The organism is Flindersiella endophytica (genome assembly GCF_054779015.1).
Genome location: NZ_BAAGYY010000005.1, coordinates 1 through 55,630, shown reverse-complemented (window position 1 = coordinate 55,630; position 55,630 = coordinate 1). Strand labels below are relative to the sequence as shown.

At 69.3% G+C, this 55,630-nt stretch carries 55 protein-coding genes and 2 pseudogenes (1 of these 57 cut by a window edge); 40 read left to right on the top strand and 17 right to left on the bottom strand.

Going from position 1 to position 55,630, the window contains the following annotated elements:
* The 12 genes and pseudogenes from rimM to ACYVF6_RS03285 form a co-directional block, all read left to right on the top strand.
* Window positions 1–271: the 3' portion of a ribosome maturation factor RimM gene (gene rimM, locus ACYVF6_RS03340; protein ID WP_460515572.1), read on the top strand. 248 nt of this gene lie to the left of the window's left edge; only the last 271 of its 519 coding nucleotides appear in the window; its start codon lies off the left edge, out of view; its stop codon occupies window positions 269–271.
* Window positions 268–990, top strand: a complete 723-nt coding sequence (gene trmD, locus ACYVF6_RS03335) for a tRNA (guanine(37)-N(1))-methyltransferase (protein ID WP_460515569.1) — start codon at window positions 268–270, stop codon at window positions 988–990. The genes rimM and trmD overlap by 4 nt, the downstream gene beginning before the upstream one ends.
* Window positions 991–1,160: 170 nt before the next feature.
* Window positions 1,161–1,520 carry a 50S ribosomal protein L19 gene (rplS, locus tag ACYVF6_RS03330; protein WP_460515566.1) on the top strand — a complete coding sequence of 120 codons (360 nt, stop codon included), beginning with the start codon at window positions 1,161–1,163 and terminating at the stop codon, window positions 1,518–1,520.
* Between the two features lie 33 nt (window positions 1,521–1,553).
* Window positions 1,554–2,468: a signal peptidase I gene (lepB, locus tag ACYVF6_RS03325; RefSeq protein WP_460515564.1), complete on the top strand. Its 915-nt coding sequence runs from the start codon at window positions 1,554–1,556 to the stop codon at window positions 2,466–2,468.
* The gene (gene lepB / locus ACYVF6_RS03320) at window positions 2,461–3,174 is read left to right on the top strand and encodes a S26 family signal peptidase (protein WP_460515562.1); all 714 of its coding nucleotides are present in this window, start codon (window positions 2,461–2,463) and stop codon (window positions 3,172–3,174) included. The genes lepB (ACYVF6_RS03325) and lepB (ACYVF6_RS03320) overlap by 8 nt, the downstream gene beginning before the upstream one ends.
* A 154-nt stretch (window positions 3,175–3,328) precedes the next feature.
* Window positions 3,329–3,967 (top strand): annotated as a pseudogene (locus ACYVF6_RS03315) (ribonuclease HII); the annotation flags it as partial.
* 134 nt (window positions 3,968–4,101) lie between these two features.
* A complete protein-coding gene (locus tag ACYVF6_RS03310) occupies window positions 4,102–4,413 on the top strand; it encodes a DUF2469 domain-containing protein (RefSeq protein WP_460515560.1) in 312 nt (103 codons plus the stop codon).
* Between the two features lie 366 nt (window positions 4,414–4,779).
* Window positions 4,780–5,142, top strand: a complete 363-nt coding sequence (locus ACYVF6_RS03305) for a YraN family protein (RefSeq protein WP_460515557.1) — start codon at window positions 4,780–4,782, stop codon at window positions 5,140–5,142.
* 2 nt (window positions 5,143–5,144) lie between these two features.
* Window positions 5,145–6,731, top strand: a complete 1,587-nt coding sequence (locus tag ACYVF6_RS03300) for a YifB family Mg chelatase-like AAA ATPase (protein WP_460515555.1) — start codon at window positions 5,145–5,147, stop codon at window positions 6,729–6,731.
* A gap of 300 nt (window positions 6,732–7,031) precedes the next feature.
* Entirely contained in the window at window positions 7,032–8,360 is a 1,329-nt protein-coding gene (gene dprA / locus ACYVF6_RS03295) for a DNA-processing protein DprA (protein ID WP_460515552.1), read from the top strand.
* A 169-nt stretch (window positions 8,361–8,529) separates the two neighbouring features.
* On the top strand, window positions 8,530–9,474 hold the full coding sequence (locus tag ACYVF6_RS03290; RefSeq protein ID WP_460515550.1) for a nuclear transport factor 2 family protein: 945 nt from the start codon (window positions 8,530–8,532) through the stop codon (window positions 9,472–9,474).
* A gap of 164 nt (window positions 9,475–9,638) precedes the next feature.
* Window positions 9,639–10,574, top strand: coding sequence for a tyrosine recombinase XerC (locus ACYVF6_RS03285; RefSeq protein WP_460515547.1), 936 nt, complete (start codon window positions 9,639–9,641; stop codon window positions 10,572–10,574).
* A gap of 303 nt (window positions 10,575–10,877) precedes the next feature.
* Here ACYVF6_RS03285 and ACYVF6_RS03280 read toward each other — a convergent pair whose 3' ends face one another.
* Entirely contained in the window at window positions 10,878–11,735 is an 858-nt protein-coding gene (locus tag ACYVF6_RS03280; protein WP_460515673.1) for a murein hydrolase activator EnvC family protein, read from the bottom strand.
* Here ACYVF6_RS03280 and ACYVF6_RS03275 point away from each other — a divergent pair.
* The 7 genes from ACYVF6_RS03275 (at window position 11,680) to ACYVF6_RS03245 (ending at window position 17,232) form a co-directional block, all read left to right on the top strand.
* On the top strand, window positions 11,680–11,919 hold the full coding sequence (locus tag ACYVF6_RS03275) for a hypothetical protein (RefSeq protein ID WP_460515676.1): 240 nt from the start codon (window positions 11,680–11,682) through the stop codon (window positions 11,917–11,919). The genes ACYVF6_RS03280 and ACYVF6_RS03275 overlap by 56 nt on opposite strands.
* Before the next feature lie 434 nt (window positions 11,920–12,353).
* A complete protein-coding gene (gene rpsB / locus ACYVF6_RS03270) occupies window positions 12,354–13,325 on the top strand; it encodes a small ribosomal subunit protein uS2 (RefSeq protein ID WP_460515545.1) in 972 nt (323 codons plus the stop codon).
* Between the two features lie 52 nt (window positions 13,326–13,377).
* Entirely contained in the window at window positions 13,378–14,205 is an 828-nt protein-coding gene (gene tsf, locus ACYVF6_RS03265) for a translation elongation factor Ts (RefSeq protein ID WP_460515543.1), read from the top strand.
* 71 nt (window positions 14,206–14,276) lie between these two features.
* On the top strand, window positions 14,277–15,032 hold the full coding sequence (gene pyrH / locus ACYVF6_RS03260) for a uridine monophosphate kinase (protein WP_460515541.1): 756 nt from the start codon (window positions 14,277–14,279) through the stop codon (window positions 15,030–15,032).
* 174 nt (window positions 15,033–15,206) lie between these two features.
* Window positions 15,207–15,761, top strand: coding sequence for a ribosome recycling factor (gene frr / locus ACYVF6_RS03255; RefSeq protein WP_460515671.1), 555 nt, complete (start codon window positions 15,207–15,209; stop codon window positions 15,759–15,761).
* Between the two features lie 20 nt (window positions 15,762–15,781).
* Window positions 15,782–16,651, top strand: coding sequence for a phosphatidate cytidylyltransferase (locus ACYVF6_RS03250; RefSeq protein WP_460515539.1), 870 nt, complete (start codon window positions 15,782–15,784; stop codon window positions 16,649–16,651).
* Window positions 16,652–16,653: 2 nt separating this feature from the next.
* On the top strand, window positions 16,654–17,232 hold the full coding sequence (locus tag ACYVF6_RS03245) for a histidine phosphatase family protein (RefSeq protein ID WP_460515537.1): 579 nt from the start codon (window positions 16,654–16,656) through the stop codon (window positions 17,230–17,232).
* On the opposite strand, the gene ACYVF6_RS03240 is transcribed toward ACYVF6_RS03245, so the two are convergent.
* Window positions 17,213–18,400 (bottom strand): serine hydrolase domain-containing protein, encoded by a 1,188-nt coding sequence (locus tag ACYVF6_RS03240; protein WP_460515535.1) that lies wholly within the window; start codon window positions 18,398–18,400, stop codon window positions 17,213–17,215. The two genes, ACYVF6_RS03245 and ACYVF6_RS03240, sit on opposite strands and share 20 nt — an antisense overlap.
* Before the next feature lie 101 nt (window positions 18,401–18,501).
* On the opposite strand from ACYVF6_RS03240, the gene ACYVF6_RS03235 reads away from it, so the two are divergent.
* Complete coding sequence (locus ACYVF6_RS03235) at window positions 18,502–19,194, top strand: response regulator (RefSeq protein WP_460515534.1); 693 nt, start codon at window positions 18,502–18,504, stop codon at window positions 19,192–19,194.
* Window positions 19,184–20,782 (top strand): ATP-binding protein, encoded by a 1,599-nt coding sequence (locus ACYVF6_RS03230; protein WP_460515532.1) that lies wholly within the window; start codon window positions 19,184–19,186, stop codon window positions 20,780–20,782. Before ACYVF6_RS03235 ends, ACYVF6_RS03230 begins: the two co-directional genes overlap by 11 nt.
* 432 nt (window positions 20,783–21,214) lie before the next feature.
* Here the strand turns inward: ACYVF6_RS03230 and ACYVF6_RS03225 are convergent, their stop codons facing one another.
* From ACYVF6_RS03225 to ACYVF6_RS03215, 3 genes are all read right to left on the bottom strand, one after another.
* Complete coding sequence (locus ACYVF6_RS03225) at window positions 21,215–23,035, bottom strand: ABC transporter ATP-binding protein (RefSeq protein WP_460515530.1); 1,821 nt, start codon at window positions 23,033–23,035, stop codon at window positions 21,215–21,217.
* 3 nt (window positions 23,036–23,038) lie between these two features.
* Window positions 23,039–24,874: an ABC transporter ATP-binding protein gene (locus ACYVF6_RS03220; RefSeq protein ID WP_460515528.1), complete on the bottom strand. Its 1,836-nt coding sequence runs from the start codon at window positions 24,872–24,874 to the stop codon at window positions 23,039–23,041.
* A gap of 138 nt (window positions 24,875–25,012) precedes the next feature.
* Window positions 25,013–26,077, bottom strand: coding sequence for a zinc-binding dehydrogenase (locus ACYVF6_RS03215; protein ID WP_460515526.1), 1,065 nt, complete (start codon window positions 26,075–26,077; stop codon window positions 25,013–25,015).
* Between the two features lie 95 nt (window positions 26,078–26,172).
* On the opposite strand from ACYVF6_RS03215, the gene rlmN reads away from it, so the two are divergent.
* The 3 genes from rlmN to ACYVF6_RS03200 are packed head-to-tail and all read left to right on the top strand — an operon-like array spanning window position 26,173 to window position 28,489.
* Window positions 26,173–27,288 carry a 23S rRNA (adenine(2503)-C(2))-methyltransferase RlmN gene (gene rlmN / locus ACYVF6_RS03210; protein ID WP_460515524.1) on the top strand — a complete coding sequence of 372 codons (1,116 nt, stop codon included), beginning with the start codon at window positions 26,173–26,175 and terminating at the stop codon, window positions 27,286–27,288.
* Window positions 27,285–27,878 carry a DivIVA domain-containing protein gene (locus ACYVF6_RS03205; protein WP_460515522.1) on the top strand — a complete coding sequence of 198 codons (594 nt, stop codon included), beginning with the start codon at window positions 27,285–27,287 and terminating at the stop codon, window positions 27,876–27,878. The genes rlmN and ACYVF6_RS03205 overlap by 4 nt, the downstream gene beginning before the upstream one ends.
* Window positions 27,878–28,489, top strand: coding sequence for a class I SAM-dependent methyltransferase (locus ACYVF6_RS03200; protein ID WP_460515521.1), 612 nt, complete (start codon window positions 27,878–27,880; stop codon window positions 28,487–28,489). The genes ACYVF6_RS03205 and ACYVF6_RS03200 overlap by 1 nt, the downstream gene beginning before the upstream one ends.
* On the opposite strand, the gene ACYVF6_RS03195 is transcribed toward ACYVF6_RS03200, so the two are convergent.
* A complete protein-coding gene (locus ACYVF6_RS03195) occupies window positions 28,476–28,895 on the bottom strand; it encodes an NUDIX hydrolase (RefSeq protein WP_460515520.1) in 420 nt (139 codons plus the stop codon). The genes ACYVF6_RS03200 and ACYVF6_RS03195 overlap by 14 nt on opposite strands.
* A gap of 25 nt (window positions 28,896–28,920) precedes the next feature.
* Between ACYVF6_RS03195 and ACYVF6_RS03190 the strand changes: the two genes are divergently transcribed.
* The gene (locus tag ACYVF6_RS03190; protein ID WP_460515518.1) at window positions 28,921–29,808 is read left to right on the top strand and encodes a phosphotransferase family protein; all 888 of its coding nucleotides are present in this window, start codon (window positions 28,921–28,923) and stop codon (window positions 29,806–29,808) included.
* On the opposite strand, the gene ACYVF6_RS03185 is transcribed toward ACYVF6_RS03190, so the two are convergent.
* From ACYVF6_RS03185 to ACYVF6_RS03175, 3 genes are read right to left on the bottom strand one after another with little or no spacing between them, the layout of a single operon-like run.
* Window positions 29,805–30,200, bottom strand: a complete 396-nt coding sequence (locus ACYVF6_RS03185; protein ID WP_460515516.1) for a hypothetical protein — start codon at window positions 30,198–30,200, stop codon at window positions 29,805–29,807. The genes ACYVF6_RS03190 and ACYVF6_RS03185 overlap by 4 nt on opposite strands.
* An 8-nt stretch (window positions 30,201–30,208) precedes the next feature.
* A complete protein-coding gene (locus ACYVF6_RS03180) occupies window positions 30,209–30,502 on the bottom strand; it encodes a hypothetical protein (RefSeq protein WP_460515515.1) in 294 nt (97 codons plus the stop codon).
* A gap of 9 nt (window positions 30,503–30,511) precedes the next feature.
* A complete protein-coding gene (locus tag ACYVF6_RS03175) occupies window positions 30,512–32,683 on the bottom strand; it encodes an outer membrane protein assembly factor BamB family protein (RefSeq protein ID WP_460515513.1) in 2,172 nt (723 codons plus the stop codon).
* Between the two features lie 257 nt (window positions 32,684–32,940).
* Between ACYVF6_RS03175 and ACYVF6_RS03170 the strand changes: the two genes are divergently transcribed.
* Genes ACYVF6_RS03170 through ACYVF6_RS03160 form a run of 3 tightly spaced genes read left to right on the top strand, consistent with a single transcriptional unit; the run spans window position 32,941 to window position 34,270 of the window.
* Window positions 32,941–33,399 (top strand): YbaB/EbfC family nucleoid-associated protein, encoded by a 459-nt coding sequence (locus ACYVF6_RS03170; RefSeq protein WP_460515512.1) that lies wholly within the window; start codon window positions 32,941–32,943, stop codon window positions 33,397–33,399.
* 19 nt (window positions 33,400–33,418) lie between these two features.
* On the top strand, window positions 33,419–33,763 hold the full coding sequence (locus tag ACYVF6_RS03165) for a WXG100 family type VII secretion target (RefSeq protein ID WP_460515510.1): 345 nt from the start codon (window positions 33,419–33,421) through the stop codon (window positions 33,761–33,763).
* 6 nt (window positions 33,764–33,769) lie between these two features.
* Window positions 33,770–34,270 (top strand): WXG100-like domain-containing protein, encoded by a 501-nt coding sequence (locus tag ACYVF6_RS03160; RefSeq protein ID WP_460515509.1) that lies wholly within the window; start codon window positions 33,770–33,772, stop codon window positions 34,268–34,270.
* A gap of 128 nt (window positions 34,271–34,398) precedes the next feature.
* On the opposite strand, the gene ACYVF6_RS03155 is transcribed toward ACYVF6_RS03160, so the two are convergent.
* Window positions 34,399–35,235, bottom strand: a complete 837-nt coding sequence (locus ACYVF6_RS03155) for an alpha/beta fold hydrolase (RefSeq protein WP_460515507.1) — start codon at window positions 35,233–35,235, stop codon at window positions 34,399–34,401.
* 225 nt (window positions 35,236–35,460) lie between these two features.
* On the opposite strand from ACYVF6_RS03155, the gene purU reads away from it, so the two are divergent.
* The 5 genes from purU to ACYVF6_RS03130 all read left to right on the top strand — a co-directional run bounded on the left by purU (window position 35,461) and on the right by ACYVF6_RS03130 (window position 39,801).
* Window positions 35,461–36,354 (top strand): formyltetrahydrofolate deformylase, encoded by an 894-nt coding sequence (purU, locus tag ACYVF6_RS03150; RefSeq protein ID WP_460515505.1) that lies wholly within the window; start codon window positions 35,461–35,463, stop codon window positions 36,352–36,354.
* Window positions 36,354–37,202, top strand: a complete 849-nt coding sequence (locus tag ACYVF6_RS03145) for a bifunctional methylenetetrahydrofolate dehydrogenase/methenyltetrahydrofolate cyclohydrolase (protein WP_460515503.1) — start codon at window positions 36,354–36,356, stop codon at window positions 37,200–37,202. Before purU ends, ACYVF6_RS03145 begins: the two co-directional genes overlap by 1 nt.
* Window positions 37,203–37,547: 345 nt before the next feature.
* Window positions 37,548–37,904 carry an STAS domain-containing protein gene (locus ACYVF6_RS03140; RefSeq protein ID WP_460515501.1) on the top strand — a complete coding sequence of 119 codons (357 nt, stop codon included), beginning with the start codon at window positions 37,548–37,550 and terminating at the stop codon, window positions 37,902–37,904.
* Complete coding sequence (locus tag ACYVF6_RS03135) at window positions 37,901–38,830, top strand: anti-sigma factor RsbA family regulatory protein (RefSeq protein ID WP_460515500.1); 930 nt, start codon at window positions 37,901–37,903, stop codon at window positions 38,828–38,830. Before ACYVF6_RS03140 ends, ACYVF6_RS03135 begins: the two co-directional genes overlap by 4 nt.
* Window positions 38,831–38,832: 2 nt before the next feature.
* A complete protein-coding gene (locus ACYVF6_RS03130) occupies window positions 38,833–39,801 on the top strand; it encodes a GNAT family N-acetyltransferase (protein ID WP_460515498.1) in 969 nt (322 codons plus the stop codon).
* A gap of 10 nt (window positions 39,802–39,811) precedes the next feature.
* On the opposite strand, the gene ACYVF6_RS03125 is transcribed toward ACYVF6_RS03130, so the two are convergent.
* The 4 genes from ACYVF6_RS03125 to ACYVF6_RS03110 all read right to left on the bottom strand — a co-directional run bounded on the left by ACYVF6_RS03125 (window position 39,812) and on the right by ACYVF6_RS03110 (window position 43,414).
* Window positions 39,812–40,993 (bottom strand): MarP family serine protease, encoded by a 1,182-nt coding sequence (locus ACYVF6_RS03125; RefSeq protein WP_460515496.1) that lies wholly within the window; start codon window positions 40,991–40,993, stop codon window positions 39,812–39,814.
* 143 nt (window positions 40,994–41,136) lie between these two features.
* Window positions 41,137–42,039: an LLM class oxidoreductase gene (locus tag ACYVF6_RS03120; RefSeq protein WP_460515494.1), complete on the bottom strand. Its 903-nt coding sequence runs from the start codon at window positions 42,037–42,039 to the stop codon at window positions 41,137–41,139.
* 10 nt (window positions 42,040–42,049) lie between these two features.
* Window positions 42,050–42,676 carry a TetR/AcrR family transcriptional regulator gene (locus ACYVF6_RS03115; RefSeq protein WP_460515492.1) on the bottom strand — a complete coding sequence of 209 codons (627 nt, stop codon included), beginning with the start codon at window positions 42,674–42,676 and terminating at the stop codon, window positions 42,050–42,052.
* 24 nt (window positions 42,677–42,700) lie between these two features.
* Window positions 42,701–43,414 carry a TetR/AcrR family transcriptional regulator gene (locus ACYVF6_RS03110; protein WP_460515490.1) on the bottom strand — a complete coding sequence of 238 codons (714 nt, stop codon included), beginning with the start codon at window positions 43,412–43,414 and terminating at the stop codon, window positions 42,701–42,703.
* 80 nt (window positions 43,415–43,494) lie between these two features.
* On the opposite strand from ACYVF6_RS03110, the gene ACYVF6_RS03105 reads away from it, so the two are divergent.
* The 5 genes from ACYVF6_RS03105 (at window position 43,495) to ACYVF6_RS03085 (ending at window position 48,786) form a co-directional block, all read left to right on the top strand.
* On the top strand, window positions 43,495–43,896 hold the full coding sequence (locus tag ACYVF6_RS03105) for a hypothetical protein (protein WP_460515488.1): 402 nt from the start codon (window positions 43,495–43,497) through the stop codon (window positions 43,894–43,896).
* Between the two features lie 262 nt (window positions 43,897–44,158).
* Entirely contained in the window at window positions 44,159–45,352 is a 1,194-nt protein-coding gene (dxr, locus tag ACYVF6_RS03100; protein WP_460515487.1) for a 1-deoxy-D-xylulose-5-phosphate reductoisomerase, read from the top strand.
* Window positions 45,349–46,635: a M50 family metallopeptidase gene (locus tag ACYVF6_RS03095; RefSeq protein ID WP_460515485.1), complete on the top strand. Its 1,287-nt coding sequence runs from the start codon at window positions 45,349–45,351 to the stop codon at window positions 46,633–46,635. The genes dxr and ACYVF6_RS03095 overlap by 4 nt, the downstream gene beginning before the upstream one ends.
* Window positions 46,636–46,719: 84 nt before the next feature.
* Window positions 46,720–47,856, top strand: a complete 1,137-nt coding sequence (gene ispG / locus ACYVF6_RS03090) for a flavodoxin/ferredoxin-dependent (E)-4-hydroxy-3-methylbut-2-enyl-diphosphate synthase (protein ID WP_460515669.1) — start codon at window positions 46,720–46,722, stop codon at window positions 47,854–47,856.
* An 84-nt stretch (window positions 47,857–47,940) separates the two neighbouring features.
* The gene (locus tag ACYVF6_RS03085; protein ID WP_460515483.1) at window positions 47,941–48,786 is read left to right on the top strand and encodes a GNAT family N-acetyltransferase; all 846 of its coding nucleotides are present in this window, start codon (window positions 47,941–47,943) and stop codon (window positions 48,784–48,786) included.
* 154 nt (window positions 48,787–48,940) lie between these two features.
* Here ACYVF6_RS03085 and ACYVF6_RS03080 read toward each other — a convergent pair whose 3' ends face one another.
* Together ACYVF6_RS03080 and ACYVF6_RS03075 are read right to left on the bottom strand one after the other, a co-directional pair.
* Complete coding sequence (locus ACYVF6_RS03080) at window positions 48,941–49,777, bottom strand: GmrSD restriction endonuclease domain-containing protein (RefSeq protein WP_460515481.1); 837 nt, start codon at window positions 49,775–49,777, stop codon at window positions 48,941–48,943.
* A gap of 20 nt (window positions 49,778–49,797) precedes the next feature.
* Window positions 49,798–50,610, bottom strand: a complete 813-nt coding sequence (locus ACYVF6_RS03075) for a putative hydro-lyase (RefSeq protein ID WP_460515478.1) — start codon at window positions 50,608–50,610, stop codon at window positions 49,798–49,800.
* Between the two features lie 99 nt (window positions 50,611–50,709).
* On the opposite strand from ACYVF6_RS03075, the gene ACYVF6_RS03070 reads away from it, so the two are divergent.
* Together ACYVF6_RS03070 and ACYVF6_RS03065 are read left to right on the top strand one after the other, a co-directional pair.
* The gene (locus ACYVF6_RS03070; RefSeq protein ID WP_460515475.1) at window positions 50,710–51,417 is read left to right on the top strand and encodes a GntR family transcriptional regulator; all 708 of its coding nucleotides are present in this window, start codon (window positions 50,710–50,712) and stop codon (window positions 51,415–51,417) included.
* Window position 51,418: 1 nt separating this feature from the next.
* Window positions 51,419–55,024, top strand: a complete 3,606-nt coding sequence (locus tag ACYVF6_RS03065) for a hydantoinase/oxoprolinase family protein (RefSeq protein WP_460515472.1) — start codon at window positions 51,419–51,421, stop codon at window positions 55,022–55,024.
* A 270-nt stretch (window positions 55,025–55,294) separates the two neighbouring features.
* On the opposite strand, the pseudogene ACYVF6_RS03060 reads toward ACYVF6_RS03065, so the two are convergent.
* Window positions 55,295–55,630: pseudogene (locus tag ACYVF6_RS03060) on the bottom strand (hypothetical protein); the annotation flags it as partial.

Here is a 55,630-nt window from a genome sequence, read left to right as displayed (position 1 = left end):
CGACGACGAGCGCCCGGACGATCCCGAGGAGTTCTACGACCACCAGCTGGTCGGCCTGGCCGCCGTGACCGTCGACGGCGTCGCGCTCGGTGAGGTCCGCGAGGTCCTGCACCTGCCGATGCAGGACGTGCTGGCCGTACGCACCGAGCAGGGCGGCGAGGTGCTCGTTCCGTTCGTCAGCGACATCGTGCCCGAGGTCGACCTGGACGGCCGCCGCCTGCTCGTCGATCCGCCCGAGGGCCTGCTGACCAGCGAAGACGCCACACCATGAAGATCGACGTCGTATCGATCTTTCCCGACTACCTCGCCCCACTCCAGCTCTCGCTGGTCGGCAAGGCGGTCTCGTCCGGGCTGGTCCAGCTGTCCGTCCACGACCTGCGCGACTGGACGCACGACCGGCACCGAACGGTCGACGACACACCGTACGGCGGCGGCGCGGGCATGGTCATGCGGCCCGAACCCTGGGGCGAGGCGCTGGACGCCATCGCGCCGGCAGATGGCGACGGTCAGCCCACCCTGGTCGTGCCGACTCCCTCAGGCGTCCCGTTCACCCAGGCGCTGGCGCACGAGCTGGCCGCCGAGCCGTGGCTGTTGTTCGCCTGCGGCCGCTACGAAGGCATCGACCAGCGGGTCTTCGAGCACGCGGCGACCCGGATGCGGGTACTGGAGGTCTCGCTCGGCGACTACGTCCTGGCCGGCGGCGAAGTGGCCGTACTCGTGATCGTCGAGGCGGTGGCCCGGCTGCTGCCCGGCGTACTCGGCAACCCGGAGTCGCTCGTCGAGGAGTCGCACGCCGGGGAAGGGCTGCTGGAGTACCCCGTCTACACCAAGCCCGCCGAGTGGCGCGAACTGGCCGTACCCTCCGTACTCCTGTCCGGGCACCACGGGGAGATCGCCGCCTGGCGCAGGGAACAATCGCTGCGGCGTACGGCCGAGCGCCGGCCCGACCTGCTGCGGCCGAAGGCCTCCAAGCGTTCAGACCAGGACTGATTTCGCGGTTCTGGGGACGATGTGCGACACTTGACCGCTGGCGCCCCGACGCGTAACGCTCCTGCGCTCCTGCCACAGGGGGAGTTCGGATGCGGCGCCCGCGCTACCTGAGCACGACAAGACGAATCCACCGCGACTGGTGGTGACCTGTGGCACCACGAGGAGAGATCATGCACATTCTCGATGTCATCGACGCCGAATCGCTGCGGGACGACATTCCCAGCTTCCAGGCGGGCGACACGATCAAGGTTCACGTCAAGGTCGTGGAAGGCAGCCGGTCGCGAGTCCAGGTTTTCCAGGGTGTCTGCATCAGGCGCGCAGGCGCCAAGCTCCGCGAGACGTTCACCGTCCGTAAGGTCAGCTTCGGTGTGGGCGTCGAGCGTACGTTCCCCATGCACAGCCCGATCGTCGACAAGATCGAGGTCGTGAGCCGCGGTGACGTGCGCCGGGCCAAGCTCTACTACCTCCGTGGCCTGCGCGGCAAGGCCGCCAAGATCAAGGAGAAGCGCGAGTCGTCCGCGCGCGCCTGACGGTCTTTCCAGGTACGGGGATTAGGCTCAGCGATGAACGAACAGGAGATCGCGCCTGGTCGCGCGGAGGCCCGGAGGGATAAGACAAGGGTGCGGTCGAACGACGAGAACGACAAGCCTGACTCCGGCAGTGGTGGTGGCAAGTCCAAGGCCCACCGCGGCAAGGAGCGTTCCTTCTGGCGCGAGCTCCCGATTCTGATCATCGTGGCGCTCGGGCTGGCCTTGTTGATCAAGACCTTCCTGATCCAGGCGTTCTACATCCCGTCCGAGTCGATGGAGAACACTCTCGTTCCCAACGACCGGGTGCTGGTCAACAAGCTGGCCTATCGCCTCGGCGATGTGCAGCGTGGCGACGTGATCGTGTTCAACGGCGCCGACTCCTGGCAGGAGATCACGATCCCCGAGCCGGAGAACGCCGTGAGCGGCGTCCTGCGTAAGGCCGGCGAGCTGTTCGGTTTCGCGCCGATCGGTGAGAAGGACTTCATCAAGCGGGTGATCGGCCTGCCCGGCGACAAGGTGAAGTGCTGCGACCCCAAGGGCCGGATCACCGTCAACGGCAAGCCGCTGTCCGAGAAGGACTACATCTATCCCGGCGACTCTCCGTCGCTGGAAAACTTCGCGGTCACGGTGCCCGAGGGCAGGCTGTGGGTGATGGGCGACCACCGCTCCGCCTCGGCCGACTCCCGGGCGCACAAGACCGATGCGGGCCAGGGCACGATCCCGATCGACCACGTGGTCGGACGCGCGTTCGTGGTGGTCTGGCCGCTCAACCGGCTGGCAGTGCTGTCCCGGCCGCCCGCGTTCGCCGAGGCCGGTCTCGCGATGGGCCCGACCGACGCCGTACCCCTCGCGGCCGTGGGGCTCGGGCTGCCGCTGACGACGGCGTTCGCGATGAGCCGGTGGCGGGGCCGTGTGCCGTGGCGGAGACGAGCTCGACGGCGTGGCTGAGGCGACGGCGGCGGGCGGCTCGGAGAAGCCGTCTGAGAAGCGCCGGAACCGTTCGTTCTGGCGTGAGCTCCCGGTGCTGGTCATCGTGGCGCTCGGGTTGGCGTTGCTGATCAAGACGTTCCTCGTCCAGGCGTTCTACATCCCGTCGGGCTCGATGGAGAACACTCTCGTTCCCAACGACCGGGTGCTGGTCAACAAGCTGGCCTATCGCCTCGGCGATGTGCAGCGTGGCGACGTGATCGTTTTCGCCGGCACCGATTCCTGGAAGGAAGAGGTGGACATCCCCGAGCCGTCCAACGCGGTGACGGGGGTCCTGCGTAAGGCGGGGGAGCTGTTCGGTTTCGCGCCGATCGGTGAGAAGGACTTCATCAAACGTGTGATCGGCCTGCCCGGCGACAAGGTGCGCTGTTGCGACACCAAGGGGCGGGTGACGGTCAACGGGAAGCCGCTGCAGGAGACCGCGTACCTCTTTCCCAGGGACAACCCGTCCGACGATCCGTTCACCGTGACGGTGCCGGCCGGGCGGCTGTGGGTGATGGGCGACCACCGTTCCGGCTCGTCCGACTCGCGGTGGCACCAGTTCGACCAGGCCAAGGGCACGATCCCGATTGATCATGTGATCGGACGAGCGTTCGTCGTCGTTTGGCCGCTGAACCGGGCCGCGGTGCTGTCGCGGCCACCGACGTACGCAGAGGCGGGGCTGTAGCGGCTCCGTGCCGTGCTGGGGGTTTGCCGATCGCGCTCCGGACGGTCTCGCGGCGGTCTCTGGGCGGCCGGTGGGTTTGTCCGTGGGGCGCGGTAACGTCCGGTGCGAGGCTTTGCTTTGGGTGAGAGTACGGCCGAGGAGGCCAGGAGGTTCCATGCGTCGTACCCGTCGGGTGGTCGTCCGACGAGAGGCCGGGTTGTACGCATATGAGCGCGCGCTGGTCCGGGCTGGGCTCGTGCCTGTCGCCGGCGTCGACGAGGCCGGGCGTGGCGCCTGCGCCGGCCCGCTGGTCGCGGGTGCGGTGATCCTGCCGGAGGGCCGCCGGGGCGAGGTCCCTGGTCTGGCCGACTCCAAGCTGCTCACCGAGCAGGCGCGCGAAGAGTGTTACGCAGAGATCATGGACCGGGCTGTGGCGTGGTCCGTGGTGTCGGCCTCGCCCGCGGAGTGCGACCGGCTGGGCATGCACCGGGTCAACGTCCAGGCGCTGCGCAGGGCCCTGTTCGCGCTGGAGACGCGGGCGTCGTACGTCCTCACCGACGGCTTCCCGGTCGACGGGCTGGGGGCGCCTGGCCTGGCGGTCTGGAAGGGCGACCGGGTGGTCGCCTGCATCGCGGCGGCCTCCGTTGTGGCGAAGGTCACGCGCGACCGCGTCATGAAGGAGCTGCACGAGCGGTATCCGGTCTACGACTTCGCGACGCACAAGGGCTACTGCACCGCTGAGCACCAGGAAGCCCTCGAGCGTCACGGTCCGTGTCCGGAACACCGCCGCTGGGACAACGTCGTACGCGCGGCGGCCGTGCGGCGCGACCGATTCGCCGGAGAGACCGGTACTGGCCCATCGCAGGCACAGGTTGCGGAGATGGGTGAGAATGGGACGCCAGTGACGGCTGGCGTAGGAGCCGACGTAGGCGGAGAGGAGCGTGACCGATGAGCTCTGAGGACCTCGAGAAGTACGAGACGGAGATGGAACTCCAGCTTTATCGGGAGTACCGCGACGTCGTCGGCATCTTCAAGTACGTCGTCGAGACCGACCGCCGCTTCTACCTCGCGAACAACGTCGACCTCAAAGTCCGCAGCGAAGGCGGCGAGACCTACTTCGAGGTCACCATGTCGGACGCGTGGGTGTGGGACATGTACCGTCCCGCCCGGTTTGTGAAGAACGTGAAGGTCGTGACGTTCAAGGACGTGAACGTCGAGGAACTGGCGAAGAGCGACCTCGAGCTCCCGAAGGACGTCTGAGCCGGCCGCGCCGCCCCCAGTTGGCCGGTGGCACCGTTGCTTCCCAGTTGAACCCTGCCAGCCCGGGTGTGCCCGGCCCAGGCTTATTGGGCCGCCCGGCAGAGGCCTCGCCAGCACTGCCAGCCTGACTCCGGCAGCTCTGCCCGTCCGACGGCGTTGTCCAGCGTCACCATCCCCGGGCCCTGCCCGCAGCTCTCGTACGCCATGCCCTGGCCCTAACGCCCTGCCCCCACCTCACGTCCACCGTCGCGCCCGCCTGAATTGACCACTCGTCATCCACAGCTCGGCGCTATGCACAAGACAATTCGGACTTAACGCCCACCACCCCTCCGCCCGTTCATTGTTGGACGCACGGAGGTGACAGACATGCCGATGCGACACAAGGACATCCTCGGCCGCTGGGGAGAACAACTGGCGGTCGACCATCTGAGGCGATCCGGCCTCATCGTGCTCGACCGCAACTGGCGCTGCGAGATCGGTGAGATCGACATCGTGGCGCGAGACGGAAAGCAGCTGGTGATCTGCGAGGTCAAAACCCGCTCCGGCCTGAGCTTCGGCTCACCGCTGGAGGCGATCACCGACCACAAGGCCCGGCGCCTCGGCTGGCTTGCGTGCGCCTGGCTCCGATCCCACCGGCTCGGCTACCGCACGGTGCGAATCGACGTCGTGGGCGTACTCCGCCGCCACGGCACCGACCCGATCATCGACCACATCAGGGGAGTGTGCTGACCATGGGTCTCGCCCGTGCCATGTCGGTCGCCCTCGTCGGCGTCACCGGCCACGTTGTCGAGGTCGAAGCCCACATCGGCGGCAGCGTTCCCGGCTTCAGCCTCATCGGCCTCCCCGACGTCTCCCTCCGCGAAGCCCGCGACCGGATCAAGGCCGCCATCGCCAACTCCGGTAAAGAATGGCCCGCCCGCAAACTCATCGTCGGCCTGTCGCCCGCGACCCTCCCCAAAGCCGGCTCCCACTACGACCTCGCCATCGCGGTCGCGATCCTCGCGGCGGCCGAGGCCCTCCCCGCGGAGCGCCTCGACGGTGTGGTCTTCCTCGGCGAGCTCGGCCTCAACGGCCGCCTCCGCCCGGTGCACGGCGTCCTGCCGTCCGTGCTGGCCGCCACCCAAGCCGGTCATCGCCGCTTCATCGTCCCCGAGCCAAACGTCGGCGAGGCACGGCTGATCGAGCAGATCACAGTGTTCGGCGTACGTTCGCTGCGACAGGTCCTCGCTCTGCTCTGCGAGGAGGAGATTCCCGACGAGCCGCCGTACGAAGAGCAGGCTGACGGCGGCCACGTCGAGGTTCTCAGCCGGTTCAACCGTTCCGACGCCGTGGACATGGCCGACGTGCTCGGCCAGCTGGAAGCGCGTCGAGCGATGGAGATCGCCGCCGCCGGCGGACATCCGGTGTTCCTCTCAGGCCCGCCAGGTGCCGGCAAGACGATGCTGGCCGAACGACTACCCGGCCTGCTGCCCGAACTGACCACTGCGCAAGCCCTGGAAGTGACCGCAATTCACTCGGTCGCAGGCGTACTACCTTCCGACGAACCGCTCGTCCGGCGTCCGCCATTCTGCGATCCCCACCACACAGCCAGCCTCCCGGCCATCGTCGGCGGCGGCACTCGGGCGGCCAGGCCTGGAGCCGTCTCGCTCGCACACTTCGGGGTCCTGTTTCTCGATGAGGTTTACGAGTTCCGGCCTACGGTGCTCGATGGGCTGCGACAACCGCTCGAAAGCGGTCACGTTCTGGTCTCCCGATCCAACGGCACGGCGCGGTTTCCAGCGAGGTTCCAGCTCGTGATCGCCGCCAACCCCTGTCCGTGCGGGAAGAGCTACGGCAAGGGCGCCTACTGCACCTGCACCCCGCAGGCGAAGCTGCGCTACCGCAGCCGGTTGTCCGGCCCGATTCGCGACCGGATCGACATCACGCAGTACGTCCAGCCGTTGTCCCGCGCCGATCTGTCCGGCCTCACCGGTCAAGCAGAGTCGACCGCCGTGATCGCTGCCCGGGTGGCGGTCGCGCGCGAACGCCAAGCACTCCGGTACGCGGCGGAGGCTTGGTCGCTCAACGCCCAAGTCCCCGGTCACGAGATGCGCCGCCAATGGGCGCCAGAACCGGGCGCGATGTCGGTCGTCGAGTCCCAGTTGGCCACGGGAATGGTGAGCGCCCGCGGAGCCGACCGCATACTCCGGATCGCCTGGTCGATCGCCGACCTGGCAGCCCGAGACCGCCCCACCCGCGGCGACGTTCTCGAAGCGCTCACCCTCCGCCTCGGCCATCCGCCGCGGCAAGGCGAACGCAACCTGAGGAGGGCCGGATGAACGACACGTGTCTGCCCGCCGCCGTAGGCGCCCTATCGGCCTTGATTGCCTGCGGAGGCCCGGGTGGCTCGCAAGCGTGCCTTGAGCGGCGCGTCGTTTGGATCGAGCACTGGCAGCGGTCGGCAGCTCGCGACGTGAGGAGGGCCGGATGAGGGCCTTGTGTCTGTCTGGGGCTTCGGCCGCCGGCGCGGCTTTGGTCGACAGCGGTGGCCAGTTCGACTGGCGAGTGTGCATCGAGCGGCGCGTGGTTCGGATCGAGCATCGGCGGCGGCCGGATGCCGACGACGTGAGGAGGGCCGGATGACTCTCGTGTGCTTGCCGGATGATCCGGACGAGCCCACCACGCAAGGCGAACCTGGCAGCTCGCTCGCGATACCGGAGCCGATTCAGCCGGTGCCAGACGTCGAGCGGGTGGCGCGGGCCGCTCTTCTCGCCGTGGCCGAGCCCGGTGATCTCGCGCTCGGGTTGCTGGTCGCCAAGCAAGGGGCGGCTGCCACCCTCGCCGCCATCCGGGAGGGTGAGCTGCCGGTCGGGCATCGGGTCGACGTCGAGGGGAGGGCCATTCCCGTCAAGCAAGGGCGTGGCCGGCCCCGGTTGGCGGACTATCGCACGCGGTTGCCGGCGGTCGATCCGGAGCGCGACTTCGAGGCGGCGGCGAAGGTCGGAGCGCGGCTGATCTGTCCGGGTGACGCCGAGTGGCCCGAGTCGCTGGAGCTCCTCACCCACGCCGGCACGGTCGACGGTGGCTGGGGTGGTTCGCCGCTCGCGCTGTGGGTACGCGGCGATGCCGACCTCGCCAGGATCTCCGAACGTTCCGTCGCGGTGGTCGGTGCGCGCGCCTCGTCGGAATACGGCCAGTACGTCGCATCCGAGTTGTCCGCGGGCCTGGCCGATCGCGGGTTCACGGTGGTGTCCGGCGCTGCCTACGGGATCGATGCCGCAGCGCATCGGGGTGCGATGGCGGCCAGCGGGCAGACGATCGCGGTACTCGCGTGCGGCGTGGATCTCGCCTATCCGCGACCGCACAAGTCGATGCTCGACCGGATCGCGGCCGAGTCCGGGCTCGTGCTGTCTGAGGTGCCGCCCGGCACGCATCCGACCCGGCCGCGGTTCCTGATCCGCAATCGGCTCATCGCGGCGATCACGCTTGGGACCGTCGTGGTCGAGGCCGCTCTACGCAGCGGGGCGCTCAACACCGCCGCCTGGGCCGAACGCTGCCAACGCGAGGTGATGGGCGTGCCGGGCCCGATCACCGCCGCCGAGTCGGCGGGCGTACACCGGCTGATCCGCGACGGCGCGGCGATGCTGGTGACCGACGCGGCCGAGATCGCCGAACACCTCGGCCGGATCGGAGAGGAGCTGGCGCCGCCGAAGCTGGGTGGTGCGCAGGCGCGCGACCGGCTCGATTCGCGTACCCGCCGCGTACTCGAGGCGGTTCCGGTGAGCGAATACTGCCCAGCCGGGACCATCGCGACCGCCGCCGGCGTACCGATCGCGGAGACCCTGACCGCGTTGGGGACGCTGTGGATGCTCGACTTCGTCGAGCACCTGTCCGGTACGTGGCGCCTGTCGGAACGGGAACGCGGGCGCTGCCGCCACCGGAGATCGGAGCCGCCGATGACCGGATGACACAGCGCACCGCCTCCAACCGCCCAGCGCAGCGGTGGGTGTCCGCCCGTACCGCAGATGTGATGATCATCAGGTTGTTGGGTACTGTTTCCGGGCACATCAGGGAATCGGCTTACGAGGGGTCAGGCGTCGACCCGGTGCTTCACGGCCCCCGGCAAGGGAGGCAGTGATGTCTGGACAACCTCCGCAGGGACCGCAGGACCCGTGGATCAGCGGCGGCCAAGGCAACGCAGGCGGTCAGGGCGGGCAAGGCCAGGGCGGCTGGGGCGCCGGACAGGGTGGTGGCCAGCAGCCTGGCCAGGGTTATCCGGGCCAGGGTTACCCAGGTCAGGGCGGCCAGCCCGGGCAAGGACAGCCAGGTCAGGGCTACCCCGGCCAGGGATATCCGCAGCAGCCAGGCCAGCCCCAGCAGCCAGGCCAGCCCCAGCAACCGGGCTACCCGCAGCAACCGGGGCGTCCGCAGCCGGGACCTGGATATCCCGGACAGCAGGGACCAGGCGGTGCGCCAGGTCAGTCGCCGTACGGCCAGGGCCAGCAGCCGCAGCAGCCCTACGGTCAGCAGGGATACGGGCAGCAGGGATACGGGCAGCAGGGCCAGGGCTACGGCCCAGGCGGTCCCGGTGCGCCTGGAAGCCCCGGTTACCAGGGTTACGGGGAGCCGCCCTCCGGCGGTGGCAGCAAGCTCCTTCCGATCCTGCTGGGTGTCGGCGGTGTCGTTGTCGTTGGCATCGTCGTCGCGGTTCTGTTCCTCACCGGCGTGTTCGGTGGCGGCAGCGGGCCGGAGAGCGCGGTGAAGAACCTCGTCAACGCGGCGAAGGCCGGTGACTGTGACGGTGTGTTCGACACCATCGACTTCGGTGACCTGCCGCCCGAGGCCACGAAGCAGCTCAACGACCCGGCGGCCCGCAAGCAGGCGTGCGACGCCCTCAAGAAGGACGCCGCCCCCTCGGACGCCGAGTTGGTCAAGACCGAGGTCAGCAACGAGACCGACACCACAGCCACGGTCAAGGCCACGGTCAAGGCGAATGGCAAAGAGGAAACCACCGACTTCAAGGTCAAGAAGGTCGACGGCGAGTGGAAGATCGACTTCGCCTCCATGCTCAACGTCGGCTGAAGTCCTCAACGGTTGAGCGGCGGGCCGCCGGCGCGTAGCTCGACCGCCGTCCCGTGCTCGCGTCGTAGTCGAGCACGGGACGTTTGCTTCGCCGGAGCGGATTTGTGGTGCGGCCCGGCCTGTTGGCCTTGCAGGCTGGCCCGCCGGTTTGTCATGGTCAGCAGGTGACCGCGACTCCAGGCGACGAGGTTCGCTCAGTACGCTCCGAGGCGGCGGCTTCCGTACTCGCGGAGTTCGAACGACACCTGGCCGCCGAGCGGAACCTCTCGGCCCACACCGTGCGGGCGTACCTCGGTGACATCGAGAGCCTGCTGGTCCACATCTCCGAGGATGTGGCGCAGCTCGATCTGGCTTCGCTACGCAGCTGGCTCGGGCGCATGCAAGCCTCCGGGAAGGCGCGCACAACGCTGGCCCGCCGAGCGGCAGCGGCGCGGACGTTCACGGCGTGGGCGCACCGGCGTGGGCTGCTCGACGGCGACCCGGGTGCCCTGCTGGGCAGCCCGAAGGCACACCGTGACCTGCCGCCCGTACTCAAACAGGCCGACGTGCGGCGGCTACTCGAGATCGCTGTACTCGCGAGCGACGACGGCAGCCCGGTCGGAGTACGCGACCGCGCGATCCTGGAGCTCCTCTACGCGACCGGCGTGCGCGTCGGCGAACTCACCGGCCTCGACGTCGACGACATCGACGACGAGCGACGGGTAATTCGCGTGCTGGGCAAGGGAAACAAGCAGCGGACCGTGCCGTACGGAGTGCCCGCCGAGCAGGCGCTCGAGGAATGGCTGACCCGCGGCCGGCCAAAGCTGGTGCGAGTGGGTAGCGGCCCGGCGTTGTTCCTGGGCGCCCGAGGCGGCCGGATCGACCAGCGGGCCGTACGGCGGCTGGTCCACACCAGGCTCGCCGACGTCCCTGACGCACCGGACCTCGGACCGCACGGCCTCCGCCACACGGCGGCCACCCACCTCCTCGACGGCGGCGCCGACCTAAGGAGTGTCCAGGAAATGCTCGGCCACGCCTCCCTGGCGACGACCCAGATCTACACCCACGTCTCGGCGGAGCGGCTGCGCAAGGTCTACCAGCAGGCCCACCCGCGCGCCTGATGCACCGACGGAGGTCCGCGCGGTCCTCGCGCGGGCGCGCTGACCTGGGCGAGCCGCTCGGCAATCTGCGGCGATCCGGCCGCGGAGCTCACGACGGCCACAGTGACGGCTCGGGCGACGGTGTAGCCGGTGACCGTGATCGAAGCTGGGATCGCAGCGCTGGCTGAACAAGCGACGGCCGCGCCGGGTGCGGTGTCGAGAGGGGAAGCGACGGCCGTGCTGGCCTCGTCGTCTTGTGTGGGGGTGGAAACGGCCCCGGGCTCGGCGGTGGCCGGACGGGCAGCGGTGGGGACCTGGCGTGGCTCATGTTGGCGATCGGAGGGGCGGCAGGTTCGGCGAGCGCGGTTGTGGTGGCGGTGTCGGCACCGATCGCGGCGGTGATCGAGGTACAGCGGGCTCGGCGCGTGCGGGGATGGAGGCAGTGGGCGCGGTGGCGGTGAGAGAGGCGGCGATCTCGGCGACTGCGGTGGTGGCAAGGGCTGTGATCGCGAGGGCGGAGGCGACGGTTGCTGCAAGGGGTGGCGGGATGGCGGGCGAGGAGTAGGGAAGCGGCGAGTCGGGTGGGCGGGGTGGCACGACTGGGGTGCCGGAGTGGGTGGTGGGTGGCGGATCGTCGAGGGGGAGGAGGCGGGGGCGGCCGGCGGCGAGGAGTTGGAGTGGGTCGATGTAGGTGGTGCCGCGGAGGGCGCCCCAATGGAGGCAGGTTCGCGGCGCGCAGTGGGTGGCGATCGGTTGGAGGTCGCCGAGTGGGGTGCCGGCGGTGAGGTGGTCGCCGAGGTGGACGTGGGGGTTGACCGGTTCGTAGGTGGTGCGGACGCTGCCGTGGGTGATGGCGACGACGCCGCGGCCGGCGATCACGCCCGCGAAGGTCACGGTGCCGGCTGCGGCCGCTCGGACCGGTTGGCGGGCGGTGGCGAGTAGATCGACGCCGCGGTGGCCGGGGCCCCAGGGCGAGTCCGGGGGTTCGAAGCGGCGGATGACTTGCGGTCGCGGAGCGAGTGGCCAGATCCAGCGCGATGGTGGGAGCGAGGGAGCGGAGCTGGCGCCGAGGACGAGGGCCTGGCGGCGACCGTGGATGAGGGCCGGGGCGGTGGGTGGCGCGGGGTTGGCTTGGGCAGCATCCGATCGGACTGCGATCGCCGCGGAGGCGGAGCTGGCCACCCGCGCGATGGGTGGTGAGCTCGAGGGCGGAGGGGCGGCGAGCGATCGGGTGGCGTCGGGCCGTGCATCCACCCAAGCAGTGCTGGCCATCCATGCGGTGGGCATGAGGGCAACCGTCTGGGCGGCGGTGAGGCTGTGGAACGCCAGTAAGGCGCTGGTGATGGCGACGGTGATCGCCAGCTGAGGGGCGGGTGGCAGGGGGTGCATGCGGACGAGGATCTGCCCGTTCGGCGGAATTCGCGAGGGGCGGCCGGGAAGCTGTGGACGACGCCGAGGTGTGGACAGAAGTGGGCCAGAAAACCCGGCAAAACGGGCGCACCCAAGCCCACCGCTCCGGGGCACCGAGCACTACCCTGCGTCGAGTACACTTTGGCGGGCGTTTCGTGCTGCCCTGACGCAGCCCGACGCCAGAGCAACAAAGCACAACACATTACGCACGCCTGTTCACCCTCCCAACCGCGGAGCGGGCGTACCACTCGGTCCCAGGGGCGGACAGCCCCGACGGCTTCGGTGCGCACAGGCGTCAGGGGTGGCGGACAACACCGTCCGGCGCCGAACAACCGAGCCGCGCACTCGTAGTGACGAACACACAGAGTGCGCAGAGGAGGAGACGCGGCCATGGCCGTCGTTACCATGCGGCAGCTGCTCGAGAGCGGCGTGCACTTCGGACACCAGACCCGTCGCTGGAACCCGAAGATGAAGCGCTACATCTTCACCGAGCGCAACGGCATCTACATCATCGACCTGCAGCAGTCGCTGTCGTACATCGACCGGGCGTACCACTTCGTCAAGGACACGGTCGCCAAGGGCGGATCCGTCCTGTTCGTCGGTACGAAGAAGCAGGGCCAGGAAGCCATCGCCGAGCAGGCGACCAGGGTCGGGATGCCGTACGTGAACCAGCGCTGGCTGGGCGGCATGCTCACGAACTTCCAGACGATCTACAAGCGCCTGCAGCGCCTGAAGGAGCTCGAAGAGCTCAACTTCGACGACGTCGCCGGCTCCGGCATGACGAAGAAGGAGCTGCTGCAGCTGCGTCGCGAGCGCGACAAGCTCGACCGCACCCTCGGTGGTATCCGCCGGATGCAGCGGGTCCCGAGCGCGGTGTGGATCGTCGACACCAAGAAGGAGCACCTCGCCGTCGACGAGGCGAAGAAGCTCGGCATCCCGGTGATCGCGATCCTCGACACCAACTGTGACCCCGACGAGGTCGACTTCCCGATTCCGGGCAACGACGACGCGATCCGTTCGGTCGCGCTGCTGACCCGGATCATCTCCGACGCGGTGGCCGACGGGCTGATGACCCGCGCCGGCGCCGGCGAGGGTGAGAGCGACCGCGCCACCTCCGGCCTGGCTGCTGAGGAGCCGCTGGCGGAGTGGGAGCGCGAGCTGTTGCTCGAGGGCAAGGAGTCCGCCAACGGTGAGGCCAACGCCACCGTGACCGCGGAGCCCGAGGCCGCAGTCGCGACGGAAGCCGCGACGGAGGCCGCCACCGCAGTCGCGACCGAGGCAGCCCCGGAGGCCGCCGCCGAAGCAGCTCCGGAGGCGCCCGCCGCCGACAGCGCCGCCACCGAGGAAGAGCCCAAGCAGTAGAGCTCGACCCACCCCAACCACCCGCGATCACACGAGGAAAGACCAGACTGCTATGGCGAACGTGACCGCCGCCGACATCAAGCGTCTCCGGGACCTCACCGGTGCCGGGATGCTCGACTGTAAGAAGGCCCTCGAGGAAGCCGAAGGCGACTTCGAGAAGGCCGTCGACCTGCTCCGCGTCAAGGGCGCGGCCAAGGCCGCCAAGCGCGGCGCCGAGCGCACCGCCGCCAACGGCGTCGTCGTGAGCCGGAACGGCGCGCTGCTCGAGCTCAACTGCGAGACCGACTTCGTGGCGAAGAACGAGCAGTTCATCGACCTGGCCGAAGACCTCGTAGAGGTCGCGGCCGCGAACAAGGTCGGTGGCGCCGACGAGCTGGCCGCGGCCAAGCTCGAGGACGGCCGCACCGCCGCCGAGGCCATCGACGGGCTCGCCGCCGTGATCGGCGAGAAGCTCGCGCTGGGCGGCGTCGCCGTCTTCGAGGGCAAGACCGCGCTCTACCTCCACCGCCGCGACCCGCAGCTGCCGCCGCAGGTCGGCGTGATGGTCGAGTACGAAGGCGACGACGAGGCCCTGGCCCGTGGCGTTGCGATGCAGATCGCCTCGATGCGTCCGCAGTACGTCCGTCGTGAGGACGTTCCGGACGAGGTTGTCGAGCGTGAGCGCCGGATCGCCGAGGAGACTGCTCGCAACGAGGGCAAGCCCGAGCAGGCGCTCTCGCGCATCATCGAAGGCCGCGTCACCGGCTTCTTCAAGGACGCCGTGCTGCTCGAGCAGCCGTCCGTCCAGGACCAGCACAAGGGCAAGTCGATCGGCCAGGTGCTGACCGACGCCGGCATGAGCGTCAGCCGCTTCGCGCGGTTCGAGGCCGGCCAGTCCTGAGCTGCCCGACCCAGCCGGCGGCGACGTAGAGAACGGCACGACAAGGAGGCCGAGATCGTGGAGGAAGAAACATGACTGAGACGATCTCGGCCGCTTCGTCGTCCGGAGCGAGGCGGGCGCCCTACCGCCGGGTGCTGCTGAAGCTGTCCGGCGAGGTCTGCGGCGGCGGCAGGATCGGCGTCGACCCGCTGGTCGTGAAGAGCATCGCCCGCCAGATCGCCGATGTCGTACGTTCCGGCATCCAGGTGGCGGCTGTGGTCGGCGGCGGCAACTTCTTCCGTGGCGCCGAGCTCGAGCAGTCCGGGATGGACCGGGCGCGTGCCGACTACATGGGCATGCTCGGCACCGTGATGAACTGCCTCGCCCTGCAGGACTTCTGCGAGAAGCAGGGCGTCGACACCCGCGTCCAGACGGCGATCACCATGGGTCAGATCGCCGAGCCTTACATCCCGCGCCGCGCGATCCGGCACCTCGAGAAGGGCCGGGTCGTGATCTTCGGCGCGGGCTCCGGCATGCCCTACTTCTCCACCGACACCGTGGCCGCCCAGCGCGCGCTCGAGATCGGTGCCGAAGTGCTGCTCAAGGCCACCCAGGTCGACGGCGTTTACGACGCCGACCCGAAGAAGGTGCCGGACGCACAGAAATTCGAGCGGATCAGCTACGCCGAGTGCCTGCACCGCGGCCTGCAGGTCGCAGACGCCACCGCGTTCAGCCTGTGCATGGAGCACCAGCTCCCGATCGTCGTTTTCAACCTGTTGGAGGACGGCAACATCGCGCGCGTCGTCCAAGGTGAGACGATCGGAACACTCGTCTCGACCGAAGGCTGAGGCGGGCAGCCACGACGGCTGCGCGCGAGGCCTACGTCGGGCCGGGCTGAAGCACGGACCGGCACCGAGGTGATCGAGCCGAGGACGAGGCCGGGCAAAGGCGGGCGGACGCCCGTCTGGTGGTTGAGCAGACCTGACAGACACTGCTATGACGAGGAGACCGCGACCGTGACCATCGAGCAGACCATCCGCGAGGCGGAGCAGAAGATGGGCAAGGGCATCGATTTCGCCAAGGAGGAGTTCGCGGCGATTCGAACCGGCCGTGCGCACCCGGCGATGTTCGCCAAGATCGAGGCCGACTACTACGGCACCCCGACCCCGATCCAGCAGCTCGCCTCGTTCCACATTCCCGAGGCCCGCCTGGTCGTCATCACGGCCTACGACAAGAACGCCATGTCGGCGATCGAGAAGGCGATCCGTGACTCCGATCTCGGGGTCAACCCGTCCAACGACGGCACCGTGATCCGCATCGCGCTGCCGGAGCTGACGGAGGAACGCCGCAAGGAGTACGTCAAGCTCGCGCGTTCCAAGGCCGAAGAGGCCCGCGTCGCCGTGCGCAACGTACGCCGGCACGCCAAGGAGACGCTCGACCACATGTCCCGCGACGGCGAGGCCGGCGAGGACGAGGTCAGGAGCGCCGAGAAGCGCCTCGACGGGATCACGCGGTCCCGCGTCGACCAGATCGACGAGCTGCTGAAGCACAAGGAAGCAGAGATCCTCGAGGTCTGACGGCTTTGGCGCAGGACACGGTGACTGAAACCTCGGGGGCGCACGACGCGGAGCCGGCGCGGACACGTGGGCTCGGAAGTCGGCTGGGCCGCAATCTCGCGGCCGCGGCCGGCGTCGGTGTGCTCTTCGCCAGTGCCGTCATCGCGGCGCTGTTCATCGTCAAGGAGATCTTCGTAGGCCTGGTCGTCCTGCTCGTCGGCGTGGCGGTGACCGAGCTGGCCGGTGCGCTGCGCCCGAGCGGGGTGCGGCTCGCGTTGCTTCCGCTGCTGGCGGGCGTGCTCGGCATGCTGATCGGCGGCTACGTCGGCGGTACGGCGGTCCTGGTCAGCGCGCTCGGCCTGACCGCGCTGGTGATCTGCTTCTGGCGGCTGATCGGCGGCCGTGAAGGCTACGTTCGCGACATCACGGCGTCGGTGTTCGTCGCGCTGTACGTGCCGTTCATGGCCGGCTTCGCGCTGCTGATGCTGCGGCCGGACGACGGGGCCGCCCGGGTGTTCGTCTTCGTCGCGATCACCGTCTCGAGCGACATCGGTGGGTACGCCGCCGGTGTGCTGTTCGGCCGCCACAAGCTGGTGCCGACGATCAGCCCCGGCAAGACCTGGGAAGGGCTGGCCGGCTCGACACTCAGCTGCCTCGCGGTCGGTTTGCTGGGCGTCGTCCTCCTGCTCGACGGCGCCTGGTGGGCCGGCCTCGTACTCGGCCTGGTCGGCGTGATCACGGCGACGCTCGGCGACCTGGTCGAGTCCATGCTGAAGCGCGACCTGGACATCAAGGACATGGGCAGTGTTCTGCCCGGCCACGGCGGCGTGATGGACCGGATCGACTCGTTGCTGCCGAGCGCGTTCGCGCTCTGGCTGGTGATGACGGTGCTCGTCCCGGTCGCGAGCTGACCGTGCTGCTGTATCTCCTACGGCACGGCAAGCCGGCGCCGGACGAACGGGCCAACGAGTTCTGGGAGCTCGCGCCCGACGCCGGCGAAGGGCTGGCGGCTCTCCGGACGTCGGGCGCCCTGCCTTCCTCGGCGGTTTGGTACTCCTCGCCCGAGCCGAAGGCACTGGCGACGGCCCGCGCCCTCACCGACGCGCCCGTGGAGGTCGTCGAAGACCTACGTGAGATGGTCCGGCCGGCCGGACCGTGGCTCGGGGCTGAGCAGTGGCGGGCGTTCGTCCACGCGTCGATGGCCGAGCTGGATACGCCGGCGCGACCGGGTTGGGAGCCCGGCCGCGCGACGATGGTACGCGTGACGGCCGCCGCCCGGCGGCTGCGGGAAGCGAACGCCGGCAAGGATCTGGTGCTTGCCGGGCACGGGACGGCATGGACGTTGCTGGTGTCCGCCCTGACCGGGCAGCTGGTCGACTTCGAGGCCTGGAACGGGCTGTTGATGCCCGATCTCTGCGTCCTCGACGTCTCGGTCGAGCCCGCCACGGTCGTACGTGGCTGGGGTGGCTGGGTCAGCGGGCCGCGAGGATGATCTCCTCGGCCACGCCGCCGATGCCCTTGGCGCCGTCGTCGTAGTTGGAGTGGATGACGACCACGTAGTCGGAGTCGGCGAACCACAGCAGGTTGGCGTTGACGCCAGGTGAGCCGCCGCCGTGGCCCCGGATCCACTGGCCGCCGGTGAGGCGCACCAGGATTCCATAGCCGACGAACCCCAGCTTGAACCCGTCGCCCGAGTCCGACTCCGGCGTGGGCGGCAGCTTGGGGCTGAGGTGTATGTATCCGAACGGCGGATCGAGCAGCTTGTCGCGGTGCAACGCGTCGGCGAAGCGAGCCATGTCGCGGGTGCTGGAGAATGAGCCGCCGGCCGGCATGCCGACGTACAGATGACGATCCAGGGCCTCCTCTCGTTCGCCGGACGGCGTGGTCGTATATGGGTGGGCGATCATCGGGTCCGTACGCCACTGCGGGTTGGTGCAGAACGCAGCGGTCTTCATGCCGGCGGGCTTGAAGATGTGTTCGTGGATGTAGTCGTAGTACGACTGCCCGGACAACGCGGCCACGATCGCGCCGAGGATGACGTAGCCGCTGTTGCTGTACTTCGAGCCCGACCCCGGCGGGAACGTCGGCTTCTCCTTGCGTACGTACGACAGCACGCCGTTCCACGCCTCGTCGACACTCTTCCACGTACGCGCGGTCTCGAAGAAGCCGTCCATCTGGTGGTAGTCGCCGAGGCCGGACGTGTGGGTCAGCAGTTGGTGGATGGTGACGTGGTCGGCGAGCTCGGGCGCGAAGCCGTCGAGGTAGGTGCCGACCGTTTCGTAGTAGCGAAGTTTGCCCTGCTGCGCGAGCTGTCCGATCGCGACGCCGGTGAACATCTTGGTGTTCGAGCCGAGGTTGAACAACGTGTCCGGGCGGTTGGGGACCTTGTGTGCCTTGTCGGCCAGGCCGTGCGCGCGTTCCAGCACGGTCTTGCTTCGGTGGGTCACGAGCACGGTGCCGGAGAACGCGTCCTCGGCGGCACGCTGGGCGATGTAGCGGTCGAGCTTGCCTCCGGGGCGAAGGTCGTCGGGGATCTTTCCGGAGCTCGTGGACGAGCGCTCGGCGTGGGCGGCGCCGGCGCCGAGGCTGGGGGCGAGCAGGGCGGCAGCCGTCAGTGGGGCTGCGGCGAGGATGGCGCGTCGGTTCTGTTTGCTGTGCATGCCGGGCAGCCTGCCGATGGATTGTCAGCATCTGGTCAGGATCGCGGCCCTCGCCGGGGTTTCTTGGGCAACTCACAGGTACATAGGTGAAACTCAGCGGCATGCCGGTGCGCATCCTGGTCGCTGAGGACGATCGCCTGCAGGCCGACGTGGTTCGCCGCTACCTCGAACGCGAGGGATACGCGACCACGGTGGTGCACGACGGCCGCGCGGCGGTCGAGCGGGCGTGCCGCGACCAGCCCGATCTGGTCGTACTCGACCTGACGTTGCCCACGATGGACGGCCTCGACGTCTGCCGGACCCTGCGTACCAGCCTGGACGTCCCGATCATCATGCTCACCGGGCGAAGCACCGAGGACGAGCTGCTGCTCGGCCTGTCGCTCGGCGCCGACGACTACCTCACCAAGCCGTATCGGCCGCGCGAGCTGGTCGCCCGGATCCAGGCCGTGCTGCGGCGCTCGGCACGACAACGGCACGAAGCTCAGGAGCGTTACGCGGTTGGCGATCTGGTCGTCGACACCGCTCGCCGCGAAGTCCGCGCCGGTCGCCGGGAGGTGAGCACGACGCCGGCGGAGTTCGAGCTGCTCGCCTGCCTGGCGGCGTCGCCGGGCAGGGCGTTCACGCGTCAGCTGCTGCTCGAGCGCCTCGGCGGCTTCGATCGCGACGTGACGGGCCGCGCGATCGACATGCACGTGCTGAACCTCCGCCGGAAGCTCGAGCCCGAGCCGACCCGGCCGCGCTACCTGCTGACGGTCTACGGCGTGGGCTACAAGCTCGCCGACCATGCGCCGTAGCCTGCCGTGGCGGCTGCTCGCGTGCGTGCTCGCCGTCCTCCCGCTCGCAGTCTGCGCGACTGCGCTGCTGGGTGGATCCGCGAACCAGGCAACGGCTTCGGCGCAGGAGATCCGGTCCGAGCTGCTGGCGTACGCGAACGAGCACCGAAGCTGGGATGGCGTCGAGCCGCTCCTGCGGGAGCTGGCGGACCGCGCCGGGGTGCCGATCGCGCTGTCGACACCCGACGGCGAAGCGATCGCGGCCTCTTCCGAGGCCGGCATCGGCGCCGACACTGGCACTGCCACTGACGCCGGGCGGATCGACGCGGCGCGGGTGCAGCCGGGCGACTTCCGGCCGCCGGCACCGAACGTCGTCGCGGCGAGTGCCGGGGTGTCCTTGACGTACTACCAGTGGCAGCTCACCGACGCCGAGCGGCAGCGGCGGCAGGCGCTGGCCGAGCAAGCGATCGACTGCCTGCGAGACCATGCGCCGGCGAACCCGGACGACCGGGAACGGGTGAACCGGCGCGCCATGCTTCCGATCGCAACAGGCGGTGCCGCCGAACCCGAGCGACGGCTGCCGGGTGAGGAGGTCTGCGTACCTGCCGAGCTGGAGCAGCCCACGGCCGCGGCGCGGGGGCTCGCGGCGGAGACGGTCGAACAGGCCACGGCGTGTCTCGACGTACGCGGGCTGGCATACGAGGTGGTGGCCGGAGCGCACGGCATCCCTGTGCTCCGGCCGGAGGCGGCGACCGCGGCTGGTGCGGAGTGGCAGGACTGTCTGGACGCGGCACAGGCAGCGGCGAAGAGTGCCTACGTCGCGGGGCCGGCCGATCTGTATCTGGGCTTGGCCGATGGTGGGTGGGAAAGGACGAGCGCGATCGTGGCCGCGGCCCTGCTCGCGGCGATCGCGCTTACAGTGCTGGCGGTACGGCGGGGCGGGCGGCCCATTCTGATGGGGGAGGTGGCGCACGAGTTGCGCGCGCCGCTGGCGAACGTGCGCAGCCAACTGGAGGCGGCGCAGGACGGGGTGTTGCCGGTCGACCGGAAGTTGATTCAGACGCTGATCGGCGAGTCCACGTTGCTCGAACGGCTGGTGGCCGACCTGCAGGACCTCGCGCTGGCTGACGCGGGAAGGCTGCGGATCCACCCCGAAGACTGCGATGCGGTCGACTTGGCGGCGCAGGCGGTGGCCGCACATCAGGTGCGAGCGCGCGCGGGCGGGGTGACGCTGACGGTCGTGGGCAGCGGCGAGCCCGTGCCGGTCTACGCCGATCCGGCGCGGATCCGGCAGGCGCTGAGCAACCTGGTGTCGAACGCGTTGCGGTACACGGCTCAGGGTGGGCGGGTGGAGGTCGCTGTGGGGCGTGAGTCTGGGTCGGTCGTACTCGCGGTCGCCGACAACGGGAGTGGCATCGAGGCTGGGCACCTGGCGAGGGTGTTCGAGCGGTTCTATCGGGTGGGTGGCGAGGGATCCGGTGGTGCGGGGCTGGGTCTGGCGATCGCCAGGCAGTTGGTTGAGGCGCATGGCGGGCGGATCGAGGTTGCGAGTACGCCAGGTGAGGGGTCGACGTTCGCGGTGGTGTTGCCGGGTGGTGGGGCTGGGTGAGGTTGGCGCGCGTGGGGGTGAGGCTGTCCCAGTGGCTGGGGTTGGTCTTTGTCTTGGTCCTGTCCCAAGGGTTGCGGTTGCCTTATTTCGGGCGTGGCCGGTGGATTGGTGGCGGCGGCGGATTGTGTGTGGGCAGGCAGAGCCTGCCCTTGTCCTAACCGCCGCCGCCACCAATCCACCGGCCACTCACACCTGCGTCGCGGTCCCCACCACGGTCTGCTTTCGTCGGATGGTGGGCCGGTCGGGGTTGTTCGACGCGTGCCTGGCTTGTGCGCCAGCACAGTCTGATTCCGGGAAGCCCCCGGTTCCGAGCCCTGAGTGTCCGACCCGCCGGAGGCAACCCACAACGGCAAAGCCGCCGCGAAACAACCCAAGCCCCGAACAACCAACCGCCAAACCACAAAGAGCAGCCAGAAGCCGAACCCAGACCACCTAGCCGTTGACCGTCACAAAGCCAGTCCCCGGCCGGTAGTTCGGCGACTGGTGCCGGAAGTAGGTGTTGTAGACCTCGCAGTACTGCCCACCCCGCTCCATCAACGAATGATGGTCCCCCTCCTCCACGATCCGCCCGTGATCGAGCACGATAATCCGGTCAGCGTGCTGGATCGTCGACAGCCGGTGGGCGATCACGATGGCCGTCCGCCCGTGCAACGCGACATCCAACCCCTCCTGGATCTGTGCCTCCGTCAGCGGATCCACCGACGCCGTCGCCTCGTCAAGAATGACGATCGCGGGATCCTGGATCAGCAAGCGGGCAAGCGCTACCAGCTGCCGCTGCCCCATCGACAGCGCACCACCGTGCTCGCCGACCTCCGTGTCCAGCCCAGCAGGCAACGCGTCCAGCCAGTCACCACCGGCGACGTTGCGTGCCGCCGCCAGCACCTGGTCGGAGGTCGCCTCCGGCCGCGGATAGCGGATGTTGTCGGCGACCGTTCCGGAGAACAGGAACGGCGACTGCGGAACGACGCCGAGCTGCCGCCGATAGGAGGCAAGCTCGACAGTACGGATGTCGTGGTCGTCGACGACGATGCGGCCGCCCTGGAACTCGTAGAAGCGCGTGATCAGCTTGCCCAGCGTGGACTTGCCGGCGCCGGTGTGGCCGACCAGCGCGATCGTCTCGCCGGCCTGGATCGTCAGGGAGAAGTCGTTGAGCACGCGCTGCTCCGGCACGTAGCCGAACACGACGTCCTTGAACTCGATCCGCCCGGACAGCCGTCCGACCGGCTCCGGGTCGCGCTGGATCACGCGTGGAGTGTCGTCGATCAGGGCGAACACGCGCTCCGAGGCCGACAGGCCCTGCTGGAACTGCGACCAGAACGACGCGATCGACGTCAGCGGGAACCAGAACATCATCACGCTCTGCAGGAAGAGGTACCAGTCGCCCGGGCTGATCCCGCCGCCGAGTGCGGACTGTCCGCCGACCGCGACCAGCACGACGGTGGCGAGCCCGGCGACCGCGAACAGTACCGGGAAGATCGAGCCGAACACGAAGCCCTGCCGCAGCGTCACCTTGTAGTTCTGCTGGATGATCGGCTGGAACTCGTCGTAGATCGTCTGCTCCTGGCGGAAGTTCTTGGCGACGGAGATGCCGCCCATCGTCTCCTGCAACGTGGAGTTGACGCGAGCCAGTGAACGCTGGGCCTTCCGGGTGGTGTCGCGGGCGATCCGGCGGAACAGCAGGGCCATCGCGATCACGATCGGGGAGACCGCCAGCACGAGCAGCGCCAGCCCGGTGTTACGCGAGAACAGCAGCGCCGTGATGAAGCCGACCAGCAGCAGCTGGCTGAGGAGGTTCATCGTCAACGTCACCACCGTCGCGAAGTCGTCGGTGTCGGACGTGATCCGGCTGACGATCTTGCCGGAGGGGTTCTCGTCGTAGAACGACATGTCGCGCTTCAACACGGCGTTGAACGCGTCCTCGCGCAACGACAGCACGACGTCGCCGACGACCTTCGCGGAGAACCACTTCTGCACGAAGTTGAACAGCCAGCCGAGCACGCCGGACAGCAGCGCGAGCCCGACCAGCAGCGCGGTGGTGGTCTGTGAGTCCTGGTTGATGATCCGGTCGATGCCCCAGGCGATCAGCACGGGGAACGCCGTCTGCATCAGCGACTGCAGCACGATGCCGATCGCGACCAGAGTCATCCAGCCGGCCTTGGGCCGGAAGTAGCGCAGGATCCGGCGGATCAGATCCCTGTCGGAGTACATCCGGTCGTAGTCCTCGGCATCGAGGCCCTCCATGATGAAGCCCATGGGTTATGCGTCCCCTCCTTCTGAAGCGCCCACCAGACGCTGGCCGTCGACCGGTGGTGGCGGCGTCGCCACTTCGTCGTAGTGGGCGAAGATGCGGCGGTAGAGCGCGCACCGCGCCAGCAGCTCGTCGTGGGTGCCCTCGTCGACCAGCCGGCCCTGCCGGATCAGCAGCACCTTGTCGGCCCACCGGATCTGGGACAGCCGGTGCGTGATCAGCAGGGTCGTGCGGCCCTCGAGGATGCGCTTGATCGCACGCTGGATCTCATCCTCGGTGGCGCTGTCGATCGCGCTCGTTGAGTCGTCGAGCACCAGGATCGCCGGGTCGGTGAGCAGCGCGCGGGCGATCGCCAGCCGCTGCCGCTGGCCACCCGACAGCGTGACGCCGTTTTCGCCGATCACGGTGTCGTAGCCCTCGTCGAGCTCGTTGATGAAGCCGTCGGCCTGCGCGTCCTTGGCCGCCCGGACGATCTCCTCGCGGTCGGCCTGCTGGCCGAGGCTGAACGCGATGTTCTCCGACACCGGGCGCGAGAACAGCACGATGTCCTGCTCGATCGTGGACACCTGTGAACGCAGAGAGTCGAGGTTCCAGTCGCGTACGTCGACGCCGTCGACCAGGATGCGTCCCTCGTCGCAGTCGTAGATGCGGTTGACGAGTTTGGTCAGCGTGCTCTTGCCGGAGCCGGTTTCGCCAACGATCGCGACCGTCTGGCCCGGTTCGATGGTGAACGAGAGATCGCGCAGCACGGGTTCTTTCTCGTATCCGAACGAGACCTTGTCGAAGACGATCTCGCCGCCGATCCGGCCGGTGTGGCCGCTCTCGTTGTGGTCGAGCTCGGTCTCCTCACGCATCAAGGTGAGAATGCGCTCGGCACTCGCGAATCCCATCTGCACCAAGGAGAACGAGAAGATCGAGATGAACGTGGGAAAGCCCAGCATGCCCATCAGGCCGAGGTAGGCGACCAGCTGGCCGATCGTGATCTGGCCGGACGACTGCAGCAGCAGGCCGTGGAGCAGCGCGCCGGCCGTCGCGACCGCGAGCAGCAGCATCGGGAGGTATTTCGCCTGGATGAGTCCCTGCTCGACGAAATAGTCGCGGTAAAGCCTGGCGCTCTTTTCGAATTTCTTGCCTTCTTGCTTTTCCTGGGCCGTGACTTTGACGACTTCGATTCCGCGTACGGCCTCGTTGAGCCCGGCATTCAATACCCCGAATTGTTCGCGCATCTGCGACGACACCGGGCTGAGCTGGCGCATGTAACGCCGGACGGAGAACACGAACGCGACCGCGAACAGGCCGGGCGCGAGCAACAGCCGCCAGTCGATGAACGCGATGAAGATGAGCGGCACCAGGCCCTGCGTGCAGGAGTCGACGATCAGGTCGATGCCGGGGCTGAACATCTGGCCGAGCTGGCGTACGTCGTTGGCGCCGCGCGCCATCAGGTCGCCGACCCGCTGCCGGTTGTGGAACGTCTGGCTCTTGCCGAGCAGGCTGATGTAGAGCTCGTCGCGCGCGCCGCGTTCCATCCGCCTGGCCAGCACCTCGGTGCAAAGCCGGGCAAGCAGGTCGAAACCGCTGCGCAACAAGACGATCACGAGCAGCGCGATGACGATCCCGGTGAGGATGCGAGGCGCGTCGGGGGCCTTGCTGCTCACCGCGTCGAAGGCCCGGCCGACCAAGCCGGGGACCGAGGAGTTGAGCGCCACCATGATCACCGAGCCGGCCAGGAAGCCGGCGAGGTGCCACGGGTTGCGGAGCTGGTGCGACAAAATCCAGCGCGCCGGGCCGCGACGGTCGTAGTGATGCTGGTCGGCGACCGTGAACTCGGACTTGATCAAGGCCACAGGGCAGCCCCTCCCGCGCTGTCGAAGTGGTTGGAGTCATGGGGGTCAGGTAGTTGGAACAGACGTTCTAACAGACTCTACCGGAATTCGGTCAAGCGAATTTCCGACAGCCCGGGAATCACTTTTCCCGCGCATTTCCTAGGCGTAGGACAAGGCGATCTTGAGCGCGGCCTGCGGGTTGGCGTCGAGATCGGCGTAGGCCTGCGGAGCGTCGTCGAAACGTATCGTCCGGGTCAGCATCGGCTCGGTGAGGAGCTGGTCCGACAACAGCAGTTCGGCGGCCGTCTCGGCGACCCGGTGCCGGTCCCACAGCGGGTGCTCGCGGTGCGGGCAGCCCCACACGCCCATGCTGGACACGAGTGTCGGGCGGTTGTGGTGCCATTCCTCGCCGAGCCGCAGGTCGTTGCCGGCGTCGCCGCGGAAGAAGCCGACGCTGACCACGCGACCGCCGATGCCGACCGACGCGATCGCGGCGTGCAGGCCGCTGTACGTGCCGGACGTCTCGATCACGGTGTCGACGCCCTTGCCCTGGTTGGCCTCGTGCACGGCGAACCCGACCGACTCCTCTACGTCGCGCGGGTCGACGACCGAGGTCGCGCCGAACGTCTGCGCCATCGCGCGCCGCTCCTGCTTCGGGTCGATCGCGATCACCGAGCGCGCGCCGTTCATCCGGACCAGCTGGACGGCGAGCAGGCCGATCACGCCGAGCCCGGACACCACGACCGTGTCGCCGAGCTTGACGTAGGAGTCGTGCACCGCCTGCAGCGCGACGCCGGCGAGGCTGAGGAAGACCGCTCGTTCCGGCCGGTCCGAGCCGCGCAGCACGGTGAGCGGGAGCGGGGCGTCGAGCACCTTCGCGACGTCGATCACGGTCTCGTCGCGGTGCGAGCCCGGCGTGTGCACGACGTCGCCTGGCTTGAGCGCGGACACGTCGGACGCGACCTCGACGACCTCGCTGACCAGCTCGTACCCGATGCCGTGCGGCCGGAAGCCGTCGTCCTGGCGCGGGCGGAACAGCCGCCGGTCGCGGTCGAACTCGTTGTCGGCGAACGGGGAGGTGCCGCGGTAGAGGTTGAGCTCGGTGCCGTGGCTGATGCCGCTGACCAGGCTGCGCAGGCGGGCCTGGCCGGGTCCGAGGGCGGCGCTGGGCTCCTCACGGATCTCCAGCTGACGGGGGCCGACGAGGGTCAGTGCTCTCACCATGCTCGCTCCCAGTTCTCTACGGAGTTTCAAGCTTGCCGGGGGTTCGGCGGCGGACAAGCACGGGCTTGGGCCGACATGGGACAATCGACATTGTTATGTCTTCACAGCCTGTCGATCTCGTCTTCACCTCCCCGCGCCGCGGCAAGCCGCCGCGGCACCTCGCCGACCTCGCGCTCGAGGAGCGCCGCGAGGCCGTCGTCGCGCTCGGCCAGCCCGCCTACCGCGCCGGCCAGCTGTCCAAGCACTACTTCGAGCGGTACGTCGACGATCCGGAGCTGATGACCGACCTCCCGGCGACCGGCCGGTCGGCGCTGGTCGGCGAGCTGCTGCCGAGCCTGCTCACGCCCGTACGCACGCTCGAGTGCGACGGCGGCACCACGGTCAAGACCGTGTGGCGGCTGTTCGACGGCGCGCTGGTCGAGAGCGTGCTGATGCGCTACCCCAGCCGGATCACGATCTGCGTGTCGAGCCAGGCCGGCTGCGGAATGGCGTGCCCGTTCTGCGCGACCGGGCAGGCAGGCCTCACCCGCAACCTCTCGACCGCGGAGATCGTCGGGCAGGTCGTCGCGGCGCAGCGAGCGCTCGCGGCCGGCTCGATTCCGGGTGGGCCTGGGCGGATCTCCAACATCGTGTTCATGGGCATGGGCGAGCCGCTGGCCAACTACAAGACCGTGCTGGCCGCCGTCCACCGGTTCACCGACCCGGCGCCGGCCGGGCTCGGCATCTCGCAGCGCGGCGTCACGGTCTCCACGGTCGGGCTGGTGCCGCGGATCACGCAGCTCACGGCCGAGGGCCTCAACGTCACGCTGGCCGTGTCGCTGCACGCGCCCGACGACGAGCTGCGCGACGAGCTGGTGCCGGTCAACACCCGCTGGCCGGTTGCCGAGGTGCTGGACGCCGCGTGGGAGTACGCCGCGCAGACCAAGCGGCGGGTATCGATCGAGTACGCCCTGATCCGCGAGATCAACGACCAGGCCTGGCGCGCCGACCTGCTGGGCGAGCTGCTGGCCGGCAAGCTGGCGCACGTCAACCTCATCCCGCTGAACCCGACGCCGGGCTCGAAGTGGACGGCCTCCGACCCGGCCGACGAGCGCGAGTTCGTCCGGCGGCTGGAGGCGCACGGCGTGCCGGTCACGGTCCGCGACACTCGCGGCCGCGAGATCGACGGCGCCTGCGGGCAGCTCGCCGCCACGACCAACGGCAGCAGATGAGCCTGCGGCAACCTACGTTCGGTACCGCGCTGAAGGGATACGCCTGCGCGGAGGTCGACGCCCTGGTCGACCAGATCGGGCTGACCCTGGACGGCACGGCAGGTGGGGGTGCCCTCACGCCGGATGCGGTCCGGTCGGCCGTGTTCTCGATCGTCCTGCGTGGATACCGCGAGGACGAGGTCGACGCCTACCTCGACTCGGTGGTCGCGGAGCTCGAGCGCCGCGCGATCCAGCCGGCGGCGGTGGTGCCGGTGACGCCGGTGGTGCCGGTCGCCCCGATCGTCCCGATCGCGCCGGTCGCCGAGAGCTGGACCGACCTGCTGCGGGAGCGAGCCGAGCTGCTGGGCTGCGCGCAGCAGCCGGCCGGGCAACGGTTCGAACGGGTGGGCGTGCTCCGGGCCGGCTACGCCCTCGCCGACGTCGACGCGTTCGTCGACGAGGTGCGCGGCAAGATCGGGTCCACGCTGACGCCCGCGGAGGTGTCCGGCGTCCGGTTCACCCAGGCGCGCCGCGGCTACGACGAGGAAGCCGTCGACGACTGGCTGGGGCGGATCGAGTCGTTGCTGGTGCGGACGAACCAGGGACAGTGATGCTCGACTACGACCGTGAGGCGGCCTGGTACGACTCGACGCGTGGTGGCGAGCCGCGGGCGAACGCTGCGGCGGACGCGCTGGCGGCGCTGCTGCCGGCCGGCGTGCGTACGGTCGTCGATCTCGCGGGCGGTACGGGAATCGTCTCCGCACGGCTGGCGGCCCACGGATACTCCGTCGTCGTGTGCGACCGGTCGGCCGGCATGCTGCGGGTCGCTGCCGGGCGGCTACCCGGCCGGGCGATCGCGGCCGACGCGACCGTCGCGTTGCCGTTCCGCACCGGCAGCCTCGACGCCGTGACGATCGTATGGCTGCTGCACCTGTTGCCGGACGCGGCGCCCGTGCTGGCCGAGTGCGCGCGCGTGCTCCGCCCCGGCGGCGCCCTGCTGACGACCGTCGACAAGTCCGCGGCGCATCGCGCGGCCGAGGGACGGCCGGACCCGGACCCGGATACCGTCGCACGGGCGACCGACGCGCGTCCGTTGATCGAGCGGCTGGCGGCCGGCCATGGACTGCTGCCGCACGGCGAGACGACGTTCCCGGGGCACGGGCAGGGCCGGCCGGGCAGTCCGCCGGTCTACACGTTGGTGGGCTTCGTCAAGCCAGCGTAGGCAGCACCCGCGCGAAGAAGTGGCGGTCGCCTTCGAACGTGGGCGTGAGCGTGAGGAACTCCTCGGGAGTCACCCAGACGGCGTCGCTGACCTCGGCGGGGTCGAGCTCGAGAGCCGGCGGCGGCCCGTCGGCGTCGATCTCGGCGGTCCACCAGTGGAGGAGGTAGTCACCGTCGTCGGTGTCGCACTCCCAGACCTTCGCGGTCGGCGTGACGACGAGGCCGACCTCCTCGTCGACCTCGCGTACCAACGCGTCGGCCTGGGTCTCGCCGGGCTCGAGCCGGCCGCTGAGCGGTGCCCAGTAGCCGCCGGCGGCGATCTTCGGCGCCCGCAGGATGATGAGGTAGCGATCGGCCTTGCGCAGCAGGGCGACGATGGCGTCAGGTTTTACGGTGGCTTCGGCCATGGTCGCCAGTCTAGGCTCGACCCTCATGCCCGATCTGCCCGATGATCCAGCGCTCGCACCCGTACCCAAGCTCGATGCCGAACAGCTGGTCCGCGAGGTGAACGCGGCCACCCAAGCGGGCTTGGAGTTTCGGGGCCGGGCCGCGGCCGGCGAGGTCGGCGCCGCGTACGTCCGCTGGCCCGACGGCCGCGACGGCGTGCTCACGCGCGGATCCGGCGACATCGGCACACTGCGGCGTTCGGCGGAGATCCTCGCGGTCGCGAGGGAACGCGGCCTGCCGGTGCCGGCGTACGACCTGATCGCCGAGCTGCCCGACGGCATCGGAGTCGTCCAGGAGCGCCTGCCGGGCTCGCCGCCTTCGACCGTCGATCGTTTGCTGCTGGAGGCGATGATCGGCCTCTCCGAGCGGTTCGCCGGGCTGCTCGCCGGCCTTCCGGACATTCCCGTTCCGTCGATGCACCTGCTGGAGAGCGGGCAGGGGTTCAGCGTCCACGAGTCGCTGGAGCGGTACGACGACCGCACGCGCCGGCTGATCGGCTGGGTGCACGAGGTCGGCCACTCGGCGCCCGAACCCGCCATGTACGGCGACGATCTCGTCCACCTCGACTACCACACGGGCAACGTGCTGACCGACGACGCCGGGCAGCTCACCGGCATCATCGACTGGGACGGCATCGGCCGCGGCGACCGGCGGTTCGGCCTTGTCACGTTGCGATTCGACGCCTGGGGCAGACGGCTACCAGATGACGACCAGGCGTGGTTCGACGAGCTGCTCGACGCGACTCTCGACGCGCGGTCGCTGCGGGTCTACTGGGCGGCGATGAGCCTGCGCCAGGTCGACTGGTCGATCCGGCACCACTCGCCGGCCGCCGTCGAGCACTGGCTGGACCTCGCCGAGACTCGGATGGACTAGAGGCAGCGGACCCAGGTGGCTATGAGGTACGAGCCGCCTTCCGGATCGCGCGCCTCGATGTAGGCGGCCTCGACCTTCGCGGAGACCGCCTCGTCGCCCCGGGTTGCCAAGCAGGGCGGCCGGTCGCCCAGGTGCTGGGTGCCGGACCCGTCGGTCCAGGCCACCTCGGGCGGAAGGTACGCCGACGCGCCGCCGTGGTCGGCCTGGAAGGTTCCGCTCCCGCTTGGGGTCATTGACGCAACCCCGCGCTCCACCATCGGCGACTTGGCGCCGAACGGCACGTAGGCGCCGATGACACCGCCGATCACGCCGGCCGCGAGCACGATCGCGACCAGCGCGGGGATGCCGATCCGGATGGTCCTGACAGCCCGATCGGGCAGGATTGGTGCCATTGATCCCCCTACAGCAAGTCCGGGCGGTGGCGGCGGACCCAGGCGCCCATCGCTCCGTACGTCCAGTGTGGATCGATCGCGCCGAGGGGGATGGTCGTTTGATCAATCCGGCCGATCCTCCCGATCAGGCCGAGTCGCCGGCGCAGACCGAACCGCACCTCGCCCACGCGGGCGACGTCGTCCCAGGCCAGGCTCGCCGTACGCCCGCGCCGGTCGGTCAGCTCGACCCCGTCGGCTGAGAACCGGGCGACCTTCCCGGCCGCCCGGAACTCGCTCGGAAGCTCACCCGGCTGCGTCGACACAGCCGCCGATCATAGAACGATGCCCGTGAGCGCCCCGGCCTGGTCACCGACGACCAGCAGATCCTCGACGGCGACCGGGGTGCTGAACGTGTTGGCCGGGCCGAGCTGGCGCCGTCGTCCGATCGTTCCGCTCGCCAGGTCGACACCTGCCAGCAGGCCGGTGGTGCTCACCACCCAGGCTGTGTCGCCGACCACGACCGGTCCCGCGTTCAGCACGCGGTTGCGGTTGTCGAGCTGTGCCTGCCAGCGCGCGGCACCCGTCGCGACGTCGACGAGCTGCGCCTTGCCCCACTCGTCGAACAGCAGCAGGGCGTCGTCGCCCACCAGGTGTGCCGGCGCGTAGACGTGGCTGCCCGCGACCGCCCAGCGCTGCGTGCCCGTGGCGCGGTCGAGCGCGAAGGCGCTCACCACCGTTGACACGAGCACCTGGCCGCCCGGCAGCAGCTCGATCACGTCGTCCCACGGACCGTAGATCAGCCGGATGTACGCGGTGGTGCGGGTGGTCGTGGAGAACGTCCACGCCTGCTCGCCGGTACGCGCGTCGAACGCGTAGGCGTTCCCGTCGCCACCGCCGGCGTAGACGCGCTCACCGTCGCAGGCCACCCGGCCGGCGAAAAGGTGTTGGATTTTGCGGCTCTGCCGCGTGGCGTACAGGTCGCTGCTCCAGCGCTGCTCGCCGTCCGCCGCCGACAACGCGTACAGCCGCGTGCCTGCGGTGAAGAACACCAGATCCTCGCCGCCGACCGGCGCGACCAGGGGAGCGCTCAGCACGGGCTCCGGAGCCGGGAAACGCCAACGGGACTTGCCGTTCGAGGCGTTCAGCGCGTGCACGTGGTGGTCGGCCGAGGGGACGAACACCGTACGCCCGCCGGCGTCGAACGCCGCACCGCGATGGACCGGGCCGACCTGTGCCGACCAGACCGGGTTCGCCCCGCGTACGTTGGGCCGGAACGCCTGCACCCGGCCGCTGGTCGTACTCGCCACGACGAGCCCGCCGTGCTGTGCGAGCGCGCCCTGCACGCTGCCCGGCAGCTGGTGCCGCCAGGCGACGCCAGGGGTCTCGGAGGTGGACGGCACCGTGAACGCCTTGGTGGCTTCGACGTTCTCGCCCTGCGGCCCGGTCAGCCGCAGTTGCATCCGGTGCCGGCCGGGAACGACGGCGGTCACGTCGACCTGACCGGTCCAGGTACGTTCGCCTGTCGTGGTGAGGCTCGTCCACGTACCGGCCGAGCCGCCGCCGAAGATGTGCTGCGGGTACGGCTGGGCGCCCACCGCGCTCGGCGTCCCGCCGTCCCCGAGCGTTATCTCGACGCGTGCCGTGCCGCCGGAGACCGGCCCGACCTCGATGCGTACGGGCCGCAGCGCGTCGGCTTCGCCCTTGCCCGACAGGGGAATCGTCGTGACGTCGGTGCGCGTCTCGGAGTCGTCGTCGGCGAGCCTCACCTGGCTCACGCGCAGGATCGGATGCCCGGCGTCGACGACCTGCTCGGCCCAGTAGTAGCCCGCGCCGTCCTTCGCGGCGAAGCCGGTCACCTGCGTGAAGCCGTTCATCCGTACGACCTGCTGCCGGTGGATGTGGCCGGCGAACACCCCACGCAGCGGTGAGCCCGCGACCGTGGCGAAGAAGTCGTCCTGGTCGTTCACGTAGTAGTGCTCGGCGCCGAACGGGTAGTGCAGGAAGAGCAGCGTGGGCGTGCCGCGCGCGGCACGTAGCTCGGACTCCAGCCAGCGCAGGTGGTCGCGCCCGAAATAGCCCGGTTCCTGCAGCAACTGCGTGGGATCCAGCCCGGCCACGCGCAGGCCGCCCGCGGAGAAGGCGAACGGCGCCGGCCCGAACAGCCGGTGGTACAGCTCCTGGCCGTGGACGTCCCAGCGCACCTCGTGGTTTCCGGGTACGTGCCGCAGCTTCGGCCGGAGCCCTGGTGGAATGGCGCTGAGGTAGGCGTCGTACTCGCCGTCGCCGCCGTAGTCGGTGAGGTCTCCACAGTTGAGCACGAAGCCCGGGTCGGCGCGCTCGATCGCGGCGAACGTCCGCGCCAGCAGGGCTGTCCGGGCAGGCTCCTCGGCGTTGGCGTGGGTATCGGTGACGACAGCGAAGCTCAACGTCGCATCACTCGTCTCCACAGGTTCCGCCGCGGCCGGGCGCGCGGACAGGGCGGTCGCGCCGGTCACTCCGGTCATTCCGGCAAGAGCGAGAAAACGGCGGCGGTTCACCACTGGCCGTAGAAGTCCTGACATGCTCGTCGACGCTAGTTGCCCGCGCCCAGCTCGGGGGAAGCCTGGGGAAATGCTGTCGTGACTGGCCGGGAACGGGTGGTGCCGCCTTATCCACAGGCCCGGGCGGCCGTGGTTGAACGGTGGTTCCCCGTGGGGCAAGATTGGCCATGCTCTTCGAGCATGTTCTTCAACGACCGTGAACGGGACGCGAGGGGTCTTTAGTGAGCGAACAGCCTGAGGTGACACCGGCCGACTTCGACCGGTTGATGGAGCAGACCCGGGCCGCTCTTCGTGAGCTGCGCAACGGCAACCTCTCCGGCACGGATGACGAGGAAACCGAGGAGATCGTCGGCGAGGGAGAGGCCGCTGACGGCCGGATCCGTGCCGCCGCGGTCGTCGGTGGCTCGCTGAAGTCGATCGAGGTCGACCCTCGAGCGATGCGGCTCCCGTCGGACGAGCTCGGAGAACAGATCGTGGTGGCGGTCAACGCCGCGCTGGAAGACCTCAAGACCAAGGTCACCGAGTCGGCCGGGGCCGCTCTGCAGGGCTTCGACCCCGAGGCGCTGGCCGAGCAGATGCTGGACCTGCAAGACCAGTCGGTCCGGCAGATGAGCCAGTTCACCGCCGGCATGGAGGAAATGCTCGGCAAGATCGCACGCGCGGCGGGCACCGCCGACTGACGGAGGGTAACGAGCAGTCATGGGTGAGCGCATCATCAAGGTGTCGACCCTGCGAGACTCCGGCAAGGGGATCTCCCAGCAGGGCGAGCAGGTTCAGAGCGAGTGGGGGAAGCTGAAGAGCACGTCGGAGGGTATGGGCGACATCTTCGGTGACGACGACGTGGGCGGGCTGATCGGCATGGCGTACCAAACCGTGTTCGGTCTGGCCGACGAGGCGTTCACCTCCGCGGCCGACGACTTCACCGCGTTCGGCGACGCGCTGAACAAGGCCGGCGACAACCACGAAGAGTCCGAGAAGACCCACGCGGACCTGCTGCAGAGGCTCGGCAGCAAGTTCGGCGACGTCTCTGACCCCGGAAAGTAGGCGATCATGGCCGCACCATCGTTGACGATCCCAGGTCAGCTCGCCGACCTGTTGAACATGCTTGGCTACACTTGGCCGAAGTCCAAGGAAGGCTCGATGTTCGAGCTTGGCCAGGAGTGGATGGACTTCGGCGGCAAGCTGAAGCAGATCCACGGCGAGACGGTTCCGCACGCCGAGACGGTGACCGCGGAGAATGTCGGGCACGACATCGAGGCGTTCAAAAAGAAGTGGATCGAGCCGGACGCCGGCGCCAAGGTCGTCGAGGACGGCGGCACGGGCTCGATGGTGGTCGGCGGCGGCTTGTTCGTCGCCGCAGGGCTGGTCCTGGCGCTGAAGATCGCCACGATCGTCCAGTTGACCATCCTCGCGATCCAGATCGCGACGGCGATCGCCTCGGCGGTGCCGACGTTCGGTGCGTCGCTGGCGTGGATCCCGATTGCGAAGACGATTTGCTCCAAGGCGCTCGACCTGGCCATCGACCAGGTGATAAACGCTCTCCTCGGCTGAGGACTTTCCGCCATATATACGTGACCACGGGTGCCTGGCGCCCGTGGTCACTCTGTGGATGACCGTCCGGATCGCCGGGACTCCGGGTCCCCGGGTTGGCTTTTTGCGACCGATGTCCGGCCGCTCGTTCAGCCGCGGTTGGCGATCAGCGGAGTCCTGGGCTCGGCGACCTCGGGCGTTTGCGTGTCGGGCAGCACCGACTCCACGAACTCCGTGAACGTCGAGATCCACTGCTTCGGTGTGTCCCGGTGGAGGAAGTGGCCGCCGGCCAGCACCTTGAAGTGTGCCGCCGGGATCCGGGACTGGATCGCCTTCCGGTCGTGGGTCGACAGCGCCGACAGGTCGCTCGGCGTCGAGCCCACGCGGTCGTCGGGTGCGGCCATCACGAGCACCGGCACCTGGGCGTACGCCAGCAGCCGTCTGATGTCCCAGCCGAGCCGGCAGCGCAGGCCGGCCAGGATCGCTGGGACGTCGGCCGCGGCGACGGCGTCGACGGAGTACTCCACGTCCTCGCGCGTCCAGATTCCGTGGGCTTCCTGCTCGCGCCGGATCAGGCGCTCGCGATCGGAGCGGACCAGTGCGGAGGACGCTCCCGCCGCCGCGAGCAGGCCGCTGCTCTCGAAGACGTTGGTACCCGGCGGGTCCTCCAGGACGATCGCGCGGCAGGCACCGGAGTAGCGGCCGGCGAGCGTCAACGCGACGATCGCGCCCAGGCCGTGGCCGACCAGTACGTCAACCTGTCCTGGCATCCGTGAAACGACGCCTTGCACCAGCGTGGACATGTCGAGCGGGCGAACGAGCTCCGGCATGCCACCGTGGCCGGCGAGATCGGGCGCAACGGTGACCCAGCCGCGGGCAGCCAGAGCCGGGCCGAGTCGCCACCAGCTTTCGGCCATCGAGAGCACGTCGTGTACGAGCACGACTTTGCCGCGTGCGGTGCCCTTGGGGTTCCACCGCAGTGTCATGCTCTCCCTCCCACGTCGGGCACACCACCCGGCCGGACATCCCCGTGCTGGCTAGCAGCGTAGTCCCGGGTGCGCAGTCCGCACCACCATCTGACGACCCTCGCGGTCGGCCGCGAGGATCGAGCCGCCCGTCCCGGGCCACGTTCGCCGCTGCCGGCCGCGGCGAGACTGGGCGCGGTACACCGCGAAGTCAGAAACCGAGGCGCCACCGGGACAATGGTGCACATGACCGACGGCGGCGAGGCGACCGGCCTCCAGCGATCCACGCATCGTGAGTACGTGCTCACGCTGTCGTGCGCCGACCGGCTCGGCATCGTCCATGCCGTATCCGGCCTGCTCACCGAGCACGGCTGCAACATCGTCGACAGCCAGCAGTTCAGCGACCGGCTGGGCGGCCGGTTCTTCATGCGCGTCCACTTCGAGGTCGAGGACGCCGGTGCCGGGATCGACCACTTCCGGGTGATCTTCTCGGGCGTCGGCCGCGACTTCGGCATGGACTGGCACCTGCATGACCTGGGCGTACGCCAGCGCCTGCTCGTACTCGTGTCGAAGCAGGACCACTGCCTCAACGACCTGATCTATCGCTGCCGCTCCGGCGCGTTGCGCGCCGACATCGCGGCGGTGGTGTCGAACCATCCGGACGCGCGCCCGATGGTGGAGGCGGTCGGGTTGCCGTTCCATCATCTGCCGGTGACGCCCGCGGCCAAGCACGAGCAGGAACAGCGGATCCTCGAACTGGTCGGCGAGCACCGGGTCGACCTGGTCGTACTCGCCCGCTACATGCAGATCCTCTCCGAGGAACTGTGCGGCAAGCTGATGGGCCGGGCGATCAACATCCACCACTCGTTCCTGCCGAGCTTCAAGGGCGCCCGGCCCTACCATCAGGCGTTCGAACGAGGTGTCAAGCTGATCGGGGCGACGGCACACTACGTCACGCCGACACTCGACGAAGGTCCGATCATCGAGCAGGAAGTCGCCCGGGTCGACCACGGCATGACGCCGGCGCAGCTGGCGGCCGTGGGCCGAGACCTCGAAAGCCTGGCGCTGGCCCGTGCGGTGGGCTGGCACCTCGAACATCGCGTGATCCTCAACGGCAGCAGAACGGTGGTTTTCAGGTAATGGCAGCGGAGATCCTCGACGGCAAGGCCACGGCCAACGCGATCCGCGAAGAGCTCAAGGCGCGGGTCGCGGCGCTCACGGCGGCCGGGCGTACGCCTGGGCTCGGCACGGTCCTGGTGGGCGACGATCCGGGTTCGGCGGCCTACGTGCGCGGCAAGCACCGCGACTGCGCGCAGGTCGGCATCAACTCCCTGCAGGTCCAGCTGCCCGCGACCGCCACGATGGGCGAGGTCGAGGCGGAGATCGCGCGGTTGAACGCCGATCCGGCGTGCACGGGCTTCATCGTTCAGACGCCGCTGCCCCGCGGGCTCGACGACTCGCGGGCACTTGCGCTGGTCGACCCGTCGAAGGACGCCGACGGCCTGCACCCGATCAACCTGGGGTGGCTGGTCCACGGCAAGCCGGCGCCGTTGCCGTGCACGCCGCGCGGGATCGTCGAGCTGCTGCGCCGCTACGGCGTGCCGATCGAGGGCGCCGAGGTGTGTGTCGTCGGCCGTGGCCTGACGGTCGGGCGACCGCTCGGGCTCATCCTGACCCGCCGCTCCGAGAACGCGACGGTGACGCTCTGCCACACCCGCACCAAGGACCTCGCGGCCCACGTCCGCGCGGCCGACATCGTGGTCGCGGCGGCTGGCGTACCCGGCCTGATCACGGCGGAGATGGTCCGCCCGGGCGCCGCCGTCCTCGACGTCGGCATCACCCGCACCGACGCCGGCCTCGTCGGCGACGTCGACCCGTCGGTCCGCGAGGTGGCCGGCTGGCTCGCCCCCATGCCCGGCGGCGTGGGCCCGATGACGCGCGCCATGCTGCTGACCAACGTGGTCGAGACGGCCGAACAAACCGCCTGACCCTCACCGAACGAAGCCGCTCGCCCGGCTGCGTCGCAGCTGGCGGCGAGCCAGCCCGACAATGCGTGACGAGGGGTGGCGTGGCTGCTCGCGCCGCCGGCTCCCCGGCCGTGCGCGCTGCCCGCCTCGTGCTCGCCATCGACTGCGTGCCGGCGGCACCACACGTCCTTTGCCGTGGCGTCTCGTAGGTGTGGCGGCGGCACGTACGGGAGCGGAGCCGCAGGTCATCAGTCAGTTGGCTCTTGACACTCGGCCGTGCCACGACTCATGCTGCTTTGACCTGGCCGTCCGCAGCTTGGACGGCTATGGTGAGGCTAATCCCGACAGCCGGGGAGGTGGCAGGCCATGTGCGCAGCCGCAGCCGAACGGCCCGGCGCCAGCAGCGTCGGCAACCTGCTCATGATTGTGCCGCTCGAGGATTTACCCGGCGGGCTCAAGCTGATCGGCGAGGTTGACATCTCCAACCGCCAGCAGCTCGTCGACGCTCTCGAGCCCTACGTGCACAAGGATGAACAAGACGTCTACCTCGAGCTCGAGGACCTCTCTTTCATCGATGTCGGTGGTGTGTCGGTCCTGGTCGGCGTGGCGGAGCGGTTGTCGCCGCAGCGGCGGCTGATTCTCGGGCATCCGCCGCGGGTGCTGCGGAGGATTCTGGAGCTCGCCTGGCCCGAACCCGCGCCGATGTCGATGGTGAGCGCATGACCTTTCGCCATCGGGCACTTCTCTACCGTGGCCCGGACGACTTCGTGTGCGCCATCTCGTCCGTTGTCAATCGGGCGTTGGCGGCGGGAGAGGCTGTGGCCGTCGCGGTGCCGCCGAACAACCTTCAGCAGGTGCGCACCGTGCTCGGCAGCTCCGAGGCGGGCGCCGACCGCGTCACGTACGTCGACATGGCCGACGCCGGGCGCAACCCCGGCCGGATCATCCCGCTGATCATCGGACCGTTCCTGGCCGGCAACACCGGCAGCCCGGTGACGTTCGTCGGCGAGCCGATCTGGGCGGGCCGCTCACCTGCGGAGTACGCCGCCGCCGTGTCGCACGAGGCGCTGATCAACCTCGCGTTCGCCGACCGCGACGATGTGACGATCGTCTGCCCGTACGACGCCGCCCGGCTGTCCCGCCGCGTGCTCAGCGACGCCGAACGCACCCATCCGGCCGTCGTGGAGTACGGCTCGGAGCGCGCCGGTTTCCGCTACACCGACGCCGAACGCGTCGCCGACGACTACAACCGGCCGCTGCACGAGCCGCACGGCCTCACCGACTCGCTGACGTTCAGCCTCGGCGACGGCCTGCTGGGCGTACGACAGCACGTCCGCGCGTTCGCCGAACGCGCCAAGCTCGCCGCCGAACGGGTCTCCGACCTCTGCACCGCGGTCAACGAGGTCGCCACCAACACGCTCGTCCACACCGGCAACGAAGGCCACCTGCGGTGCTGGCGCTCGGGCGACGGGCTGGTGTGCGAGATCCGCGACAGCGGCAAGATCGGCGACCCGTTGTTCGACCGCCGGCCGCCGGAGGCGGGCGAGTCCGGCCGCGGGCTGCTCCTGGTGCACCAGCTGTGCGACCTCGTGCAGACCTACGTCCACGCGTTCGGCCTGGTGATCCGCCTGCACATGAGGTTCACCTGAACGTGGTGGACCAGCCGCCGCGGATCCGCTGCCTGCGCCCGGAAGACGGCCTGATCGACGCGCTCGTCGACGTCTGGGGCCGGAGCGCGCCGCGCGACCCGATCACGGTCGACCGCTTCCGTGACCTGGTGCTGCTCGACGCCAACTTCCAGCCCGGCGGACTCCACCTCGCCTACCTCGGTGAGCGGCTGGTCGGCGCCGCCTACGCCGTCGTACGCCGGGTCGCCATGACCGGCGCCGACCTGGAGCCGGCGCGTGGTTGGATCCCGTTCTTCTTCGTCGACCCGGCCGCCCGCCGCCAGGGCGTGGGCCGTGAGCTGCTCACCTCGGCGATGGACTGGCTGCGTAAAGCCGGGCGAACGGAAGCCGACTTCGCGTCCTACACGCCGAGCTACGTGCTGCCCGGCCTCGACGCCGAGGCCTACCCCGAAGCCGCCGCGCTGCTCGCCGACCTGGGCTTTCGCCGGCTCTACCAAGCCGCCGCGATGGACCGGCGTCTCGCCGGCTACGAAGCACCCGACGCCGTACGACACCGGCTGGCCGGCCTGGAGGCCCGCGGGTTCCGCTTCGGCCCGCCGACCGTCGACGAGCTGGTTCCGCTGGTCGCGCTGGCGGCCGAGCGGTTCAGCGCCGACTGGGCCCGGGCGATCCGCGACGCCATACGCTCCGGGCTGCCGCTGGACCACATCGTCGCGGCCCGCGACCCGGCCGGCGAGGTCGTCGGCTGGGCCATGTGGGGCGCGTACGAGCACCGGCTCGAACGCTTCGGCCCGTTCGGCGTCCGCGACGACCAGCGCGGCCTCGGTCTCGGCGAGGTACTGCTGCACCTGTCGCTGCAGCGGATGCGCGCGCGAGGCGCGTACTCCGCATGGTTCCTCTGGACCGGCGAGGAGTCGCCGGCGGGCCGCCTCTACCGCAAAGCGGGATTCACGGTGACCCGTCGCTTCGACATCCTGCGGGCTCAGCTCTGACGACGAGAGCTCAGAGCGCGCACCGCGTCCCGGTCACCGCGCCGTCGCTGGACTCGCCCTCCCGTGCCTCCGATGCCACTTCGTCGGCGGTCAGGACATAGCCGGTGCTGGTGTTGGTGACCGATCGCGCGAACACCACGCCGTAGACCTCGCCCTCCGGCGTGAGCAACGGCCCGCCGGAGTTGCCGGACCGCACCAGCGAACGTACGGAGTAGATGTCGCGCTGGACCACGGACTCGCCGTAGATGTCCTGCCCGTTCGCCCGCAGCCGGGAGGCCACCCGGGCCGGCTCCAGGTCGAGCGGCCCGCCGCCGGGGAAGCCGGACACCACGGCGGAGTCGCCGCTGGTGGCGTCGTCGGCGAAGTCGAGAGCCGGAGCGTCCAGCCCGGGCACCGACAGCACCGCGACGTCGGTGTCGGAGTCGAACAACACGACCCGAGCCTGGTAGATCCGGCCCTGCCCGCCGACCTGAACCGTCGGCTCGGACACGCCGGCGACGACGTGGGCGTTGGTCATCACCAGCTCGTGGTCGTAGACGAACCCGCTGCCCGAGAACGTCCGGCCGCAGGAACGCGCGTCGCCCACGACGCGTACGACGCTCTCCCGCGATGCCTTGATCGCCGCGGCGCTGATCGAGCTCGACGGCGCCGGGACGTTCGTGGTCGGCTCGTTCTCGAACGGGTTGAAGACCTGCGGGAAACCGGCCTCGGTCAGCGCCGTCGTGGCCCGGCTGAACCAGGTGGACGCCTGCTCCGGCATCACCTGGTCGACGGTCGCCAGCACGCGGGACTCGCGGATCTGGCTGGACAGCCCGGGCGACGGAACGTTGGCCAGCGCGCTGCCGGCCATCCACCCGACCAACAGGACGGCGACGATGTTGGCCGCGACGCCACCCACGCCGTCGAGCCAGCGGACCGGCGCCCAGGTGAGCTTCTTGCGTAGGGCCCAGCCCGCGCGGCTGCCGATCGACTCGCCGAGGATCGCGGGCACCAGCACGACGATCAGCGCGACGACCGTACGCGGCAGGTCGGACCCGACCCAGTTGACGACGAACGGCAGCAGCCACAGGCCGACCACCGCGCCCAGGATGAAACCGGCCACCGACAGGGCGGCGACCACCAGGCCGCGGTAGTAGCCGGACGCGGCGAAGCCGAGCGCTGCGACGATCAGCGCCAGGTCGAGCAGGTTCACGTCTCGGCAACGACAGCTGCCTGTGGCATCGTTCCGCCTTTCACGCTGGGTTAGCTGTGAACGCTGATTGTCTCAGAGCGCGTCCACCAACTGTTCGAATCTCGAGGGGTCCAGCGATCAGATCGCAGAGCGAGCCGGTGCCATCACCCCGCCGGCGTGGTCACCGCGGGTGCGAGCTCGCGAAGCTGGGCCACCGCGCCGGCCAGGTCGTAGTTTCCGGCCAGCGGCTGCAGGAGTACGTGGTCGGCGCCGGCGTCCAGGTGCGCCCTGATCCGCGTCCGTACGTCGTCCACCGAGCCCCAGGCGACGATCGCGTCGACCAGCTTGTCACTGCCGCCGTTCGCGAGGTCGTCCTCGGTGAAGCCCAGCGCGAGCAGGTTGTTGCGGTAGTTCGGCAGCGCCAGGTAGTACTGCGTGTGTTCCCGGCCGAGCTCGCGCGCCCGCGTCGGATCCGTCTCCAGCAGCACGGCCTGCTCGGGGATCAGCAGCGGCCCGGCCCCGAGCACCTCGCGCGCCCGTGCGGTGTGTTCCGGCGGCGTGAAGTACGGGTGCGCGCCGTCGGCGTGGTCCCTGGCGAGCTCGAGCATCTTCGTACGCAGCGCCGCGAGCACACGCGGGGGAGCGGCGGCCGGCTCGGCACCCTCGTACGGCACCGCGTCGAGTTGGTGGAGGTACGACGTCATCTTCTGCAGCGGCTTCTCATACGTTCCGCCCCGCCGCGCGACCGCGGGCAGGTGGCTCACGCCGATGCCGAGCAGGAACCGGCCCGGAAAGGCATCGGCCAGCGCCATCGCGGCACCGTGCGTCGCGTTCGCGTCGCGGGCCCAGACGTTGGCGATGCCGGTGCCGAACGGCAGCCGTTCGGTGGCGGCGAGCAGGACGGCCGCCAGGCTGAACGGGTCCTTCGCGGTCGGCGTCTCCGAGACCCAGAGCGAGCCGTACCCAAGGCCCTCGATCTCGGCCGCCGCCTCCCTCGCTTCGCCAGCCGGCGTCAGTCCGAGCTGCCGGCCGATCCAGACACCGGTCGCGCCGAGTGTGTCCCGCATGTGCTGTCTCCTATCGATGCAACGTGTCGACGGCCGCCTCGACGACGGCGGTCAGCACGGCTTTGTCGGGTGTCGTACGGGCCAGCTGCCACAGGCCCTCGATCACGGTGAAGAGGTAGCGCGCCAGGTCGGACGAGTCGCGTTCCGACGTCACCTGGCCGGACTGCTTGCCCTGCTCGATCGCCGCGGTGTACTGGCCGATCGTCCGGCTCTGGTGCCGCGCGATCAGCTCGGCGACCTCGTGGTCGCCGGGCAGCAGCTCGAGCGTGGTGTTGGCGATCAGGCAGCCCCGGCCGCCGGCCGTTTCGTCAGCCGCCCGGATCGCCTGGTCGTGCATGGCACGGCGAATACCCGCGACGGGCGACCCGGCCCGGGTGAGCGTGGCGTCCAGCGCCGCCTCGGAACGCTCGGCGTGCCGGCGCAGCGCGGCCAGGAACATCTGGTGCTTGTCACCGAACGCGGCGTACAGGCTGCCGCGATGCAGCCCGGTGGCCTCGGTGAGGTGGCTGAGCGAGGTGGCGTGGTAGCCGCGCTCGTGGAAGGCGTCGCGTAGTGCCTCGAGTGCGACGCCGGTGTCGAACGCGCGGGGTCTGCCCCTGGCCGTCGCCTTGGTCGGATCGCTGGCAGGCGCTGTCACCCGGCCGATTATATGACCGATCGGTCAAGAAGTGATGCGGTCGCGCAGCTCGAGCATCAGCTGCTCGTACAGCCGCTCGCCGTCGCTCACGGCCCATTGCAGGTGGCCGAACACTTCGAGACAGACCGCGCCGTAGATTCGTGACCAACACCACAGGAAGACGTAGCGTGCGCCGACCGGCAGTCCCGGTAGCAGCTCGGCGGTGTTGCGCCGCAGCTCCTCGACGAGCGTCGCGGGCAGGTCGGTCTCGTCGGGTACGCGGAACGGCCGCTGTTCCCACAGGTCGGTGAAGATCGCCGCGAACACAGCGGCGAAGCGGTACCGGGGCGACCCGGGCGGCGGCACCGGCAGGCCGGAGTCGGCGGCGGGAATCGGGTTGGCGAACACCATCCCGAACTCGCGGGGATGCTGGTGCGCCCAGCGCCGGAACGTCCACGCGGCCATGCCCAGGCGCCGGAGCGCCTGGTCGCCGTCCGCCTTCGTTCCGCCCTGGTCGGCCGCGCGTTCGATCGATCCGATCAGGTCGTCGTAGATCTCGGTGACGACCAGGTCCATCAGCTCCTCGTGGCTGCCGACGTATCGGTACAGCGCGGGGGCGGTGAGGCCGAGCTCGCGGGCGATGGCGCGCAGGCGTACGGCATCGGCTCCGTCGGCCACGAGCAGCCGGCGGGCGGTCTGTTTGATCGCGTCGAACGTCGCGTCCCGGTGCTCGGCACGGGTGGGCTTCGCGCTTGACATGGCGCCGATCCTAGCGGAATAGTTAACACCGTTCACGAGTTAACGCCGTTAACTCAACTTGGAGGAGGAGTCATGGTGGAGTGTCCGACGCGTCGAGGGTGATCGCGGGCGTCCTGCTGCTCACGATGGTGGGCGTCGAGTTCGGCGGCACGTTCATGCTCCGGGTGCTGCGCGGCGGCGCACCCGCCACCGACCTGCAGAAGTCGTTCTTCCGGGCCGGCCACGCGCACGCCGGGGTGTGGGTGACGCTGAGCCTGGTGATCCAGGTGCTCGCGGACGCGGCCGATCTCACGGGTGTTCTCGGTTACGTCGCCCGGATCGGGGTGCCGCTGGGCGCGATCCTGCTGCCGGGCGGGTTCTTCCTGTCGGTCGCCGGACGTGGCGTGACCAAGCCGAACGGGCTGTTCGCGCTGGTCTACGCGGGTGCGGTGGCGTTCGCGGTCGGCGTGGTGACGCTGGGCCTCGGCCTGCTGTTCGCGTAGCTCCGAAGAAATCTGGAAAAGTCTGGGATCCCCGGAATTAACCCCTCGACCCCACGCGTTACACCCCACGGTCGGTGCGGTCCATGTCCCCCGGGCCTCACCTAACTGCCTTTACGGAATACCGGAACGGAACTGGCGCCCCAGGGTCGTTCGCAGGAGCCGTACTGCGCCACTCGCCGAGAGGCGACTGCCGCACCGGCCTCCTTCATCTTCTCGCTGAGTCCTCTCAAGTCCCTCTCAACCGGATGCGGGACACTTAGCCATGCGCGACATCGTCCTGCTCGGGTCGACGGGGTCCATCGGAACCCAGGCGATCGACGTGATCCGCCGTAACCCCGACACGTTCCGGGTGGTCGGCATCGCGGCCGGCGGCGGCAACGTCGAGCTGCTGGCCCGGCAAGCCCTCGACCTGCGGGTCGAGATCGTCGCGGTCGCTCGCGCGACCGCCGTGCAGGACCTCCAGCTCGCGTTCTACGCCTATGCCCAAAAGCACGGCTACTCCGCGGGCGACTACTCCCTGCCGCGGATCGTCGCCGGGCCGGACGCCGCGACCGAGCTGGCCGCGCATCCCTGTGACCTCGTACTCAACGGCATGACCGGCTCGATCGGCCTCGCGCCGACGCTCGCCGCGCTGGAGGCCGGCCGCATTCTCGCGCTGGCCAACAAGGAGTCGCTGATCGCGGGTGGCCCGCTGGTCAAGACCAGGGCCAAGCCGGGTCAGCTCGTCCCCGTCGACTCCGAGCACTCCGCGCTGGCGCAGTGCCTGCGCGGCGGCCGCGCCGAAGAAGTGCGCAAGCTGATCCTCACCGCCAGTGGCGGTCCGTTCCGCGGCTGGGACCGCGCCCAGTTGCTCGACGTCGAGCCGCAGAAGGCGCTCGAGCACCCGACCTGGGACATGGGCCCGGTCGTCACGATCAACTCCGCGACGCTGGTCAACAAGGGTCTGGAGCTGATCGAGGCGCACGAGCTCTTCGACATCCCGTACGAGCGGATCGAGGTCGTCGTCCACCCGCAGTCGATCGTGCACTCCATGGTGGAGTTCTCCGACGGCTCGACGCTCGCACAGGCCAGCCCGCCCGACATGCGGCTGCCGATCGCGCTCGCGCTGGGCTGGCCCGATCGAGTGCCCGACGCCGCGCCCGCCTGCGACTGGACGACGGCGATGAGCTGGTACTTCGAGCCTCTCGACGACGCCTTGTTCCCGGCCGTCTCGCTTGCGCGCCGGGCCGGAACGCGCGGTGGCACCGCCCCGGCCGTCTACAATGCTGCCAACGAGGAGTGCGTCGCAGCGTTCCTGGCCGAGCGATTGCCCTTTGTCGGTATCGTCGACACGGTGGGTCGTGTGCTCGACGAACACACCACAGGCAACGTCACTACCCTGGAAGACGTCGTAGCGGCTGAGACTTGGGCGCGCGCACGGGCGCGCGAGCTCATTGGCCGGGAGGAACCTTCGTGAACTGGATCTCGATCGTAGGCGCGGTCGTCTTCTTCGTCGGCGTGCTCACTTCCGTGGCGCTGCACGAGATCGGGCACATGGCGCCGGCGAAGCTGTTCGGCGTCAAGGTGACGCAGTACTTCGTCGGCTTCGGCAAGACGCTGTGGTCGACGCGCAAGGGCGAGACCGAGTACGGCATCAAGATCTTCCCATTCGGCGGGTTTGTCCGAATGATCGGAATGTTCCCTCCCGCCAAGGACGGCCGGATCCGCCGCGGCAGCACCGGCCCGTTCCAGACGCTGATGGAGGAGGCCCGCCGGTCGTCGGCCGAGGAGGTCCCGCCCGGCGAGGAGCACCGGCTCTTCTACACCAAGAAGTGGTGGCAGAAGGTCATCATCATGGCCGGCGGCCCGATGATGAACATCATCCTCGCGGTCATCATGTTCGCGATCGTGCTGATGGGCTTCGGTGTCTACACCCCCAAGCTGGTCGTGGCCGACGTACCCGACTGCGTGATACCGGTGAGCGCCAACCGCACGGTCTGCGCGAAGGGCGACCCCGCCTCTCCCGCCAAGGCGGCCGGCCTGAAGCCGGGCGACAAGCTGCTGGCGTTCAACGGCACCAAGCTCGAGAACTGGGACCAGCTGTCGTCCAGCATCCGCGCGGCCGGCAAGGGTCCGGCGACGATCCAGGTCGAGCGTGCCGGCGAGCAGCTCACGCTGAACACCAACCTGATCTCCACCGAGCGCCGCAACCCCGACAATCCCAGCAAGATCCAGACCGTCGGATACCTCGGCGTCGCCCCCGAGCAGGTCCGTGAGCAGCAGAGCATCGGCGCCGTCTTCGGGCAGATCGGCAACTACACCAGCCTGACCGTGCAGGCGATGGGCAACATCCCGCACCGCATGGTGGGCGTCGCGCAGGCCGCGTTCGGCGGTGAGCGCGCGCAGGACAGCCCGATGAGCGTGATCGGCGCCAGCCGGGTGGCCGGCGAGATCGCCGCGATGGACGAGCCTGCCAGCGACCGGATCGCGGCGTTCATCCAGTGGCTCGGCGCGCTCAACCTCTTCATCGCGCTGTTCAACTTCATTCCGCTGCTGCCGCTCGACGGCGGTCACATCGCGGGCGCGCTGTTCGAAGCGGTGCGCCGGGCGTGGGCCAAGCTGCGCGGCAGGCCCGACCCGGGTTACGTCGACGTGGCCCGGCTGCTGCCGATCGCGTACGCCGCGGCCAGCGTCATCATGGTGATGGGCGTCCTGTTGCTGTACGCCGACATCGTTAACCCCGTGCGTCTGTCGAACTAACACGTGATCGTGTCCAAGCCATCAGACGAACATCATTCGATTCCCTGGGGAATGCTGTAAACCGTGACTAGCATCGATCTTGGTATGCCCGCCGCTCCGCCGCCGACCCTGGCTTCGCGTCGTAAGACCAGGCAGGTGCGGGTCGGAAAGGTACTCGTCGGTGGTGACGCGCCGGTCTCCGTTCAGTCGATGACGACCACGCCGACCACCGACATCAACGCCACGCTGCAGCAGATCGCCGAGCTGACCGCGTCCGGCTGCGACATCGTGCGGGTGGCCGTGCCGTCGCAGGACGACGCCGAAGCCCTGCCGGCGATCGCGAAGAAGTCGCAGATCCCGGTCATCGCCGACATCCACTTCCAGCCGAAGTACGTCTTCGCGGCGATCGACGCCGGCTGTGCCGCGGTGCGGGTCAACCCCGGCAACATCCGCAAGTTCGACGACAAGGTGGGCGAGATCGCGCGCGCGGCGTCCGCCGCCGGCGTCTCGCTGCGGATCGGCGTGAACGCGGGGTCGCTCGACCCACGGCTGCTGGCGAAGTACGGCAAGGCGACGCCGGAGGCGCTGGTCGAGTCCGCGATGTGGGAGGCCAGCCTGTTCGAGGAGCACGGCTTCCACGACTTCAAGATCTCGGTGAAGCACAACGACCCGGTGGTCATGGTCCGGGCGTACGAGCTGCTGTCGGAGGCGTGCGACTACCCCCTGCACCTCGGCGTGACCGAGGCCGGTCCGGCGTTCCAGGGCACGATCAAGTCGGCAGTGGCGTTCGGTGCGCTGCTGTCGCAGGGGATCGGCGACACGATCCGGGTCTCGCTGTCGGCACCGCCCGTCGAAGAGGTCAAGGTCGGCATCAAGATCCTGGAGTCGCTCAACCTGCGGCCCCGCAAGCTCGAGATCGTCTCGTGCCCGTCGTGTGGACGCGCGCAGGTCGACGTTTACACCCTCGCCGACAAGGTGACGGCCGGGCTGGAGGGCATGTCCGTACCCCTGCGGGTGGCCGTGATGGGATGCGTGGTCAACGGGCCGGGTGAGGCGCGCGAGGCCGATCTGGGCGTGGCGTCCGGCAACGGTAAAGGTCAGATCTTTGTGAAGGGTGAGGTCATCAAGACCGTGCCCGAGAGCCAGATCGTCGAGACGCTGATCGACGAAGCGATGCGGCTTGCTGACGAGATGGAAGCCGAAGGGGTACCGTCTGGTGCACCGGAAGTCACGGTCAAGTAGATAGCCGGACCGCCGGCCGGGTAGCTTCTCAGTCGTCGCCTCCTGTTTCCGGGGGGCGTGTTCGCTTTGGCTCGAGGAGGTCGGATGCTCGACGTCACGACGGACGTCAGGCAGTTGCACGCTGCCGACCTGTCCGACGTGTGGCGGCTGCTCGACCGCGACCCGGTCACCAACGTCTTCGTCGATGCCCGCGTCCGCGAGGCCGGCACCGATCTCCGGCGGCTCGGCGGGCAGCTCTGGGGCTTCCACGAGCGCGGTCGGCTGGTGTCGATGTGTTACGCGGGCGCCAACCTGATCCCCGTCCTGGCGACGCCGTCGGCTTCGGCGGCCTTCGCCGAGCGGGCGCGGCGGCTCGGCCGTAGCTGCTCCTCGGTGTGGGGCGACCAGCTGGCGGTGGGGCAGATGTGGCGGCACCTCGAGACCGCGTGGGGCCCGGCGCGGGCGCTGCGGCCTTCCCAGCCGTTCCTGACGATGGACCGCGCGCCCTTGGTGGCCGGCGATCCGTTCGTACGCCGGGCGCGGCGCGAGGAGCTCGATGCGGTCTACCGCAGCTCGGTGGCGTTCTTCCGCGAAGAACTGGGGATCTCTCCGGAGGCCCGGGATGGCGGAGCGTCGTACCGCGCGCGAGTGTCGTCGTCGGTGGCGCGCGGGCACACCTTCGTCCGCCTGGACGGCGGCGAGGTCATCTTCAAGGCCGACATCGGCGTGGCCACTCCGCGCGCGTTCCAGATCCAGGGCGTGTGGGTGCACCCGTCGTATCGAGGCCAGGGCCTGGCTGCACCCGCGATGGCGGCCGTCGTGTCGGCGGGCCTGTCCGAAGTCGCCCCTATCGCGACGCTGTACGTCAACGACTTCAACGTGGCAGCGCGCCGCACCTACTCCCGCGTCGGCTTCCGCCCCTCGACCACGTTCATGACAGTGATGTTCTGACCTTTCGCCTGCGCGCCGAGCAGCTCCGCGCCGAGCGGTCGAGAACGTCCCGCACGGTGTTCGCGCAGGACAGGGGTGTGGTTTGGCTGATCGTGGACTCCGAGATGCAGCGACGGTCAGGCGCGCGCGAGGTGTTCGGCGAACCTGCCGTTGCTCATCCGCAAACGGTGCCGTCGTGGTTGGTGTCGCGGTACCAGTCGTACTCCGGGTCCTTGCCGCGGACGTACGGGCCGTAGCCCGCGTCCTCGGCTTCGGCGCAGGTGTCGAAGCGGGGGTCGGTCGCGGCGGCGGGCGAGGCGGCCGGGCTCGCGTCGACGGCGGCGGGTTCGGAGGGGCAGGTGCGCAGCACACGGTCGATCGCGTCGTGTTCGGCGGAGGTGATCCACAGGTCGTACTTCGCCTTCACGCCCACCTGGTGGGCGACGTAAGCGCAGCGCGCGCCCTTGTTCGCCGGCAGCCAGGTCGCCGCGTCGCCGTCGCCTTTCTGGCGGTTGGCGGAGGCGTCGACCGCCAGCAGGTTGAGCGGGTCGTTGGCGAACGCCACCCGTTTCGACGTAGGCCAGCCGAACGCGCCCTTCTGCCAGGCGTCCGACAGCGCGACGACGTGGTCGATGTCGATCTCGACGCGGCCGCCGCGGACGAAGCGGATGTCCTTGCCCGTATAGGGATCGTCGACCAGGACGCCGGACGACACCACGCACTCCCGCGTTCGCGCCTTGAACGCCACCTGTGAAAGGTCGCGGCGGAGGATGTCGTTGCGGGTGTCGCAGCCGTTGTGGTCCACGTCGGACCAGCCGTCGCCGAACTTGTCGCGTTCGTAGCCCGTCCGCGGCGCCCGCCCCTTCACCGTCAGCGTCGCCAGCTGCGAGAGCGCCGTCCCGCCGGACGGGTGGTTCGCCTCGACCGCCCGAGGCGGATCGTCGGTTACGCCGGCTCCGCAGGAGGAGAGAAGGACCACGGCACAAGCCAGCAACGCCCACCGCACGACCATGCCCAGACTGTACTGATTTCTCAGCCCAGCTGATACCTGACATCCGGTACGTCTGTCAGGAACATATGCCCCGGCGCGTGCGTGATCGCGAACGGCGGCCGCGACACCATGATGGCCCGTTGCGGTGTCGTCCCACATGCCCAGAACACCGGCATCTCGCCCTCGTGCACAGTGACGGTGTCTCCCCAGTCCGGGTGGGCGAGGTCGGCGATGCCGAGCGACTCCGGATCCCCAACGTGGACAGGCGCGCCGTGCACCTCCGGCATCGCCGCGGTGACGCGGACCGCCGTCGACACCAGGTCGGCCGGAACCGGACGCATCGTGACCACCAGCGATCCGCGCAACCGTCCGGCGGGCCGGCAGCGCCGGTTCGTGACGTACATCGGCACGTTCCGGCGTTCCTCCACATGCCGCAACGGCACACCCGCATGCCGCAGCGCGGTCTCGAACGTGAAGCTGCACCCGATCAGGAACGCCACCAGGTCGTCGCGCCAGAAGCCGCGTACGTCGGACGGTTCCTCGGCCAGCTCGCCATGACGCCAGACGCGGTACGCCGGCAGGTCGGTCCGCAGGTCCGAGCCCGGCGCCATCCGGGTGTACGGCACGCCCGGCTCGGTGACGTCGAGGATCGGGCACGGTTTCGGGTTGCGTTGCGCGAAGAGCAGGACGTCGTAAGCCCAGTCGGACGGTACGACGAGCAGGTTGGCCTGCGTGAATCCGGCTGACCAGCCGGCAGTCGGCGACACGGCTCCCTTACGGAAAAGCGCACGAGCTCGCGCTGGAGGGATGTAACTCGCTTGTGGCCGGGGAGATGAGTGGGTCGTGCTTGTCATGGCGACCTCACAAGCAACGAGGGTTTTCGGCTATGGTGTGGATTGTTGAACAATCCTACAAGAGAACAAGTGAACAAGCGACCAATTCGGAGTTTGGATATGACGGATGCGGATACCCGCGAGTGGGTCCTCGGCCCCTTCGGAGATCGCGAACTGCTCGGTCGTTCGAGCACCGCGGAGCGGGTCGCGGATGTTCTGCGTACGCGAATCGCCGAGGGCTACTTCGAACCTGGGACACGCCTTCCTGAGAACGCGATTCGGGGCGCGCTGGACATTTCGCGCAATACTCTGCGCGAAGCGTTCCGTTTGCTGACCCGCGAGCGGTTGCTCAAACATGTGATGAACCGTGGCCACTTCGTGCGCGTGCTGTCGCTTGACGACGTCATTGACCTCTATCGCGTGCGGCAGATCGTCGAGTGCGGGGTGGTGGGAGACATCTTGGAGCCACCGCGTGACCTCACGGCTGTCCGCGAGGCGGTGAGGGCAGGCAAGGCCGCTGCGCGAAGTCGGGACTGGCAGGCACTTGGCACGGCTAACATCCGTTTCCATCAGGCAATCGCGGCGCTGTCGGGTAGTAAGCGGGTCGAGGAGTTGATGCAGGGCCTGCTAGCCGAGCTACGGCTCGTGTTCCACATCATGGCGGATCCACGCAGCTTCCACGAGCCCTACCTCGTCCGCAACATCGAGATCCTTCAAGCTCTGGAGGGCGGCGACGGACCTATGGCCAGGCAGTTGCTCTCGGCGTATCTGAACGATTCGCTAGCTCAGCTGGTCGAGACGTTCTCCGTGCAGATGAGAGGACGATGACGTGCCCGGCTGGGAGTTCTGGATCGACCGTGGTGGAACGTTCACCGATGTCGTCGCACGACGGCCCGACGGCGGCCTGGTGACGCACAAGCTGCTGTCGGAGAACCCCGGCAGGTACGACGACGCGGCGGTCGCCGGCATCCGTCAGCTGCTCGGCCTGGCGCCGCCCGCGCCCATCCCCACCGAGCACATCGACGCCGTACGCATGGGCACCACGGTCGCGACCAACGCGCTGCTCGAGCGCGAGGGCGACCCCACCGTCCTGCTCATCACCAAGGGCTTCGGCGACGCGCTCGCGATCGGTTACCAGAACCGCCCTCGTATCTTCGACCGCGAGATCGTGCTGCCCGAGCAGTTGTACGACCACGTGATCGAGGTCGGCGAACGGGTGCTGGCCGACGGCACCGTCCTGGAGGCGCCCGACCTCGGCCGGATCGCGGCGGACCTGCGTCAGGCGTACGACAAGGGCGCGCGCGCGGTCGCGATCGTCTTCCTGCACAGCCATCTCCACCCCGCGCACGAGCAGGCCGTCGGCAAGCTGGCCGAACAGCTCGGCTTCCCCCAGGTCTCGTTGTCCAGCGAGGCCTCGCCGTTGATGAAGCTGATTCCGCGCGGCGACACCGCGGTCGTCGACGCCTATCTCTCGCCGATCCTTGGCCGTTACGTCGAGCACGTCGCCGCCGAGCTCGACGGCGTACGCCTGATGTTCATGCAGTCCAACGGCGGGCTCACCGAGGCGGGCCACTTCCGCGGCAAGGACGCGATCCTGTCCGGCCCGGCCGGCGGCATCGTCGGCATGGTGCGAATGTCGGAGCTGGCTGGGTTCGACAAGGTGATCGGCTTCGACATGGGCGGCACGTCGACCGACGTCTCGCACTACGCCGGCGACTACGAACGCGAGTTCTACACCCAGGTGGCCGGCGTCCGGCTGCGGGCGCCGATGCTCGCGATCAACACGGTCGCGGCCGGCGGCGGGTCGATCCTGCACTTCGACGGCAGCCGTTACCGCGTCGGCCCCGACTCGGCCGGCGCCGAGCCCGGCCCGGCCTGCTACCGCCGGGGCGGTCCGCTGGCCGTCACCGACGCGAACGTCATGCTCGGCCGCATCCAGCCGGCCTATTTTCCAAGGGTTTTCGGAGCCGCCGGCGACCAGCCGCTGGACGCCGACGTCGTACGCCAGCAGTTCGCCTCGCTGGCCGGCGACATCGCGCGGCAGACCGGCGACGACCGTACGCCCGAGCAGGTGGCCGAGGGCTTCCTGCAGATCGCGGTCGCCAACATGGCCAACGCCGTCAAGAAGATCTCGGTGCAGAAGGGGCACGACGTCACGGAGTACGTCCTGACGACGTTCGGCGGCGCCGGCGCGCAGCACGCGTGCGCGGTCGCCGACTCGCTCGGCATCCGTACGGTGCTGGTGCCCCCGATGGCCGGTGTCCTTTCGGCACTGGGCATCGGGTTGGCCGACACCACCGCGATGCGCGAGCAGTCGGTCGAGTGTGGGCTCGATCCCACCACGCTGCAACGCATCTCCGGTGTCGCCGACGAGCTGGAGGCGATGACCCGCGGCGAACTGCTCGACGAAGGCGTGCCGGCCGACCGGATCCAGGTGGTGCGCCGCGTGCACGTCCGTTACGACGGCACCGACTCCGCCCTGCAGGTGGAGCTGGGCTCGGCCGAGGAGATGGTCGCGGAGTTCGAGGCGGCGTACCGGCGTACGTACGCGTTCCTGATGGACCGGCCGCTGGTGGCCGAAGCCGTCTCCGTGGAGGCGATCGGGTTGTCGGAGCAGCCTGAGCTGGCCGGCCTGCGGCTCGCGTCGGACGACACCGGACCGGCCCGGGTCGACACCGTGCCGATGTACACCGACGGCGACTGGCGAGACGTGCCCTTGTACGTGAGGGATCGGCTGAGTGCCGACGACGCCGCCGACGCAGTTGACGGGCCGGCGATCATCGTCGAGGACAACGCGACCACGGTCGTCGACAGCGGCTGGCAGGCGCGGGCGACGAAGCACGGCCACCTGCTGGTCGAACGCGTCCGCGCCGAGGCCGAAGGCGAGGACGTCGGCACCGAGGTCGATCCCGTCCGCCTGGAGATCTTCAACAACCTCTTCATGTCGATCGCCGAGCAGATGGGCGTACGCCTGGAGTCGACCGCGCAGTCGGTGAACATCAAGGAACGGCTCGACTTCTCGTGCGCGCTGTTCGACCCCGACGGCGAGCTGATCGCCAACGCACCACACATCCCCGTACACCTGGGATCGATGGGCGCGACGGTCAAGGAGGTGATCCGGCGCAGCGGTTCGCGGATGAAGCCCGGCGACGTCTATGCCGTCAACGATCCGTACCACGGCGGCACGCACCTGCCGGACGTGACGGTCGTGACGCCGGTCTACGACGACGCGGGTGAGTCGATCCTGTTCTTCATCGCGTCGCGTGGGCATCACGCCGAGATCGGCGGGCTGACTCCGGGGTCGATGCCGGCGTTCAGCCGGGAGGTCGACGAGGAGGGCGTGCTGTTCGACAACTGGCTGCTGGTGGAGAACGGCCGGCTCCGGGAGGCCGAGACGCTACGGCTGCTGGCCGAGGCGCGTTACCCGTCACGTAATCCGGACACCAACCTCGCCGACCTGCGGGCGCAGCTGGCCGCGAGCGAGAAGGGTGTCGAGGAGGTGCGCAAGATGATCGCGCACTTCGGGCTCGACGTCGTGCAGGCGTACATGAAACACGTGCAGGACAACGCCGAGGAGGCCGTCCGCCGCGTGATCGCGACGCTCTCCGACGGCTCGTTCGGGTACGAGACCGACGCGGGCGCGTGCATCCAGGTGCGGATCTCGGTCGACCGGGCCGCGCGTTCGGCGACGATCGACTTCACCGGCACGTCGGCGCAACTGCCGACGAACTTCAACGCGCCGGCGTCGGTGTGCACGGCGGCGGTGCTGTACGTCTTCCGCACACTCGTCGACGACGAGATCCCGTTGAACGACGGCTGCCTGCGGCCGATCCGGATCGTCGTACCGGAGGGATCGTTCCTGGCTCCGCGTTACCCCGCGGCCGTCGTCGCGGGGAACGTCGAGACCTCGCAGTCGGTGACGGGCGCGTTGTACGGCGCGCTCGGCGTGCAGGCCGAGGGGTCCGGCACGATGAACAACCTGACGTTCGGGAACGAGCGGCTGCAGTACTACGAGACCGTGGCGTCGGGCTCGGGCGCCGGCTCGGGGTTCGCGGGCGCGCCGGTGGTGCAGACGCACATGACGAACTCGCGGCTCACCGATCCGGAGGTGCTGGAGTGGCGGTTCCCCGTGCTGCTGGAGAGCTTCGGGATCCGGCGGGGAAGCGGGGGAGCCGGGCGCTGGCGCGGCGGCGATGGGGCCGTGCGCAGGTTGCGGTTCCTGGAGGCCGTGACGGCGAGCACGCTGTCGCAGCACCGGCGGGTCCCGCCGTACGGAGCGGCCGGTGGATCCGCCGGTGCGCTGGGGCGCAACTACGTCGAACGCGCCGACGGCTCGGTGACCGAGATGGCAGGCGCCGACTCGGTGGAGCTGTCCGTGGGCGACGTGCTCGTGGTCGAAACTCCGGGTGGAGGCGGCTACGGCGAGCCCGAATGACCACGTTAACCACGGGTTTGGCGGGTTAACCACGCCCCGGGCCGTGGCGAGGCACCTACTGGCGTGGCGAACCACACCCAGGCGCGGCGACGTGCGGTCCGGCGTGGCGAGGTGCAGTCAGCGTGGCGGAGCGCGAATGACCACGTTAACCACGGATTTCCGTGCTTGGCCACGCATCGACACGTGGCGAGGCACCCACTGGCGTGGCGAGGTACCTAATGACCACGTTAACCATGCAATTCCGTGGTTAACGTGGTCATTGAGCCTTTTTCATCCTGGGTCCAGGCGGGTGTGGAGGGTGTGGATGGCTTTGGCGATGGCGCCGATCTTGCGGGGGCTGTAGCGGGCGTGTTGGAGGATGCGCCGGTGTTTGAGGGGTGCGAGGCCGTGTTCGCATCTGGCGCGTAGCCAGGCCAGGGCGTGGTTGGCGGCTTTCTGGCCTGGTGAGCGGTCTCGGCCGGGGGTGCGACGGTAGCCGGTGAGCACGTGGTCGGCGGCGGGATCGGCGGCGGGATCGGTGGCGGGATCGGTGGCGGGATCGGTGGCGGGATCGGTGGCGGGATCGGTGGTGGCGTAGGCCAGGTCGGCCACCACGAACAGGCCGGC

Coding starts and splice junctions, on each gene's coding strand:
- ACYVF6_RS03240 (WP_460515535.1), bottom strand. CDS start 18,400: ATGCACAGCAAACAGAACCGACGCGCCATCCTCGCCGCAGCCCCACTG.
- ACYVF6_RS03205 (WP_460515522.1), top strand. CDS start 27,285: ATGAGCCTGCGGCAACCTACGTTCGGTACCGCGCTGAAGGGATACGCC.
- rplS (WP_460515566.1), top strand. CDS start 1,161: ATGCACATTCTCGATGTCATCGACGCCGAATCGCTGCGGGACGACATT.
- ACYVF6_RS03110 (WP_460515490.1), bottom strand. CDS start 43,414: ATGTCAAGCGCGAAGCCCACCCGTGCCGAGCACCGGGACGCGACGTTC.
- ACYVF6_RS03305 (WP_460515557.1), top strand. CDS start 4,780: ATGCCGATGCGACACAAGGACATCCTCGGCCGCTGGGGAGAACAACTG.
- ispG (WP_460515669.1), top strand. CDS start 46,720: ATGCCCGCCGCTCCGCCGCCGACCCTGGCTTCGCGTCGTAAGACCAGG.
- tsf (WP_460515543.1), top strand. CDS start 13,378: ATGGCGAACGTGACCGCCGCCGACATCAAGCGTCTCCGGGACCTCACC.
- ACYVF6_RS03190 (WP_460515518.1), top strand. CDS start 28,921: ATGCCCGATCTGCCCGATGATCCAGCGCTCGCACCCGTACCCAAGCTC.
- ACYVF6_RS03185 (WP_460515516.1), bottom strand. CDS start 30,200: ATGGCACCAATCCTGCCCGATCGGGCTGTCAGGACCATCCGGATCGGC.
- ACYVF6_RS03165 (WP_460515510.1), top strand. CDS start 33,419: ATGGGTGAGCGCATCATCAAGGTGTCGACCCTGCGAGACTCCGGCAAG.
- ACYVF6_RS03225 (WP_460515530.1), bottom strand. CDS start 23,035: ATGGGCTTCATCATGGAGGGCCTCGATGCCGAGGACTACGACCGGATG.
- dprA (WP_460515552.1), top strand. CDS start 7,032: ATGACTCTCGTGTGCTTGCCGGATGATCCGGACGAGCCCACCACGCAA.
- ACYVF6_RS03155 (WP_460515507.1), bottom strand. CDS start 35,235: ATGACACTGCGGTGGAACCCCAAGGGCACCGCACGCGGCAAAGTCGTG.
- pyrH (WP_460515541.1), top strand. CDS start 14,277: ATGACTGAGACGATCTCGGCCGCTTCGTCGTCCGGAGCGAGGCGGGCG.
- ACYVF6_RS03120 (WP_460515494.1), bottom strand. CDS start 42,039: ATGCGGGACACACTCGGCGCGACCGGTGTCTGGATCGGCCGGCAGCTC.
- ACYVF6_RS03300 (WP_460515555.1), top strand. CDS start 5,145: ATGGGTCTCGCCCGTGCCATGTCGGTCGCCCTCGTCGGCGTCACCGGC.
- ACYVF6_RS03200 (WP_460515521.1), top strand. CDS start 27,878: ATGCTCGACTACGACCGTGAGGCGGCCTGGTACGACTCGACGCGTGGT.
- ACYVF6_RS03215 (WP_460515526.1), bottom strand. CDS start 26,077: ATGGTGAGAGCACTGACCCTCGTCGGCCCCCGTCAGCTGGAGATCCGT.
- rlmN (WP_460515524.1), top strand. CDS start 26,173: ATGTCTTCACAGCCTGTCGATCTCGTCTTCACCTCCCCGCGCCGCGGC.
- dxr (WP_460515487.1), top strand. CDS start 44,159: ATGCGCGACATCGTCCTGCTCGGGTCGACGGGGTCCATCGGAACCCAG.
- rpsB (WP_460515545.1), top strand. CDS start 12,354: ATGGCCGTCGTTACCATGCGGCAGCTGCTCGAGAGCGGCGTGCACTTC.
- ACYVF6_RS03230 (WP_460515532.1), top strand. CDS start 19,184: ATGCGCCGTAGCCTGCCGTGGCGGCTGCTCGCGTGCGTGCTCGCCGTC.
- lepB (WP_460515564.1), top strand. CDS start 1,554: ATGAACGAACAGGAGATCGCGCCTGGTCGCGCGGAGGCCCGGAGGGAT.
- ACYVF6_RS03235 (WP_460515534.1), top strand. CDS start 18,502: ATGCCGGTGCGCATCCTGGTCGCTGAGGACGATCGCCTGCAGGCCGAC.
- ACYVF6_RS03160 (WP_460515509.1), top strand. CDS start 33,770: ATGGCCGCACCATCGTTGACGATCCCAGGTCAGCTCGCCGACCTGTTG.
- ACYVF6_RS03290 (WP_460515550.1), top strand. CDS start 8,530: ATGTCTGGACAACCTCCGCAGGGACCGCAGGACCCGTGGATCAGCGGC.
- ACYVF6_RS03145 (WP_460515503.1), top strand. CDS start 36,354: ATGGCAGCGGAGATCCTCGACGGCAAGGCCACGGCCAACGCGATCCGC.
- ACYVF6_RS03140 (WP_460515501.1), top strand. CDS start 37,548: ATGTGCGCAGCCGCAGCCGAACGGCCCGGCGCCAGCAGCGTCGGCAAC.
- trmD (WP_460515569.1), top strand. CDS start 268: ATGAAGATCGACGTCGTATCGATCTTTCCCGACTACCTCGCCCCACTC.
- ACYVF6_RS03310 (WP_460515560.1), top strand. CDS start 4,102: ATGAGCTCTGAGGACCTCGAGAAGTACGAGACGGAGATGGAACTCCAG.
- ACYVF6_RS03135 (WP_460515500.1), top strand. CDS start 37,901: ATGACCTTTCGCCATCGGGCACTTCTCTACCGTGGCCCGGACGACTTC.
- ACYVF6_RS03195 (WP_460515520.1), bottom strand. CDS start 28,895: ATGGCCGAAGCCACCGTAAAACCTGACGCCATCGTCGCCCTGCTGCGC.
- ACYVF6_RS03075 (WP_460515478.1), bottom strand. CDS start 50,610: ATGACAAGCACGACCCACTCATCTCCCCGGCCACAAGCGAGTTACATC.
- ACYVF6_RS03175 (WP_460515513.1), bottom strand. CDS start 32,683: ATGACCGGAGTGACCGGCGCGACCGCCCTGTCCGCGCGCCCGGCCGCG.
- ACYVF6_RS03085 (WP_460515483.1), top strand. CDS start 47,941: ATGCTCGACGTCACGACGGACGTCAGGCAGTTGCACGCTGCCGACCTG.
- ACYVF6_RS03070 (WP_460515475.1), top strand. CDS start 50,710: ATGACGGATGCGGATACCCGCGAGTGGGTCCTCGGCCCCTTCGGAGAT.
- purU (WP_460515505.1), top strand. CDS start 35,461: ATGACCGACGGCGGCGAGGCGACCGGCCTCCAGCGATCCACGCATCGT.
- ACYVF6_RS03080 (WP_460515481.1), bottom strand. CDS start 49,777: ATGGTCGTGCGGTGGGCGTTGCTGGCTTGTGCCGTGGTCCTTCTCTCC.